The sequence below is a fragment of the Paracoccus onubensis genome, from assembly GCF_003591515.1.
GTDB classification, from domain to species: Bacteria; Pseudomonadota; Alphaproteobacteria; order Rhodobacterales; family Rhodobacteraceae; genus Paracoccus; species Paracoccus onubensis.
In genome coordinates this window covers 397,306-453,341 of the sequence record NZ_QZCG01000002.1, presented here as the reverse complement: position 1 = coordinate 453,341, position 56,036 = coordinate 397,306, and the positions used below count along the sequence as shown (strand labels likewise).

At 58.6% G+C, this 56,036-nt stretch carries 57 protein-coding genes and 2 tRNA genes (2 of these 59 only partly in view); 28 read left to right on the top strand and 31 right to left on the bottom strand.

Going from position 1 to position 56,036, the window contains the following annotated elements; all coding sequences use genetic code 11:
* Both D3P04_RS04830 and D3P04_RS04825 read left to right on the top strand, forming a co-directional pair.
* Positions 1-331, top strand: the 3' portion of a protein-coding gene (locus tag D3P04_RS04830) for an N-formylglutamate amidohydrolase (protein WP_119746453.1). The gene continues 416 nt to the left of window position 1, outside the view; 331 of the gene's 747 nt are visible here — the last part of the coding sequence; its start codon lies off the left edge, out of view; its stop codon occupies positions 329-331.
* Positions 328-1,602: an NAD(P)/FAD-dependent oxidoreductase gene (locus tag D3P04_RS04825; RefSeq protein ID WP_119746541.1), complete on the top strand. Its 1,275-nt coding sequence runs from the start codon at positions 328-330 to the stop codon at positions 1,600-1,602. Before D3P04_RS04830 ends, D3P04_RS04825 begins: the two co-directional genes overlap by 4 nt.
* A gap of 199 nt (positions 1,603-1,801) precedes the next feature.
* Here D3P04_RS04825 and D3P04_RS04820 read toward each other — a convergent pair whose 3' ends face one another.
* The 13 genes from D3P04_RS04820 to D3P04_RS04760 all read right to left on the bottom strand — a co-directional run bounded on the left by D3P04_RS04820 (position 1,802) and on the right by D3P04_RS04760 (position 13,278).
* On the bottom strand, positions 1,802-2,569 hold the full coding sequence (locus tag D3P04_RS04820; protein WP_119746451.1) for a hypothetical protein: 768 nt from the start codon (positions 2,567-2,569) through the stop codon (positions 1,802-1,804).
* A gap of 12 nt (positions 2,570-2,581) precedes the next feature.
* Entirely contained in the window at positions 2,582-3,424 is an 843-nt protein-coding gene (locus D3P04_RS04815) for a polysaccharide pyruvyl transferase family protein (protein WP_119746449.1), read from the bottom strand.
* A gap of 242 nt (positions 3,425-3,666) precedes the next feature.
* Entirely contained in the window at positions 3,667-4,206 is a 540-nt protein-coding gene (locus D3P04_RS04810; RefSeq protein WP_119746447.1) for an SRPBCC family protein, read from the bottom strand.
* Entirely contained in the window at positions 4,203-5,144 is a 942-nt protein-coding gene (locus D3P04_RS04805) for a VWA domain-containing protein (RefSeq protein WP_232844881.1), read from the bottom strand. The genes D3P04_RS04810 and D3P04_RS04805 overlap by 4 nt, the downstream gene beginning before the upstream one ends.
* The gene (locus tag D3P04_RS04800) at positions 5,141-5,692 is read right to left on the bottom strand and encodes a hypothetical protein (RefSeq protein ID WP_119746444.1); all 552 of its coding nucleotides are present in this window, start codon (positions 5,690-5,692) and stop codon (positions 5,141-5,143) included. The genes D3P04_RS04805 and D3P04_RS04800 overlap by 4 nt, the downstream gene beginning before the upstream one ends.
* The gene (locus D3P04_RS04795) at positions 5,689-6,702 is read right to left on the bottom strand and encodes a vWA domain-containing protein (protein ID WP_119746442.1); all 1,014 of its coding nucleotides are present in this window, start codon (positions 6,700-6,702) and stop codon (positions 5,689-5,691) included. The genes D3P04_RS04800 and D3P04_RS04795 overlap by 4 nt, the downstream gene beginning before the upstream one ends.
* Entirely contained in the window at positions 6,699-7,529 is an 831-nt protein-coding gene (locus tag D3P04_RS04790) for a nonribosomal peptide synthetase MxaA (protein ID WP_119746440.1), read from the bottom strand. Before D3P04_RS04790 ends, D3P04_RS04795 begins: the two co-directional genes overlap by 4 nt.
* Positions 7,526-8,398 (bottom strand): DUF58 domain-containing protein, encoded by an 873-nt coding sequence (locus D3P04_RS04785; protein WP_119746438.1) that lies wholly within the window; start codon positions 8,396-8,398, stop codon positions 7,526-7,528. Before D3P04_RS04785 ends, D3P04_RS04790 begins: the two co-directional genes overlap by 4 nt.
* Complete coding sequence (locus D3P04_RS04780) at positions 8,395-9,423, bottom strand: AAA family ATPase (protein WP_119746436.1); 1,029 nt, start codon at positions 9,421-9,423, stop codon at positions 8,395-8,397. Before D3P04_RS04780 ends, D3P04_RS04785 begins: the two co-directional genes overlap by 4 nt.
* Before the next feature lie 81 nt (positions 9,424-9,504).
* The gene (locus D3P04_RS04775; RefSeq protein ID WP_119746434.1) at positions 9,505-9,816 is read right to left on the bottom strand and encodes a methanol dehydrogenase [cytochrome c] subunit; all 312 of its coding nucleotides are present in this window, start codon (positions 9,814-9,816) and stop codon (positions 9,505-9,507) included.
* Between the two features lie 84 nt (positions 9,817-9,900).
* Complete coding sequence (moxG, locus tag D3P04_RS04770) at positions 9,901-10,425, bottom strand: cytochrome c(L), periplasmic (RefSeq protein WP_119746432.1); 525 nt, start codon at positions 10,423-10,425, stop codon at positions 9,901-9,903.
* Between the two features lie 16 nt (positions 10,426-10,441).
* The gene (gene moxJ, locus D3P04_RS04765) at positions 10,442-11,299 is read right to left on the bottom strand and encodes a methanol oxidation system protein MoxJ (RefSeq protein ID WP_232844880.1); all 858 of its coding nucleotides are present in this window, start codon (positions 11,297-11,299) and stop codon (positions 10,442-10,444) included.
* Positions 11,300-11,376: 77 nt separating this feature from the next.
* Positions 11,377-13,278, bottom strand: a complete 1,902-nt coding sequence (locus tag D3P04_RS04760) for a methanol/ethanol family PQQ-dependent dehydrogenase (protein WP_269902616.1) — start codon at positions 13,276-13,278, stop codon at positions 11,377-11,379.
* 327 nt (positions 13,279-13,605) lie between these two features.
* Between D3P04_RS04760 and D3P04_RS04755 the strand changes: the two genes are divergently transcribed.
* The 9 genes from D3P04_RS04755 (at position 13,606) to mnhG (ending at position 22,668) form a co-directional block, all read left to right on the top strand.
* The gene (locus D3P04_RS04755) at positions 13,606-14,097 is read left to right on the top strand and encodes a protein moxZ (protein ID WP_119746430.1); all 492 of its coding nucleotides are present in this window, start codon (positions 13,606-13,608) and stop codon (positions 14,095-14,097) included.
* Positions 14,094-15,509, top strand: coding sequence for a LapD/MoxY N-terminal periplasmic domain-containing protein (locus D3P04_RS04750; protein ID WP_147391885.1), 1,416 nt, complete (start codon positions 14,094-14,096; stop codon positions 15,507-15,509). Before D3P04_RS04755 ends, D3P04_RS04750 begins: the two co-directional genes overlap by 4 nt.
* Complete coding sequence (locus D3P04_RS04745) at positions 15,506-16,180, top strand: response regulator transcription factor (RefSeq protein ID WP_119746426.1); 675 nt, start codon at positions 15,506-15,508, stop codon at positions 16,178-16,180. Before D3P04_RS04750 ends, D3P04_RS04745 begins: the two co-directional genes overlap by 4 nt.
* 454 nt (positions 16,181-16,634) lie before the next feature.
* Positions 16,635-19,544 carry a monovalent cation/H+ antiporter subunit A gene (locus D3P04_RS04740; RefSeq protein WP_119746535.1) on the top strand — a complete coding sequence of 970 codons (2,910 nt, stop codon included), beginning with the start codon at positions 16,635-16,637 and terminating at the stop codon, positions 19,542-19,544.
* Positions 19,535-19,882 (top strand): Na+/H+ antiporter subunit C, encoded by a 348-nt coding sequence (locus tag D3P04_RS04735; RefSeq protein ID WP_119746424.1) that lies wholly within the window; start codon positions 19,535-19,537, stop codon positions 19,880-19,882. Before D3P04_RS04740 ends, D3P04_RS04735 begins: the two co-directional genes overlap by 10 nt.
* On the top strand, positions 19,879-21,519 hold the full coding sequence (locus tag D3P04_RS04730) for a monovalent cation/H+ antiporter subunit D (protein ID WP_119746422.1): 1,641 nt from the start codon (positions 19,879-19,881) through the stop codon (positions 21,517-21,519). The genes D3P04_RS04735 and D3P04_RS04730 overlap by 4 nt, the downstream gene beginning before the upstream one ends.
* A complete protein-coding gene (locus D3P04_RS04725; RefSeq protein ID WP_119746420.1) occupies positions 21,516-22,001 on the top strand; it encodes a Na+/H+ antiporter subunit E in 486 nt (161 codons plus the stop codon). Before D3P04_RS04730 ends, D3P04_RS04725 begins: the two co-directional genes overlap by 4 nt.
* Entirely contained in the window at positions 21,998-22,279 is a 282-nt protein-coding gene (locus tag D3P04_RS04720; RefSeq protein ID WP_119746418.1) for a K+/H+ antiporter subunit F, read from the top strand. The genes D3P04_RS04725 and D3P04_RS04720 overlap by 4 nt, the downstream gene beginning before the upstream one ends.
* On the top strand, positions 22,276-22,668 hold the full coding sequence (gene mnhG / locus D3P04_RS04715; protein ID WP_119746416.1) for a monovalent cation/H(+) antiporter subunit G: 393 nt from the start codon (positions 22,276-22,278) through the stop codon (positions 22,666-22,668). The genes D3P04_RS04720 and mnhG overlap by 4 nt, the downstream gene beginning before the upstream one ends.
* A gap of 71 nt (positions 22,669-22,739) precedes the next feature.
* Here the strand turns inward: mnhG and D3P04_RS04710 are convergent, their stop codons facing one another.
* A complete protein-coding gene (locus D3P04_RS04710; RefSeq protein WP_119746414.1) occupies positions 22,740-23,852 on the bottom strand; it encodes an ROK family transcriptional regulator in 1,113 nt (370 codons plus the stop codon).
* Positions 23,853-23,995: 143 nt separating this feature from the next.
* Here D3P04_RS04710 and D3P04_RS04705 point away from each other — a divergent pair, with 143 nt between their 5' ends.
* From D3P04_RS04705 to D3P04_RS04695, 3 genes are all read left to right on the top strand, one after another.
* A complete protein-coding gene (locus tag D3P04_RS04705) occupies positions 23,996-25,000 on the top strand; it encodes a sugar ABC transporter substrate-binding protein (RefSeq protein ID WP_408634355.1) in 1,005 nt (334 codons plus the stop codon).
* 96 nt (positions 25,001-25,096) lie between these two features.
* Positions 25,097-26,164, top strand: a complete 1,068-nt coding sequence (locus D3P04_RS04700) for an ABC transporter permease (protein ID WP_119746412.1) — start codon at positions 25,097-25,099, stop codon at positions 26,162-26,164.
* On the top strand, positions 26,164-26,928 hold the full coding sequence (locus D3P04_RS04695) for an ATP-binding cassette domain-containing protein (RefSeq protein WP_119746410.1): 765 nt from the start codon (positions 26,164-26,166) through the stop codon (positions 26,926-26,928). The genes D3P04_RS04700 and D3P04_RS04695 overlap by 1 nt, the downstream gene beginning before the upstream one ends.
* 27 nt (positions 26,929-26,955) lie before the next feature.
* Here the strand turns inward: D3P04_RS04695 and D3P04_RS04690 are convergent, their stop codons facing one another.
* The gene (locus D3P04_RS04690; RefSeq protein ID WP_119746408.1) at positions 26,956-28,308 is read right to left on the bottom strand and encodes an ATP-binding protein; all 1,353 of its coding nucleotides are present in this window, start codon (positions 28,306-28,308) and stop codon (positions 26,956-26,958) included.
* Positions 28,309-28,342: 34 nt separating this feature from the next.
* On the opposite strand from D3P04_RS04690, the gene D3P04_RS04685 reads away from it, so the two are divergent.
* The gene (locus D3P04_RS04685; RefSeq protein ID WP_119746406.1) at positions 28,343-29,206 is read left to right on the top strand and encodes an MBL fold metallo-hydrolase; all 864 of its coding nucleotides are present in this window, start codon (positions 28,343-28,345) and stop codon (positions 29,204-29,206) included.
* A gap of 58 nt (positions 29,207-29,264) precedes the next feature.
* Positions 29,265-29,339 (top strand) — tRNA-Asn (locus D3P04_RS04680).
* A 142-nt stretch (positions 29,340-29,481) separates the two neighbouring features.
* On the opposite strand, the gene D3P04_RS04675 is transcribed toward D3P04_RS04680, so the two are convergent.
* The 3 genes from D3P04_RS04675 to D3P04_RS04670 all read right to left on the bottom strand — a co-directional run bounded on the left by D3P04_RS04675 (position 29,482) and on the right by D3P04_RS04670 (position 30,494).
* Positions 29,482-29,820 (bottom strand): carboxymuconolactone decarboxylase family protein, encoded by a 339-nt coding sequence (locus D3P04_RS04675; RefSeq protein WP_119746404.1) that lies wholly within the window; start codon positions 29,818-29,820, stop codon positions 29,482-29,484.
* A 112-nt stretch (positions 29,821-29,932) separates the two neighbouring features.
* Positions 29,933-30,097, bottom strand: a complete 165-nt coding sequence (locus tag D3P04_RS23260; RefSeq protein WP_182912730.1) for a hypothetical protein — start codon at positions 30,095-30,097, stop codon at positions 29,933-29,935.
* A 19-nt stretch (positions 30,098-30,116) separates the two neighbouring features.
* Positions 30,117-30,494 (bottom strand): Arm DNA-binding domain-containing protein, encoded by a 378-nt coding sequence (locus tag D3P04_RS04670; RefSeq protein WP_220475269.1) that lies wholly within the window; start codon positions 30,492-30,494, stop codon positions 30,117-30,119.
* Between the two features lie 629 nt (positions 30,495-31,123).
* Between D3P04_RS04670 and D3P04_RS04660 the strand changes: the two genes are divergently transcribed.
* Positions 31,124-32,584, top strand: a complete 1,461-nt coding sequence (locus tag D3P04_RS04660; protein WP_119746400.1) for a glycosyltransferase — start codon at positions 31,124-31,126, stop codon at positions 32,582-32,584.
* A 66-nt stretch (positions 32,585-32,650) separates the two neighbouring features.
* On the opposite strand, the gene D3P04_RS04655 is transcribed toward D3P04_RS04660, so the two are convergent.
* The 6 genes from D3P04_RS04655 to D3P04_RS04630 are packed head-to-tail and all read right to left on the bottom strand — an operon-like array spanning position 32,651 to position 38,762.
* Entirely contained in the window at positions 32,651-33,502 is an 852-nt protein-coding gene (locus D3P04_RS04655; RefSeq protein ID WP_119746398.1) for a hypothetical protein, read from the bottom strand.
* Positions 33,503-33,524: 22 nt separating this feature from the next.
* The gene (locus tag D3P04_RS04650; protein ID WP_119746396.1) at positions 33,525-34,262 is read right to left on the bottom strand and encodes an ABC transporter ATP-binding protein; all 738 of its coding nucleotides are present in this window, start codon (positions 34,260-34,262) and stop codon (positions 33,525-33,527) included.
* Between the two features lie 44 nt (positions 34,263-34,306).
* The gene (locus tag D3P04_RS04645; RefSeq protein WP_119746395.1) at positions 34,307-35,170 is read right to left on the bottom strand and encodes an ABC transporter ATP-binding protein; all 864 of its coding nucleotides are present in this window, start codon (positions 35,168-35,170) and stop codon (positions 34,307-34,309) included.
* A complete protein-coding gene (gene nikC / locus D3P04_RS04640) occupies positions 35,167-36,093 on the bottom strand; it encodes a nickel transporter permease (RefSeq protein ID WP_119746393.1) in 927 nt (308 codons plus the stop codon). Before nikC ends, D3P04_RS04645 begins: the two co-directional genes overlap by 4 nt.
* Positions 36,090-37,124, bottom strand: a complete 1,035-nt coding sequence (locus tag D3P04_RS04635; protein ID WP_119746391.1) for an ABC transporter permease — start codon at positions 37,122-37,124, stop codon at positions 36,090-36,092. Before D3P04_RS04635 ends, nikC begins: the two co-directional genes overlap by 4 nt.
* Positions 37,125-37,163: 39 nt before the next feature.
* Positions 37,164-38,762, bottom strand: coding sequence for an ABC transporter substrate-binding protein (locus D3P04_RS04630; RefSeq protein WP_119746389.1), 1,599 nt, complete (start codon positions 38,760-38,762; stop codon positions 37,164-37,166).
* 192 nt (positions 38,763-38,954) lie between these two features.
* Between D3P04_RS04630 and D3P04_RS04625 the strand changes: the two genes are divergently transcribed.
* From D3P04_RS04625 to D3P04_RS04600, 6 genes are all read left to right on the top strand, one after another.
* Positions 38,955-39,031, top strand: a tRNA-Met gene (locus D3P04_RS04625).
* A 591-nt stretch (positions 39,032-39,622) separates the two neighbouring features.
* Complete coding sequence (locus tag D3P04_RS04620) at positions 39,623-40,966, top strand: NAD(P)-binding domain-containing protein (RefSeq protein ID WP_119746387.1); 1,344 nt, start codon at positions 39,623-39,625, stop codon at positions 40,964-40,966.
* 61 nt (positions 40,967-41,027) lie between these two features.
* Positions 41,028-43,394: a DUF1989 domain-containing protein gene (locus D3P04_RS04615; protein ID WP_119746385.1), complete on the top strand. Its 2,367-nt coding sequence runs from the start codon at positions 41,028-41,030 to the stop codon at positions 43,392-43,394.
* A gap of 473 nt (positions 43,395-43,867) precedes the next feature.
* Positions 43,868-45,502 (top strand): sodium:solute symporter family transporter, encoded by a 1,635-nt coding sequence (locus tag D3P04_RS04605; RefSeq protein WP_119746382.1) that lies wholly within the window; start codon positions 43,868-43,870, stop codon positions 45,500-45,502.
* Positions 45,503-45,520: 18 nt separating this feature from the next.
* Complete coding sequence (locus D3P04_RS23520; RefSeq protein WP_220475265.1) at positions 45,521-45,652, top strand: putative transporter small subunit; 132 nt, start codon at positions 45,521-45,523, stop codon at positions 45,650-45,652.
* A gap of 162 nt (positions 45,653-45,814) precedes the next feature.
* Positions 45,815-47,212, top strand: coding sequence for an ammonium transporter family protein (locus D3P04_RS04600; RefSeq protein ID WP_119746380.1), 1,398 nt, complete (start codon positions 45,815-45,817; stop codon positions 47,210-47,212).
* Between the two features lie 111 nt (positions 47,213-47,323).
* Here the strand turns inward: D3P04_RS04600 and D3P04_RS04595 are convergent, their stop codons facing one another.
* Both D3P04_RS04595 and D3P04_RS04590 read right to left on the bottom strand, forming a co-directional pair.
* The gene (locus D3P04_RS04595) at positions 47,324-47,962 is read right to left on the bottom strand and encodes a class I SAM-dependent methyltransferase (RefSeq protein ID WP_119746378.1); all 639 of its coding nucleotides are present in this window, start codon (positions 47,960-47,962) and stop codon (positions 47,324-47,326) included.
* A gap of 228 nt (positions 47,963-48,190) precedes the next feature.
* On the bottom strand, positions 48,191-48,856 hold the full coding sequence (locus D3P04_RS04590; RefSeq protein WP_119746376.1) for an ArsR/SmtB family transcription factor: 666 nt from the start codon (positions 48,854-48,856) through the stop codon (positions 48,191-48,193).
* A gap of 71 nt (positions 48,857-48,927) precedes the next feature.
* Between D3P04_RS04590 and D3P04_RS04585 the strand changes: the two genes are divergently transcribed.
* Both D3P04_RS04585 and D3P04_RS04580 read left to right on the top strand, forming a co-directional pair.
* The gene (locus D3P04_RS04585; RefSeq protein ID WP_119746374.1) at positions 48,928-49,251 is read left to right on the top strand and encodes an NIPSNAP family protein; all 324 of its coding nucleotides are present in this window, start codon (positions 48,928-48,930) and stop codon (positions 49,249-49,251) included.
* Positions 49,248-49,598, top strand: a complete 351-nt coding sequence (locus tag D3P04_RS04580) for an antibiotic biosynthesis monooxygenase family protein (RefSeq protein ID WP_119746372.1) — start codon at positions 49,248-49,250, stop codon at positions 49,596-49,598. The genes D3P04_RS04585 and D3P04_RS04580 overlap by 4 nt, the downstream gene beginning before the upstream one ends.
* A 129-nt stretch (positions 49,599-49,727) precedes the next feature.
* Here the strand turns inward: D3P04_RS04580 and D3P04_RS04575 are convergent, their stop codons facing one another.
* The gene (locus D3P04_RS04575) at positions 49,728-50,195 is read right to left on the bottom strand and encodes an Ivy family c-type lysozyme inhibitor (protein WP_119746370.1); all 468 of its coding nucleotides are present in this window, start codon (positions 50,193-50,195) and stop codon (positions 49,728-49,730) included.
* A 255-nt stretch (positions 50,196-50,450) separates the two neighbouring features.
* Here D3P04_RS04575 and D3P04_RS04570 point away from each other — a divergent pair, with 255 nt between their 5' ends.
* Together D3P04_RS04570 and D3P04_RS04565 are read left to right on the top strand one after the other, a co-directional pair.
* Positions 50,451-50,909 carry a hypothetical protein gene (locus D3P04_RS04570; RefSeq protein ID WP_147391883.1) on the top strand — a complete coding sequence of 153 codons (459 nt, stop codon included), beginning with the start codon at positions 50,451-50,453 and terminating at the stop codon, positions 50,907-50,909.
* Between the two features lie 171 nt (positions 50,910-51,080).
* A complete protein-coding gene (locus tag D3P04_RS04565; RefSeq protein WP_232844879.1) occupies positions 51,081-51,362 on the top strand; it encodes a DUF983 domain-containing protein in 282 nt (93 codons plus the stop codon).
* A 69-nt stretch (positions 51,363-51,431) separates the two neighbouring features.
* Here the strand turns inward: D3P04_RS04565 and D3P04_RS04560 are convergent, their stop codons facing one another.
* The 4 genes from D3P04_RS04560 to D3P04_RS04545 form a co-directional block, all read right to left on the bottom strand.
* Positions 51,432-53,696: an adenosylcobalamin-dependent ribonucleoside-diphosphate reductase gene (locus tag D3P04_RS04560; RefSeq protein ID WP_119746366.1), complete on the bottom strand. Its 2,265-nt coding sequence runs from the start codon at positions 53,694-53,696 to the stop codon at positions 51,432-51,434.
* Between the two features lie 60 nt (positions 53,697-53,756).
* Positions 53,757-54,638, bottom strand: a complete 882-nt coding sequence (locus tag D3P04_RS04555; RefSeq protein ID WP_232844878.1) for a lysophospholipid acyltransferase family protein — start codon at positions 54,636-54,638, stop codon at positions 53,757-53,759.
* Positions 54,635-55,417, bottom strand: a complete 783-nt coding sequence (locus D3P04_RS04550) for a GNAT family N-acetyltransferase (RefSeq protein WP_119746364.1) — start codon at positions 55,415-55,417, stop codon at positions 54,635-54,637. Before D3P04_RS04550 ends, D3P04_RS04555 begins: the two co-directional genes overlap by 4 nt.
* 152 nt (positions 55,418-55,569) lie before the next feature.
* The gene (locus D3P04_RS04545; protein WP_119746362.1) at positions 55,570-55,749 is read right to left on the bottom strand and encodes a DUF3553 domain-containing protein; all 180 of its coding nucleotides are present in this window, start codon (positions 55,747-55,749) and stop codon (positions 55,570-55,572) included.
* Between the two features lie 39 nt (positions 55,750-55,788).
* Between D3P04_RS04545 and D3P04_RS04540 the strand changes: the two genes are divergently transcribed.
* Positions 55,789-56,036, top strand: the 5' end (the start) of a protein-coding gene (locus D3P04_RS04540; RefSeq protein WP_119746360.1) for a histidine phosphotransferase family protein. It continues 391 nt past the right edge of the window; 248 of the gene's 639 nt are visible here — the first part of the coding sequence; its start codon is at positions 55,789-55,791; the stop codon falls past the right edge of the window.

Genomic DNA, 56,036 nt, shown 5'->3' with positions numbered 1-56,036 from the left:
CTTTTTCGCGTTGCACAGCTGCACACGGAATTTTCTTGGCGTCCGGCGGCAATGGGACGGCGGAACGATCTGGCATGATGACCGTATCCTGTCGCAAAACCTGCTGGCTTTGCTTGGCCGGTCAGGTGATCTGATTCTGGGCGACAACCTGCCCTATTCCGGGATCGACGGCGCTTATACCGTCGATCGCCATACATTCGGGTCCGGAACTCCTGCCTGCGGGTTCGAAGTCAGCAATGATCTTCTGGAAACCGACAGCGACAGGAAACTCTGGGCTTGCCGGCTTGCCGATGCCTTGCGTCTGGCAGCAGAAACGAGATGCGCGATATGACCGATCTGTCAGCCCCCGCACAATTCCCACCCTATGCACTGACCGCACCACCCGCCCCTGAAACACGGCCATTACAGGGCGATATCCAGGCCGACATCGCCCTTGTCGGAGCCGGTTTCACCGGCTTGATCGCAGCCCGTGAACTTGCACGGCGCGGAGCAAATGTCGTGCTGATCGAAGCAAGCGAGATCGGAACCGGCGGGTCCGGACGAAACCACGGGCAATGCATCCCGGTCTTCGGATATCTGGACCCGAAGATATTGCCGCAGAAAGGATGTGACCTCCTGCGAGACGCCGGACGGCTGGTATTCGACGATATCGCACGGGATCGTATCGAATGCGAAGCGGTTCAATTGGGGACGCTGGCGGCGGCCCATAGCTCCAGCGGGTTGAATCGATCGCGCAAGGCGCATGCAAAATACGCGGCGCTGGGGAAAAGCGGCGATTATCTCTCGCGCGGGGCAGTTGCCGAACTGACCGGTAACGATCGCTTTCTGGGCGGATGGGTGCATCGGGATGGCGGTCACCTGAACCCTCTTGCCTATGCGCGCGGCCTTGCCCGCGCAGCAACCGAGGCAGGCGCGATCATCCACACCAACAGCCCGATAACCTCTCTGCGGCGCGATGGAGACCGCTGGCTTCTGGGAACCCCTGAAGGCAGCGTCAGCGCGGCGAGTGCGGGATTTGCCACCGATGCGTATCCGACCGGAGCGGTGCCGGAATCGTTCCGGAAAAGTTCGGTGATCATGCATAGCTACGGCCTTGCCAGCCGCCCGCTGAACGCGGAGCAGCGGGCCGGGGTCATGCCCTCGGGCATGAATTTCGGCGACACCCATCGCGATCCGATGTTTTTCCGCATCGATCAGCAGGGCCGGTTGATCACCGGCGGGCTGGTTGAATTGCGGCGCGGTAGAAACAGCGCCTATACGAAAGAGTTCATGACCCGGCGATTGACCGGGCTTTATCCGGTTTTGGCTGGTCTGGAATGGGATCACCACTGGCGGGGCCGGCTGACGGTATCGTCGGAGCAGCGCCCGCAACTCTATGAACTCGGCCCGCGACTATGGGGATTGTCCGGCTATACCGGTCGAGGCGTGCCGACATCTGCTGTCATGGGCCGGGTGCTGGCATCCGCCCTGATCGATCCGGCAGAAGCGGCAGAACTTTGGACCATCCGCCGCCCGGCCAGAATTCCCCTGCGTCACCTGATCGGTGCAACCGTACAGACATGTCGGGGACCGCTGAACAAGCTTCGCGACATGCTGGAATAGATTTCATTTTCGCCCTGCAGCCTATCGCGCCTGCCCGCTTCCTTTCCTCCTCCGCTTCTTCTTTGTCCAAATACCTCTGGGGGTGCCGGCAGGCGCACCACTGGTCCGAGAGACCTGCCGGCGATGGGCACCCCCGGCCATCGCCACACGCAAGTAACCGACGCGAGGCTGTCACCAGGAATTCCGGCAAACTTTCAGACTACAGAAACACCGTCTGTACTGCGTCAAGATGAACGCGGTGAACATGGATCGTGGGCGCCAGATGGTGATCAAACCTGATCGGCTGATGACCGGTCGCCAGCCGCATGGGCTGCCGGATTCGTCCCGCCGGTCCGCGCTCGGCAATCTTTTCGTTGATGTCGAAATAGCGAATCCCGAATTGATCCGCCAAGGCATTGATACGGCGGTTAAAATCCAGATGGAACCCATTCTGCTGACTCTCGCTCAGCATCAGTTCACGCAGTTTCTTCTCTGCGGCTTGCCTGTCCTCCGGGGCTTTTTCGGTCAGGATACGGCTCAGGTATTTGCGGGAAAACAGCGGCGTCGACAGCACGGTCAGATTGACGCCCTTGAGCGCCACCTTGCAAGGAGCGTCCTTGATCCCCTCGAGCAGGCCCGCATAGATTTCGGCCAGAAACTCTATATAGTCCTCGGCGGTCCATTCCTCACCCTTGACGGCCTGCCGATAATAGAAACCAAGTTCGAGATCGACCTGCCCCAGCGCAATGATGAGATGCGAGGCATTCGCCGCCGTTGTCTCGATCAGCTCCTTGAGGCGGAGCGTGGACGCGTATCTGCGGACCCCGGTCAGGGATGCCGCATTGACCTGCTGCACACGCGGAACGAAGGCGAGACGTTTGTTAATGCCCATCCGGCGAACCGAATTGAAATCCGCCTTGAAGAACATCGTATGGCTGTCACCGATAATATCGACGACAGGACGAGCGGGATCGGTCATTTTGGCCATTGAATCACTTGGTCAGAATGGGCAGGCCGCCAGCAATCGATCCGACATCTCACGCAGATCTTCGCCTGGGGTGGCCAACTCGAAATCATAATCGTCGATAGAGAAAGGCAGCCTCAGTTTCTGGGCGTCGCCGGATCGCGCCTTCGCACCCACCGACATGAAATAATCGTCGAACTTGGCGCCATCTCCGCTTAGCTCTTTGGCGCAGGGTTCGATCCAGGCGGTGGGAATGCCATAGGCCTGCGAGACGATAACGCCGTGCAATGACGATGATATCGTCCTCTTACAGGCGGTGATCTGATCGATTACGCTTTCAAATCCGTTATTCAGGTAGATGACCCGAACATCTTCCGGCAAAAATTTCTCGAACTGGCGCCAGAAGCCGGTGTCCACCACATGGGCGATGATACCCAACTCAGAGGATTTTTTGTCAGCACCGGAATAGAATGCGGGCAAGCACAGCCCCGGATCTCCGACGACATCGGGAACATCATAGCCATGACGTTTCAACCGTTCCTGCGTGACCGGACCCCGGACTGCCAATGTCCGTCTGGGCCGCGCAAATCGTTTCTGGGAGGTGATCACACCGGAACCCCAGACAATCGCGACATCATCGCGTGACAGAAGCTGAAGGATGCTGCCACAGGTATAATGGACCAAGCGATCACCGCCGGCCTGATGCGCATGGGCGAGGCGGGGTTTGACGCCGGTTCGCTTCAGATAAATATATGGGCCGATCCAATCGCCGAAATTTGTCCGTATCTTGGGCCATGCCCAATACATGTTGTGATCATCCAGCTTTCCATTCGATAAAAGCTTCAGATCACGCTCTGACGGCCGTTCAATTCCAAACATTGGGGCTCCAAATGCGCGCGGCTTCGCGGCGATTGGTACCGGCCGGAAATTGGATCTACAACCCCTCTCGTCCACAAATACGCGACGATCTGCTGAGGTAAACAATACCTCGCGAATTCGCGTGAAGCCGCGTCACCATCGCAACCTGCGCGGCGGTGCCCGGAAGTATCGCCGTCACCCGATATCTTCTTATGACATCCCGGGCTTCACGCCTGCGCCGCCCCCACGCGCCGTATCGGGCGTCAACTGGAAGAGCCGCCCTCGATCGCGCTCTTGAGCCCGTTGAGCCCATCATCGATCAACTGTTCCACGGCAGTGACCGCAGCTTCGTCGCTGAAACTCTCCTCTGGCTCGTTCGTCGTATCGGCCCGGAAGAAGCTGGCCTCCCATGTGACGGTCGAACCTTCGCCTGCCGGTTCGACCGTCACGCTGTTGGTATAATAGCTGACGGGAAAGGCTTCACGATCTTCTTTCGACAATCTCCAACGGATCTCCATGTTCTCTTCATCGATGCGGTCGATGCCATCCTCGACCGATCCGCCATCCGCAAATTCCACGGTTCTCTTGGCCCCCTTTCCTTCCCCCTCGACGCTGACGGAAGCGATGCCCGGATGCCAGTCTGCATAGGTGGAGGGATCGGAGAGGATTTTCCATACCTCCGCTGGCGGTGCGGCGATCTCGATTTCGCCTTCGGCCTGCTGCGGGGTCGGACCGTGGGCCAATGCCGCTCCGACCATAAAGATCGTCGCGGACGCCGCCAGAATCAGATGTCTTGCTGTCATGATCTACTTTCCTTTCGTGGAGGGGTGATAAAGCGACTGCCGGTAATCCAATGCCCCAGCAGCAGAAGCAGAGCCGCCGCCGCAAAGACGGGCGCGAGACTGCGGGTTACGGTTACCGGATGGGTGGGGGCATGTGCGGCAAGTTCCCGTTCTATTGCGGCGGGTCCTTCATCCAGCCGAAGAAACCCCAGATCGCGGGCCGAAGCGAGCGCCTGAAGATAGTCGACCCGCAGCCCCGACAGATGTTCATCGCCGTCCAGATCGGATTCGCCATAGGGATTGTTGCGCGGATGATATCCCGGCCGCTCTGAGGCATCGGGCGGGGGCGCACCAATCCTCGCTGGCGCATGTTGGACATCATTCGGTCCATAGAAACCGATCTCGCGGCCAAGGTCGTCGAATTTGGGTATCTGGGACGGGGTATCCTGACCTGCTCCGAGGATAAGCCCTCCGGGAGAGTCGCCGGTCGGGCGAGGCTCCTGCGCGAAAGGCAGTGGAGGGGCTTCCTGGCCATCGGTGACGAAGATCAAAGGCACGCCCAACCCCGAGGCCCGATTCAAAGCGTGATCCAGTCCTTTCTGAATCATGCTGTCGCCCTCCCAGGCCATCCGCCAGTCAAGCCCCATCAATGTGCCTGAAAGCGAAGAATAATCGGCGCAGACCTCCACCGGCTCAAGCAGGGTCAGACTGCGGCGTTCGGTGAATAGCGCCAGGCCGATCCGGCTGCCGCAAGGCCGGGCCGCGATCCAGTCCCTTAGCGTTTCGCGCGCGAAATCAAGCCGGGAGCGGCCGTCCATATCACGAACATTCATCGATCGGGTAATGTCGATCACGACCAGAGCATCACTCAGACGCTGCTTTCGCGGGATGCCAAGATCAAGTGCCGCCAGCATCGCCAGAACGGTCACGATCGCGGGCAGGATAATACGCCAGCTCACGGAGCACCCCGCGGCATTCCCGGCAAATCGGTCCATAATTGCCGCGGTTGATTTTCGGGATCCTCTTCGCCTTCGGCCAGCGGTCGCGGCAGGTCACGCACAAGGCGCATGGCCAGTTCCAGATTGACCTTGGCGTCACGATTGCCGGGTTCAGCCCGCAGTGCCTCGCGATAGGCGGATTTGGCCAGTTCGATTTCGGGCGTGGCATCTTCGAAACTGCCGGCCTCGATATGGTCGTATCCGGAACGCATCCGGGCATTGGCAATGGCGAAATGCGCGTCGGACCGCAAATCGGCCTGACCATCGGCCAATCGTGGCAGCAGCTCTTGCGTCTCGGCGAGCTTGTCGCGCCAAGCAAGAAACAGAATGCGCGCATGGATTGCATGCGGATCGGCATCCTCGCGCAGCGCAACCTCGTACCCCTCGGCAAGCGCGCGGATTGCGGCATTGTCTTTGAGATTGCCCCAGACGGCATAACCGGACCACACAAATGACGCGCCGGAAACCAGCAATGCAAGGGCCAATGCAGCAAGAACCAGCCGTCTCATGAGGACCTCAGCAATGGTGCGGGACGGGTCGGTGCGAAAGGCCGTTCAAGCCACCGCGCGATTGTCAGTGCGCCCGCAGAAAGCGCGGCAAGCAAATAGAACAGCCAGTCCAGATCGCGACGAGGCACCCGCCGTTCGGTCAGGATCGGTTTCGTCTCCATTTTGCCGATTTCGTCCACAGCGCCCTGCACGGCTTCGGGGCTTTCGGCCTCGAAGGCGACATAGGTGATACCCAATCGCTGAAGCAGCAGGTGCAGATGCCGTTCAGGACGGGTCTGCGGCGTGTTGGTTTCGCCCGGCGGGCTATCCTCGAAGATGCTCTTTGCACCCTCGGTCCGCAGATACAGCCAGTAAAGACTCACCTGCTGTTCGATTGCCAGGCGACGCAGGCTGTCTTGCACTTCGGGCGATATCACTCCTGCCCCGTCCGAAACGAGAACCACGGCGCGCGAGCCAAGGGACGGCGCGTCGCGCATCATCTCGAACGAGAGGGCAAGACCGCGCCCGACATCGGTTTGCGACAATCCGCGCTCGGCCTGCGCATCGATCGCCGCCGAAATGGCGCTGCGGCTGATCGTCATCGGCAGCACCTGCAAAGGTGCGGTCGAAAAGGCGGCGACACCGATCCTGTCATCGGGGCGACCCGCGATGAATTCGCGCAGGATGCGGCGCGCAGCGGCCGCCTTGCTTTCTTCACCGCCATCGGGGGTACGCCCTGCGAATGTATCATCCATGCTGGACGAGCGGTCGATCAGCAGGACCAGATTGGCCCCCTGCCCCCGATAAGGAACCGTGCCGCCCTTCAGATAGGGCGCCGAGATCCCAAGAATCAACGTCACCATGGCAAGAATGCCCGACGCGGTCAGGCACCTGTCGATTGCCCATGATGTCCCCTCGACCGGGCGCAGATCGATCCGGGGCACATCGGTGGACCGCAGCCAGCGCGCCAACAGGGGTAAAGCAGCCAGTGGCAAGGCGTAAAGCGCAAGCGGAAAACCAAATCCGATCATCTCAGCCCCCGTTCTATTCGGGCGAGATCGCGCGACAATGCGACGACTGAAACGTCTGGAGCTTCCCGAGTGCCAAAAAAGGCTGCATCAGACGCCCGGAAGAATCCGTCCAGCCGATCCGCCAAGGGCTGATATTCCGGCCGCGCCGCAAGAAACTGCGGCAGATCGGCACTGATCAGAACGCGATTAAAGGAGGCATCCAGCGCCCGGTGCAATGCGCGGCGCTGCAAGGCCGGCCCACGCAGCCGCGCGATGCTGCGAGCCGCGCGGGTAAAAGGACGCGCCGGCCGCCTGTGAAATGGCCACCAGGCTTGTGTCCAGCCGATTGCGATCAGGACGCACAGGAAAGCCGCAGCTGATATGGCAAGCGCGGCATTGTCCCTTCCGGTCTGGATCAGGCGAAAGGGCGGGTCCGGCAAGAGTTGCGCAGGCGAGGATTGATCCGTAATCGGTCGAAGCGGCGCAGCCACGAAGGCAAAGCCCGGCAAACTCATTTCAGTACCGTCGGACAAACGAACAGGCGAAGGCGGCACCTCTCGCCGATCGGGCGCAAGCGCGGAGTAGAAATTCTGCCAGCGCAGAGTCAGTTCGGCATGTCCGGCAGTCTCCTGAAGATCGATGCTGCGCAGATCCAGCCAGTAATCCACCGCCCGCGGGCGAGGCAGGCTGGCACGATCCAGAGTCACGCCGGAGGGCAAATCTATCTCGATGCGCTGCACCAGCTCATCACCCAGCAGCCAGCCATATCCATGCGGATTATCCGTCCGGATCTCAGGCTGCGCCTGTGCGACAGCAGGTAACAACACAAGAAGCGACCACCATCTCATCTTGGCGCCTCATCCAGTTCGGCGATCAGATGTGACAGATCGATGCTGTCGCGGATCTCGACGGGGCGCAGACCGTGGCTGGCGAAGACAGCGCCAAGATCCCGACGGCGCGACCGGCCCGCCTCGGCTTGCCGCAACGCCCATTTGCGGCCGGTCAGAACGGTGCGTCGCCGCCCGCTTTCAGGATCCCGTATTTCGGAAAGACCGATACGGCCGGGCGGTTCCTCCAGGCCGGTATCCCGAAGCCACAGAGGCAGGACCGGACGCGGCGATAACGCGCCCAGCAACTGGTTCAGTTCAGGCACCGAATGATCGAAATCCGATATCAGCGCGACCAGGATCCGGCCCTGCGGCAGGCTTGCAGCCGCAGCGCACAGCCCCTCAACCCCATCTCCCAAGGCGAATAATCGGTTTACCTCGGTGCGGATCTCTTCGCCGATCCCGATGCGGCGCGTAGGTGGCAGGTTCAGCACCGTCTCCCGGCCGCTGACGACCTGCAGGGCAACCCGATCTCCGCCCCGTCGCGCCGCCTGCGCCAGCCCGCCGGCCAGAAGCGCCGCAATCCGCTGACGATCCGACGCGGCGACAGTCCCAAGAGAAGCGGTTGCATCCAGAAGAATATGCAGCACCAGATCCGTATGGCGTTCGAAACGGCGCACGAAAAAGCCCCCGAAAGGATCGGTGATCGATCGGCGGAGATCCAGCCGGCGCGGGTCCGGATGCGCCAGAAGCGGCGCAATATCGGCAAAGGCACCGCCCGCACCGCGTAACCGGCCCCGATGCGCGCCTTCACGCAATCCGGGCTGACGACGGGTAAGATGCCAGGTCAGCGAGTCGAAAAGATATATTTCGTCCGCGTCTGGAATCATTCCACAGGCACCGGAATTTTTTCGAAAGCCGCCCGGATCAGTTCGGACATCAGAACATCCCGACGTGGTTCATAGGCAGGGGCAAGAAAGGTGCGATGCGACATGACAGGTTCGAATATTCCCCGCACATCCTGCGGAAGAACCGCATCCCTGCCCTCGATCCAGGCCGACGCACGCGCCACCCGGACCAGCGACTGCATCCCGCGCGGACTGACGCCGCCGCGCACAAGCTGTGCGGAATCCGTGCCTTCGATCTGCAAACCGAATTCTCCCGGATCGCGCAAGGCGCTGCACAGATCGAAAACATAGCGTTGCAAGGCCTCGCTGGCATGGATCCGGTCCTGAATTTCCCCGGCCAGCGCGTTAAGCCCGTTATAAGGAAGCAATCCCTCGGTCACGTTGCCGATCAATGTCCCGGTGTCGTGAAATCTCGTCTCGAAAGCCAGTGCGATCCTGTCCTCGCGCATATGCGGAACATGGATCGGAATCTCCATCATGAACCGGTCCCGGGCGGCAGCGGGCAGTTCAAACGTCTCGTCGCGCTCGATCTGGTTGCGATCTGCGAAAACCTGCAGATGTGGGAAGTGATATTCGCGACGAAAGGCCGTCAGGCTGCGTTCGGCCATCAGCCGCAGCAGCAGGGCATGAACCTGCGGCCGAGCCCGGTTGATCTCATTGAAGAAGAAGATCGACAGATCCTCGCCGCGCGACAGAACCGGCCCGGGTTCGATCCGGGGGCGACCTTCTGCGTCCAGATGTGCGTCATAGATCAGGTCGGTGGGCAACAGGTCCACCGTGCCTTCGATCCGCGCGAACGGACCGCCGACCACCCGGGCGACGGCACGCAGCATTGTGGTCTTACCGGTGCCGACATCGCCAGCCAGCAACACATGACCACGCGCCAGAACCGATAACAAAATCAGGCGAATTGCGCCGGACTGCCCCAGGATGATTTCGTTCAGCTGCGTCTCCGCATCCTGAAAACGGGTCAGCCATTCGGCCGTGGCGAGAGTCTCGTTCGACATGATACCCCGACAATGATGAGAGATGTGCCGCGCCGGGATGTGACATTTGGGATAACCATCCCGACGCGGCACGCCCCGATATTATTCCGAGGGCGGAGTACCGCCTTCTTCATAACCGGGGATCTTGGTGACGTCATATTCAAACTCGCCCGTCTCCTTCATGTGCCAGACGCGCCACTCATTCCGGTTGTCCATCACCGCAAGAGACTCGCCCTGCTTCGAAATTTCCGCGGGGTCATGCTGAGGATCGTATTCCGAGCCCTCGACCTTTTCCGGATAATCCGGCTTCGGTTCCCAGCAATTTCCCGGCGCCTTGCAATTGGTGCCGTCATAGGCAAAGGCAGGCAAGGCCAGCGACAAGCTCGCGATGACACCCAATAAAAGCGGTTTCATGGTTTCTCCTCCTCGTTTGACAGTAATGCCCGGCTTGGACATCTGGGGCGGATGTTGCCCCGGGTGACGGCGCGGATTTGGTGATTACTCCTCCGCGCCGCCTTTCGGCTTGTAAGGTGTGAATTCCTCTTGCTGTTCAGGGGTCAGCCAGCCGGCCGTATCCGGCTCTCCGGTATAGAGGTGGCGGACCCAGGCCATCGCCAGAAGCATTTCGTCCAGCGTCAGGCTGCCCCACATCGGACCCATCTGCCCGGTCGCGCCCCCGTATAACGTTGAAAACAGGCCGACATCGGTTTCGTTCTGCGGATAGGTCCAGTAATCGTCGTTCAGACCCGGGCCGATCTTTCCTTCGCCGTAATGGCCGTGACAGCCCGAACACATGGTGTTGTAAATGTCTTCGGCTTCTTTCATGACCTCTTCGTTTTCATTGTAGATATTTACGCCGGTCTCCAGGAATTCCTTGACGGCTTCGGTGTCACGCCCTTCCTCCATCGCGTCGTCGAAGTTCAGTGGTGACCCGTCGACAGTATTGAAGAACTGGGGTTGCTGTGCGACGACCCCGCCGCCTCCGAATATTGCGATGATGACTGCAAGCGAAAGATGCCTCATATCTCGTCCTTGTTGGCTATGAATCCAGCGGCAATGTCGGAATGTTCTCTTCATCCAGAATTGCCTGAATGCGATCTTTCCCCGAGACCAGGGCCTGATCGATTTTCTCCAGCAGTTCGGGCTTGTCCTCGGTGACGCCCACCGACTGGCTGTATTGCAACGGAATGATCATTCCGTCGGAACGCTCGATCTCGTTGGTGATCAGCGTCATTTTCAAAGATTCGTTGGAATCCCGGACATAGCGCCCTGCATCAGGCGCAAAAATGATGGCCATATCGGCATTTCCAGCGGCCACCTCGGACACGACAAGATCGGCCGGAACCTGTGTATACTGATTGCGGCGATCCTCGAAATTGGTCAGCGACGCCTGATAGACCAGATTATACTCGTAGCGGCCCGAATATTTGAGGATCGTTTCGGCCGGGGTGTGGTAGCGATAGGAAAACGTCTCGAACCCTTCCTGATCGACGTCCTGCCATTTGTCGCCCTCGAAATTCCGGTCTTGCCGGCTGATGAAAGCATAGCCCGACCGATAGTAAGGTTCGCTGGTCAGAAGTCGTTCGTCACCGGCGTCGACGCCCACCAACACATCGCACAGATCCTTTTCGATCCCGTCGCGGAACAGATAGATCGCATCATTGTCGATCATCACCAGATCCAGCTTCATGCCGGTCTCGTCAGCCAGAACCTCGGCGATGCGGTTTTCAAAACCGGTGCCGTCTCCGGTGGAATACGGTGCATCCTTGGTCGAGGCGCAGATGCGGAGGGGCTGATCGTCGTCAGCTGGCGCCTCTGCCTCTTGCGCGGTTGCGCTTCCCAGAGCGCACAGCATGACCGCCCCGCCGAATCCAAGGCGCGAAATCGTCGCGTACATTGTCGAGTCTCCCATATGTCAGTTCAAAGGGGGACGGCTGGCGGGGTTTGGAGAGCAGCCAGCCGTCCCGATGCGTATCAGGCGTCTTCGCCCGATACGTATTCGCCGACATTCGGGTCTGAATACGGACCTTCGCCATCAAGCGAGAAGACCATCAGCCCGCCACCCATCTGAGTGAACTCCTTCATACGACGGAAGGCGCCAACGGATCCCAGACCGGCGGTCGGGTCATTGAGATCGAAGACCAGGCCAACACCGGGCCAGCCGCCGACACCATACATGATCGCCACATATTGACGGCCGTCATGCTGATAGGTCATCGGATGACCAATCACGCCGGACGGAAGCTTGAACTTCCACAGCAGATCGCCCGTGTCGCTGTCGCGTGCCTTGATGAAACCGTCCAGAGTACCGTAGAAGGTCACGCCACCCGCGGTGGACATCGTGCCGCCCCAGACAGAGAAGCGTTCCATCTTCTCCCAGGCCATTTCGCCGGTAATGGCGTTGTAGGCCTTGATCTGGCCAAGTCCCAGACCGTTCTCGCGATCGCCTTTCGGGCCGGGATACATGTTCAGCGTGGCACCCACGAAGAACTGGCCTGCACGATAGGGCAGCATGAAGGGCTCCCAGTCCATGCAGATATGGTTGATGCCCAGCATGAACAGCTTGCGCTCGGGATCATAGCTGTCGTGGCCCTGGTTGTGATAACCCATTGCCGACGGACAGATGTCGCGCGCCTGATGATCCATCCGGGTTCCGAATTCCGGATCACGGACCGGCAGGCCGGTATCAAGCTGAACCTCTTTCACCCAGTTGACCGTATCATCCATCTTGTCGGCAGAGATCAGGTCGCCATTGGTGCGATCGAGCGTGTAGACGATGCCGTTGCGGTCAGGGTGGGTCAGCAGCTTGCGCATGTTGCCCTCCTTGTCCTCCTGCTCGGACAGCATCATGACGTTGACGCCGGCATAATCCCATTCGTCATGCGGTGTCTTCTGATAGGCGAACTTGGCTTCGCCGGTCTCGGCCTCGCGGCCCCAGATCGCCATGGTCCATTTGTTGTCACCCGGGCGCATCGTCTCGTTCCACGGAGCCGGGTTGCCGGAGCCGTAATAGAACAGGTCTTCTTCGGGATCATAAGCATACCAGCCCCAGTTGGTGCCGCCGCCGATCTTCCAGGCATCGCCTTCCCAGGTTTCGGTGCCGAGATTGAACTGACCATAATGCGGGTTGGGCGCATTGAAATCCTCGGCCAGCTTCAATTCCTCGTCCGGGCCGGTCGCAAAGGCGCGCCAGCGCTTTTCGCCGGTTTTGACGTCATAGGCGGTCACATAACCGCGCACACCCAGTTCCGCGCCCGAGCTGCCGACCAGCACCATGTCCTTGATGACATAGGGTGCGATCGTCAGGGTCGAGCCGACCTTGATGTCCGAATTCTCCATCATCCAGACCGTCTCGCCCGTCTCGGCATCCAACGCGGCGATATGGCCGTCAAGCTGGGTGCGGAAGATCAGCGGACCGTTTTCGTCATCACCCGGCCAATAGGCCAAACCGCGGTTAACGACATCACAGCATGCAACCGTCCGAGCCGTGGGGTTCTGCTGAGGCTTGTTCTGCCACAGGATCGTTCCCGGATCCTTCAGATCCAGCGCATAGACAATATTCGGAAACGGCGTATGGACAAACATCTTGTCGCCCACGACCAGCGGAGTACCCTCGTGACCGTTCAGCACACCGGTCGAAAACGACCAGGCAGGACGCAGTTCCTTTACGTTCTCCTTATTGATTTCGTCCATTTCGGAATAATTCTGCGCGTTGTAGTCGCGTCCGGTCATCACCCAGTTCGCGGGATCTTTCGCAAGTTCGACCAATTGGTCATTCGCCAAAACCGGACTCGCACCGACGGTACCGACCATCACGGCGCTGGCCAATGCCAGCGGCGAGACGTTCATCATAGATTTTCGAAGTATGTTCCTCATGTGTTCCTCTCCCTATCACGCCATCCAAACCGGTTGCCGGAACGCCTCCCACCGATTCAGAGCGTCTCGTCGACGGATCCAGCCGTGATGGCACGGACCGTTCGTGACCTAATTGGAGCACTGGCGATGCCGGCTGTCTGCGTGGAGTACGCCTCGAATTGTTCGGGATATTTCCCCCGAATAACCTGGGGGATTTGGCATGCATCGAAGAAATTCGTCATACCATTGACTGAAGCCAGATCGGTTGTCTCATACTCTGGTCTGACCTAGATTCGGAATTGGAGAAGAAAGGCGTCGCGAATCACTCTTCAGGAGTTACGAGCCCGCATGAGCCAGCCCGGAAGCATTATCACCATCCTCGCGCTCGGCCTGTTTGTGTCGGGGACTCTGGCGCTAGGCGGTTGTCGAGAAGAAGAGGACGAAACCCTGCCAGCCGCGTCGACCTCGCAGAACAAGGAAACCGGCAATTCGGGCAGAAACGAATGGCTGGAGGTGACAAATACGGAAACGCCGCTAGACTTCATCGCCCGCGTCACCGGTGCGCCCGCCGCGCAGATCACCCCGCGGCTGGACCGCGCGACCGCCTTATATCAGGAAAGCCCGCGCATGATTGCAAATCGCAGTGTGCAATTATGGCAGGAAATCCGTGAAAAGCAGGAGGAGATCGATATCATAGATTTGCTGGACGATCTGGCACCCGAAAATGGTTCCGCGCGAACCGGCAGCCTGACCGCGGTGGTCCAGAATTACCGTGTGCTGCGCAGCCAGGGGGCCGATCACACCGCTGCCGTCACGACCGCGACACAGGCAGCCCAGTGACGCACCCTGCCAACATATCGGTTGCAACCCAGCTCCCCAACCGGGTCCCGACCGTATCTTACGGCAAGCTGTCTCTGCACAGGCTGGTGATGCTGGTTTCGGCGGGGGTGGGACTCCTGCTGTGCATTGCCGTGGCCACGATTATCATCCTGAACGCAAGGCACGCCATCGTCGAAGAGACATCATCGGCATTCCGTATCGCCCAGACGACCGTTGCCATCCGCATGCCACAGCGGTTCGCGGGTCGCGATACAATGGGCGACGCAATGCGGTTATCGGCCGAAATCGATGCGCTGCGCCATGTATCATCCCATATCATCGATACACAGGGCGATCCTTTGATGGCACGCGCAGAGAAGGCCGAGAGCGTTTCCGAGAATACCGTACCCGACTGGTTCAACCAGCTTATGCGTCCAGAGCCGCAAACGGACCTGTTTCCGATCTCGCATTATCCGAATATACTGGGCAGTCTGTGGATCTCGACCGATCCCAGCGATGAGATTGCCGAAGTCTGGGAAGATTTCAGCGTGATCATGCCGCTGCTTGCCTTGACCGGGATCGTAATGGTGGGGCTGACCATGCTTGTCAGCACGCTGATCCTGCGCAGGCTTCGGATCCTGCAAGAGGCATTGTCCGCGATCCGTCAGGGAGATCTGACCCGCCGCGCACCCAATGGAAGGCTGGTCGAATTCTCGGCCCTCGCGGAGGGCGTGAACGAGCTTGCTGCGCATCTTCAGGCCAAGCGCGCGGAAAACGATCTGCTGCAAACCCGCCTGCTGACATTGTCCGAAGCCGAGCGGGCAAAGATCGCATCGGATCTCCATGACGAAATGGGCCCGCAGCTTTTCGCCCTGAACGCCGCGCTCGCTCAGGCGAGAAGCGTCGCCTCGGATATTGATGACGCGGCGCGGTCCCAGTTGGTCGAGGCGCTTGAGGCGACGCGGACCCACGCCCGCGCCGTGCGCGACAGCGCTCGCGCCGCCATCAACGATCTGCGCCCCATGCTGCTGGGGCACGGTTCCCTGATCGAACTGCTGGAGGAACTGATCGCCGATTTCACCGAAATCTCGCCCGAAGTGACGATCGACCTGAATGCCGGTTGCCAGATCGGCACCGGCGAGCTTGAAGAACTTTCCATCTATCGCTTCGTGCGCGAAAGTCTGTTGAACGCAATCCGCCATGGCAATGCACAGCGGATCGAAATCGACATGCATTGCGATAACTCTGTTAACCCTCGCCAGATCGTCACCCGCATCACGGATGACGGTCGCGGACCTTCCGGCAAGGTACTTCCCCGCAGCTACGGGCTGATCGGCATACGCGATCGCGCTCGCGCACTTCACGCCACCTACATTCCCCCCTATCGCAAGGGCGATGCCACGATCACCGAACTCAGGATGCCCATTCAATGACCCCCACCAGAACTCTGACCGCCAAACCGGACGAACGGACCCGCCGGATCGTCATCATCGATGACCACCCGGTTGTGGCGGAAGGCTGGGGACGGATCATCCGGGCGCATCTTCCTTGCGAGATTATCCCGGCGGCAACCGCGCTGGAGGGTTGGCGCGCCTGGCGGACGGCCCGGCCCGACCTGATGGTGATCGACCTGACACTGGGCAATGACAAGATTGCCGGCATCAAGCTGATCGACCGCTTCCGGAAACTGGATCCCGGCTTGCCGATCCTGATCTTCACCATGCATCGCAGCGCGGTGCTTGCCCGCCGCGCATTGCATGCCGGCGCCAATGGCATCATCAACAAGGACTCCCCGTCCGAAGAGATTTTAACGGCCCTGACCGAGGTTCTTTCGGGCGGCAATTATCTTGAAAGCCGGCTGGCCACGCAGATCGCATTGATGAACGTTCCGGGCAAGCGCAGCACCGGAACCAGCCTGACCTCCCGCGAGGAGGAAATTCTGGGCATGATCGCGGACGGCATGTCTTACCGCCAGATCGCGGACCGCGCATGTATCAGCTACAAAACCGTCTCGAATGTCAGCCTTGTGCTGCGAGAAAAGCTGGATGCGACGAGTCTTGCCGATCTGGTCGTCAAGGCAATCCGGTATTTCGAGGGCCATTAGAATGGATTGATGCCGCGTCTGGCAGCTTTCGCCATCGCCACGTGACGCGCGGATCCAATCAGGGATCGGCAGCATCAGAAGCCGAATATCGTCCAATATCCGGCCGGCCGGTGGATAAACCTGTTTCAATTTCGCTCCTGAAGAGATTTCTCTGCCACATCAGCTTGATCTGAAATTAATCATCTGGCACATGAAAATGAGTTGGCCAGAAGATCGGCCACCATGTGCAGATCAGCATGACAGCCAAACCGTCGCCCCTGCCTGATTCCGGCAATCGGGAAGCGAGGCGGCACATAAGTAAAATGTGTTCGAGCTCTCGCGCAATCTTGCAGGGCAAATGCCCTATCGCAGATTGCATTTCCCAAAAGCTTCGTGCGAAGCAGATGCGCCGCCGAATTTACGACTGACGCCCGATCGAGAAGGATTGCTGCCCGGAATGGACAACCCCGCCGCAATGGTTGAACAAAATCTTCTTCTTTTGCTCGCACTCGCGCCATTCGCGGGCGCATTGCTGCTGACAACGCTTCCCCGACAGGCCGAACGGCGCGCGGCTCTGTTTTCCGGCCTGACCATGCTGGCATCGTTGGGGTTGCTTGCCGGGATGGCAAAATCAATTGCCTCGGATAATGTGCTGACTGTCGATATAGACTGGATCCCGACACTTGGGCTATCCCTGTCGCTGCGTGTGGATGGCTTCGTCTGGCTGTTCGCGACGCTGGTCATGATCATCGGCCTGCTGATCGTCGTCTATGCCGGTTTCTACATGAAGGGCAAGGACAGGCTTCCGCGTTTCTTCGGCCTGCTTCTCACATTCACCGGAGCGATGCAGGGCATCCTGTTGTCCGGAAACCTGATCATGCTGGTGGTGTTCTGGGAACTGACCTCTCTCATGTCCTTTCTGCTGATCGGCTTCTGGCATGGCAGCGCCGCAGCACGGGACGGCGCGCGTACGGCTTTGGTCCTTACCGCGAGTGGGGGGGTATGTCTGCTTTTTGCGATGCTGCTGATCGGTCAGGTGGCAGGCAGCTATCAACTGGATGAGGTTCTGAAAGCAGGGCCCGAAATACAGGCCCATCCCTATTACGGGATCATCCTCGCCCTGTTCCTGATCGGCGCATTCACGAAATCCGCACAGGTACCGTTCCATTTCTGGTTACCCGGCGCCATGGCCGCGCCGACACCGGTGTCGGCCTTCCTGCACAGCGCCACCATGGTCAAGGCCGGGATCTTCCTGCTTGTGCGGTTCTTCCCCGTATTGGGCGGAACCGAGCTGTGGTTCTTCGCCGTCACCGGCATCGGCATGCTGACCATGACCGTGGGCGCGGTGGTCGCATTGTTCCGCCACGATCTGAAAGGCCTTCTGGCATATTCGACCATCAGTCATCTGGGACTGATCACGGCACTGGCAGGGATCGGCAGCACCGGCGCAATCACAGCCGCGATCTTCCATATCTGCAACCATGCTGTCTTCAAGGCCTCCCTGTTCATGGTTGCGGGAATCATCGACCATGAGACAGGCACCCGCGACATGCGCAGGCTTGGCGGGTTGTTTCGTGTCATGCCCATCACCGGGTCACTGGCAATCGTCGCATCGGCGGCCATGGCGGGCGTTCCGCTGCTGAATGGCTTCCTGTCCAAGGAGTTGTTTCTTGCCGAAACGGTAGCCTGGCATAACGGCACATGGCTGGATGACAGCCTGCCCTATATCGCGGTCGTCGCCAGCGCCTTCTCGGTCGCCTACTCACTTCGTTTCGTCATGTCGGTTTTCTTCGGGCCTCTTGCCAAAGATCTGCCGAAATCACCGCATGAGCCCGCCGCATGGATGCGCCGCCCCGTTGAATTGCTGGTGCTGATCTGCGTGCTCGTCGGGATCCTGCCAGCCCTGACGCTTGGCCCGTCAATCAATGCCGCCGCCCGGGCGGTATTCGGCGACGATCTGCCCTATTACGACATTGCCATCTGGCATGGCATCAATGCGCCTCTCCTGCTTAGCCTCGTCGCGTTCGGGGTCGGGATCCTGCTTTATACGACCATGGCGCGCGGAATTGCCGCGGGGCCAGAGGGACCACCGCTGCTGCACCGGCTGCGCGGCCAGAAACTCTATGATCAGGTCATGCTGAGGGGAACATGGATCTGGCCCCGCCGCGCCCTGGGCTGGCTTTCAACCGATAGCCTGCAACCCCAATTGCGGCTTGTCGTTCTGGTGGCATTCATCGTCGCGTTTGGGTCATTATGGCGCAATTTCCATCTGGCCGAAACGCTACGCCAGACGGCACCGTCTCCGGGTTTCGCCCTTATGTGGCTGGTCGGAGGCGCCTGCGCCATCGGTGCAGCCTGGCAGGCGAAATATCACCGTTTCGCCGCGCTGGTCATGCTTGGCGGCGCAGGCGTCGTCACCTGTCTGACCTTTGCGTGGTTCTCGGCTCCCGATCTGGCCGTGACGCAGTTGCTGGTCGAAATCATCACGACCACGCTTCTGCTGCTGGGGCTGCGCTGGCTGCCCAATCGCCGGGAAGAAATCCTTCGCGATACGCTCATGCCCGCACGGGTGCGTCGCGGGCGAGACCTATTCATCGCCATCTGCAGCGGAATGGGAATAACGGCCATCGCTTACGCAATCATGACCCGGCCCCGGATTCCGAATGTCGGCGACTGGTTTCTGGCCAATGCGTATCACTCCGGCGGAGGAACCAATGTCGTCAACGTGATCCTTGTCGATTTCCGCGCATTTGACACATTCGGCGAAATTACGGTTCTCGCGATCGTGGGACTTACCGTCTACGCGTTGCTACGCCGTTTCCGCCCTGCCTCCGAAAGCATAGATGCGCCCGAGCAGCAGTCGGGCAATATCGCCAACCGGCTGGACGATTACCTGTTCGTGCCGTCCACGATCATGATCTGGATGTTCCCGATCCTGATCGTCGTATCGGCCTATTTCTTCTTCCGCGGCCATGATCTGCCCGGCGGCGGTTTCGCTGCAGGTGTGACCATGGCTATCGCATTCCTGCTTCAATACCTTGCAACCAACGTGAAATGGGTCGAGGCACGACTGACCGTGCTGCCAATACATTGGATGGGGATCGGACTTCTGATTGCCGTTGGCACGGGTATCGGCTCCTGGATCTTCGGCTTTCCGTTCATGACCGCCCATGCGCGTTACGTTACCTTGCCGCTTATCGGGGACGTGCCGTTTGCGACGGCACTGATCTTCGATCTGGGGGTCTTTGCGCTCGTCGTCGGCGCGACAGTGCTGATGCTGATCGCGATTGCGCACCAGTCGCTGCGTGCCGCCCGGATGCGCGAACAAGAGGAAGAAGCCAGCAAGGAAGCGAATAAGAAGAAGGAGACTCCGGTATGGAACTGATCCTCTCCGGCGCCATCGGAGTTCTTGCCGCATCGGGCATCTGGCTGATCCTGCGACCGCGCAGCTTTCAGGTCATCGTCGGGCTGTGCCTGCTTTCCTATGCAGTCAATCTGTTCATATTCTCAATGGGCAGGCTGACACCGGGCGCGCCGCCGATCATGCCCAAGGGAGGCTTTGTCGATCCGACGCTTTACGCCGATCCGGTTCCGCAGGCGCTGGTGCTGACCGCCATCGTCATCAGCTTCGCGACCACGGCACTGTTTCTGGTGGTGCTGATCGGCCTGCGCGGCCTGACAGGCACCGATCACGTCAACGGAAAGGAAAAGAGCGAGGCATGAACCAGCATCTCATCATCGCACCGATCCTGATTCCATTCGTGGCCGGCGCGCTCATGCTTCTTTATGATGACCGGCAGCGCGTGGTGAAATTCTGGATCAGCCTTTCGTCGATTCTGGCACAGCTTTTCATCGCGATTCAGCTGGTCATCCGCGCCAAGACCGGCGCAGAGACCGGTGGCGAAGGTATCACCTTCTATCTGCTTGGCAATTGGGAAGCGCCAATGGGGATCGTGCTGGTCCTTGACCGGCTATCCGCCATGATGCTGGTGCTTACCGCGTTTCTGGCAACGGTATCGCTTATCTATGCCCGCGCAGGCTGGCACCGGCAGGGGACATATTTCTACTCGCTATTCCAATTCCTGCTTGTAGGGCTGAACGGCGCCTTCCTCACCGGGGATCTGTTCAATCTTTTCGTTTTCTTCGAGGTGCTTCTTGCCGCATCCTACGGGCTGTTGCTGCACGGTTCGGGCCAGGTCCGGGTGCGGGCGGGCTTCCATTATATCGCCATCAACCTTACCGCTTCACTGTTATTCCTGATCGGGGTCAGCCTGATTTACGGCGTCACCGGAACGCTGAATATGGCTCATCTGGCGAATATGATATCCCAGGTCGCGCCTGCTGACCGGCCGCTTCTGCATGCCGCCTTCGCAATTCTGGGTGTGGCCTTTCTTGTCAAGGCGGGCAGCTGGCCGCTTTCATTCTGGCTTCCCTCGACATATATGGCGGCCGCTGCCCCGATCGGAGCCATGTTCGCGATCATGACCAAGGTCGGCATCTACGCCATCCTGCGCCTTTCGCTGTTGATGTTCGGAACGACCGGAGGACCATCGGCGGGGTTTGGCGCCTCGGTCCTCATCGCGCTGGGAATGGCGACGATGATCTTTGGGCTGCTTGGGATCCTTGCCGCGCAGAATATCGGACGAATTGCCGCCAATACCGTGCTGATTTCATCAGGTTCTCTGCTGATCGTGATTGGCTTTGCCCTGTTGGGCGGCGGTGAAGCGATGCTGGCCGGAGCGCTTTACTATATGATCGGCTCGACATTGGCGACCGGCGCCTTGTTTCTTCTGGTCGAACCCATGGAACGCAAGGATGGTGGGATCGCCGCCCTTCTGGCTCTGACCGCAGATGCCTATGGAATGGATGCGCAGCCGGTCGAAGACGATTCCGTAACCGAGGGGCCGCGCATCGGCTATGGGCTGCCGCTTCTGGCCGGCGGTTTCATCGTCGCAGTCCTGTTTTTGGCAGGGTTACCGCCGCTGCCCGGTTTCATTGGCAAGGTCGCCATGATTCAGGGGCTTATCGCAGTCACTGGCATCTGGGGGGCGATTGCCTGGGGCAGCATAGCGCTTTTGCTTCTATCGGGACTCGCAGCACTGATCGGCCTTGTGCGGATCGGCATCCAGACCTTCTGGACCAACGAAGAAAACCCGTCCCAACTCATGGCTCTGGAAATTGCACCAGTGCTGGCGCTTGCTGCGGCGCTTTGCATGATGACCGTGAAGGCAGAGGCGACTCTGCGCTACACTGCCGGCACCGCTGTGGCGCTTCATGAAACATCCGCTTATGCCTACGGTGTCTTCGCGGCCCGTCCTGCTGTCACCAACACCTCTGCCAAAACGGATGGTCAGCCATGAGCCGAATTCTCGTCTATCCCCTGTTTTCGTTTCTTCTCGTTCTGCTGTGGATGATGCTGACGCGCTTCTCGCTGGGTCACTTCATCCTTGGCAGCGCAATTGCATTGCTCGCGGGAAAGGCTGCCCATGCGCTGCAGCCGGAAACGCCGCAGTTCCGAGGCTGGCGCGTGATCCCCCGGCTGATCGCGATATTCTTCGTCGATATCATCCGTTCCAACATCGCCGTGACCCGGCAAATTCTGACCGAGGGCTGGTCAGGCCGAAAATCGGAATTCATCGAGGTCCCGCTGACGATACAAAGCAGAACGGCGCTTTCGACACTCGCCATCATCCTGACGGCAACGCCCGGCACCGCATGGCTTGAATATGTGCGCGAGACCGAGACACTGACACTGCACATCTTCGATGCATCCGAACATGAGCGATATCTGGACATAATCTGCAATACCTATGAACCATTGCTCAAGGAGCTCTTCGAATGAGCGCAGCGATCCTGACCTTCGCGCTGGGTTATGCTCAGCTGGTTTTATCCCTCGCCGCATGCGTTGCGGGCGTCCGCATCCTGCGCGGCCCACGTGCGCAGGATCGTGTTCTGGCTCTTGATGCGCTTTATATCATCGTGATGCTGGTGTTTCTTGTCACGGGCATGCAGCTTGGCACGATGTTCTTTTTCGAAGCGGCAATGATCGTGGCGGCGATGGGTTTCGTTTCATCGATCGCCCTGGCGAAATTCCTGTTCCGCGGGGAGGTGATCGAATGACGCCGCTTGCTGCGATCCCCTTATGGCTGGCACTGCCGATCGCGTTTCTGGTCATGCTTGGCGCGACCCTGACCCTGATCGGCGCAATCGGCTTTCTGCGACTGGGCAATTTCTATGACCGGCTTCACGCGCCTACGCTTGCCACAAGCTGGGGTATGGGCGGCATCGTGCTGGGATCGCTGCTATTGGCCACTCAGGTGGAAGGAAGAATTATCCTGCATGAACTGGTGATTGCGTTCGCCATCCTGATAACTGCGCCGGTCACCCTGATGCTGCTGGGCCGCGCTGCGCTGCATCGGGACCGGAGCGAAGGATCAGCCCAACTTCCCGAGTCGTTGCGGCAACGCCGATCACCCGAAACAGCCGAGAATTCGGAATCCGACGAATAAACATCGGGTTCAGATATCACGCAATGGTCGCCGCCAGAGCAAGGTGATGCGCCGTCATATCGGGGACCGCCTTACAGCAATCGGCCATTGGCCTGAAAGAAATGCGACAATGGCAGAGCAGCGGCCCCCAACACCCGGGCGCTGCGCCCAAGGCTGCCCGCTATCACATCGGGCAGATCGATTCCCTCGGTGGGAAGTTCGGCCAAAGCCCGCCTTGTCGCCTCGACCAATCCTGTCCGGGTCGCCGCAGGGATCGCCCCATCGATGATAATCAGCGGCAAATCCACAAGCGATACGGCGGCAAGCGCAACATGAGCCAGTCCCCTGCCCGCCTGATCCGCCCATTCCGCCTCGAGCTTTTCAGGCGGATCCCAACCCGCGTCATCCGGCGGCAGGGACCGCCCCAAGCGACGCTCCAGAATGGCGACGGCGGCGTGGTCTATCAGTTGCCCGCCACCCGGCAGCGACATGGATCCAACCGCCGCCGCGTTCCGTTTTGGGCCGAAACGCAGATTGCCATCCAGAACGATGCCACCGCCCGGAAAATGCGCGATGTAGAAATGCAGAAAATCCGCCGGTAAATCCTTGCGCCCGAAGATCAGTTCCGCCGCACAGGCAGTCGTAGCGTCATTTTCGAGGATGACGGGAAATGGCAGATCACGGGCCAGTTCACCCTGAAGATCGCAATCCTTCCATGCCGCCATGTCTTCGCCCCAATCCCAAAGCCTGAACGGGGTCGCAATGCCAAGCCCGGCGATTCGTTGCTGTCCCGTTTCCGGCAGACTGGCACGAAATGTCTCGATTCCGCGCCGGGCGAAGTCAATAACTCTATCTGGCTGATGAATACCCTGTACCTCCTGTCGGTGCAGGATGATCCGCCCCGAAAAATCCATGAGCGCCAGTTCGATCAGACGGCGACCCAGCTTCAGCCCCAGAAAATAGGCGCCTTCAGGGTTCAGTTCCAACGGTGTGGACGGCTGACCCACCTTACCGCGAACGGCTTCCCGTTCGTTAACAAATCTCTTATCTATCAATCTTTTGATAAGGTTTGTCATTGCCTGTGCCGAAACCCCGACAGCATGCGCCAGGGCCGTGCGCGGCATCGGCCCGTTCTTGCGGATCAACGACAGGATCGCCTTTTCATTCTCGCTCAGATTGCCGTTATTTGATCCGGTTTGTGACATTGAGGGCTCCTCTCAAATCAATTATTAAATCAAATTGAGTTATTGACAAGCACCTGTTTGCGGTGGCTACATAACGAAGGCCGGGATGACCGCCCGGGCGTATAGGAGGAGAGTTACAGATGTACAGAACCGCCATGCTGCGCATGACCGTCGCCGCTTCCGTTCTTGCGGCCGGAACGGGCCTTGCCATGGCTCAGGAGCCGGTAAAGGCATGCCTGATCACCAAGACCGACACGAACCCGTTCTTCGTGAAGATGCGCGAGGGTGCGACCGAGAAAGCCAAGGAACTGGGGGTCGAACTCAGCAATTTCGCGGGCAGGATTGATGGCGACAATGAAACCCAGGTCGCGGCCATCGAAACCTGCATCGCCAATGGCGCGAAGGGCATCCTGATCACCCCGTCCAACAGCTCTGCCATTGTCGGGCCGGTCCAGCAGGCGCGTGACGCGGGGCTGCTGGTCATTGCGCTCGACACCCCGCTTGATCCGGTGGACGCGGCGGATATGACATTTGCCACGGATAATTTCCTTGCCGGCGAAATGATCGGAAAATGGGCCAAGGAAAGCCTGGGCGACAAGGCCGAGGATGCCAAGATCGCCATGCTGAATATCGATATCTCGCAACCCAGTGTCGATGTGCTGAGGAATCAGGGATTCCTGACCGGTTTCGGAATCGATGTCGGCGATCCTAATAAATGGGGCGACGAAGAGGATCCGCGCATCGTCGGACACGACGTCACGCAGGGCAACGAGGAAGGCGGCCGCAAGGCACTGGAGAATCTGCTCGCCCAGGAGCCCTTTATCGATCTGGTCTATACGGTCAACGAACCGGCAGCCGCTGGCGCATATGAGGCGTTGAAATCCGTCGGGCGCGAAGGTGAGGTGACCATCGTTTCCGTCGATGGCGGCTGCCCCGGCGTCGCCAATGTCGAAGCGGGAATCATCGGTGCCACTGCTCAGCAATATCCGCTGCTGATGGCCTCGAAAGGGATCGAAGCAATTGCGGCATTCGCGAATGACGGCACCAAGCCCGAGGCAAGCGACGGCAAGAATTTCTTCGATACCGGCGTCAAGCTTGTAACCGACAGCCCAGTCGAGGGACTTGACTCGATCCCGGTCACCGAAGGCAAGGATCTTTGCTGGGGCTGATGCCGTCACGCAGCAATCATAACGGTTCGAGGCGGCGCACCGCCTCTTTCCCGCGATATTCGCCGCAAGCCCGCCACTTCGACCAAGGAGAGGTCTATGTCCAATAGCGACAATTACGAATCCGTCGTCACGTCGGCATCACAGGATATAGCGAAATTCGATGATCACAGGAAAGGAGCCCTTGGTCATTTTCAGCATATGCTGCATATGACTCCCTCGCTGGTGCCGCTGATCGTGCTTGTGGCCTCGATCATCATCTTCGGCATCGCGATCGGCAGCAATTTCTTTTCCGCCTATGCCCTTACCCTGATCCTTCAGCAGGTGCAGATCGTTGGCGTCCTGGCTGCGGCGCAATCGCTGGTCGTGCTGACTGCCGGGATCGATCTTTCTGTCGGTGCGATTGCGGTCTTTACTTCGGTACTGATGGGGCAGTTCACCTTCCGCTACGGGATCCCTGCCCCGATTTCGATATTGCTTGGCGTGAGCATCGGCACCGCCATCGGCGCGATCAGCGGCTGGCTGGTCAGCCGGGTCAAGCTGCCTCCGTTCATCGTGACGCTTGGCATGTGGCAGATCGTGCTGGCAGCAAATTATCTTTATTCGGCTAACGAAACCATCCGCGCACAGGACATCGCAACCAACGCCCCATCCCTGCAATTCCTTGGCAACACGTTCAAACTTGGCGGCGCCACCATGACGCTTGGCGTGGTGATGATGGTCGTCATCGTGGCGGCGCTGGCCTATTACCTGCGCGCGACCGCATGGGGAAGGCATGTCTATGCGGTTGGCGACGATCCCGAGGCGGCAAAGCTGGCCGGTGTGAATGTCCACAGAACGCTGATGTCGGTCTATATGCTGGTTGGTCTGATCTGCGGGCTGGCGGGTTGGGCAATGATAGGCCGCTACGGTTCGATTTCACCTTCCGCGACGACCGGAATGATGGGCAATATCCAGTCTATCACCGCCGTGGTGATCGGAGGTATCTCGCTATTCGGCGGACGCGGCTCGATCCTTGGCGCATTTTTCGGCGCATTGATCGTTGGCGTGTTCGAGCTTGGATTGCGCATGGCGGGCGCGGATGCCCAATGGACCTATCTGCTGATCGGCATATTGATCATCGGGGCGGTTTCCGTAGACCAGTGGATCAGAAAGGTGGCAATGTGATGGAACCCATTCTCAAGGGAAGGAACCTCGTCAAACGCTATGGCAAGGTCACAGCGATCGATCACAGCGACTTCGATCTGATGAAGGGTGAAATCCTGGCCGTTATCGGCGATAATGGAGCAGGAAAATCAAGTATCATCAAAGCCCTGTGTGGCGCGATCACCCCCGATGAGGGCGAAGTCTGGCTGGAGGGAAAGAGAGTTCGCTTCGCATCGCCCATCGACGCGCGCGAAGCCGGGATCGAAACGGTCTACCAGACATTGGCCATGTCCCCCGCCTTATCGATCACCGACAACATGTTCATGGGCCGGGAAATCCGCATGCCGGGTCTGATGGGAAAATATCTGCGCAAGCTCGACCGCCCGAAGATGGAGAAATTCGCCCGCGACAAATTGTCGGAACTGGGGCTGATGACCATTCAGAACATCAATCAGCCGGTTGAATCGCTTTCGGGCGGTCAGCGGCAGGGCGTGGCGGTCGCGCGTGCGGCGGCATTCGGATCGAAAGTCATCATTCTGGACGAACCCACTGCGGCGCTGGGCGTCAAGGAAAGCCGCAAGGTTCTGGAGCTTATTCAGGATGTGCGTTCGCGCGGGGTATCGATCATCCTGATCAGCCATAACATGCCGCATGTCTTCGAGGTTGCGGACCGGATCCATGTCCACCGGCTTGGCCGCAAACTATGCGTCATAAATCCCAAGGACCACAGCATGTCCGACGCGGTCGCCTATATGACCGGCGCAAAGCTGCCGGAAGCTGCGTGACATCCGGGAAACCTTCCGGACGGCAAGCTACCGCGGGATAACGATCTCTGCCCGCAACCCGCCAAGCTTTTCACCCCGGCTCAGACGTAGCTGCCCGCCATGACTGCGAACGACATCCGCAGCGATCGCCAATCCAAGCCCGGCCCCCTGCCCGCTATTACGGTTCCGCGAACTGTCAAGCTGGGTAAAAGGACGCATCGCCGTCTCCATGTCCTCTTCCGGGATTCCCGGCCCGTCATCCTCGACCCCGATCCGCAGGCTGCGCGGCCCCAGCGCTGCATCGATCTCGACGCTGGTTCCATGGCGCACGGCATTGCCGATAAGGTTATCCAACGCCCGCCGCAGCATTTCCGGACGACAGCTTACCGGCTGCGACCGCCCCTGAAATTCGGCCAGATGAACATTCTGCCCAACACGTTGCGCAGCCGTCACGATATCGCCCAAAAATTCAAAGGGATCGATCTCCTCTGCCGGGCTTTCCCGCGCATCGTCCCGCGCATAATCCAGAAATGCATCCAACATGCGATCCATCTCAGCGATGTCCTTTTCCATTGCTGTGATATCATCGGGTTCCGACGCCATCCCCGGCGACAACATGGACAGCCCCAGCCGCAAACGCGTCAAAGGCGTGCGCAGGTCATGACTGATACCTGACAGCATCATCTTGCGCTGTTCATTTTGCCTCTCAAGCCTGCTGCGCATATCAAGGAATGCCGTGCCTGCGCTGCGGATTTCGATAGCGCCGCCGGGACGATAAGGCTCGACCCGCCCCCGGCCATAGGCTTCGGCCACCCGGGCAAGGCGGCGTATCGGGCGAAGCTGGTTGCGCAGGAAAATCGTCGCGATGCCGGACATCAGCAAAGAGGTGAAAATCATCAGGACCAGAAGCTGGTGCGGGTTCGAGGCACTGACCCGCTCGCGATCGAATGAAATATTGTAAGGTCCGAATTTACCCGACATCGTAACCGCGACGCGCTTGTTATCCGCCGCCAGATCGATGGCGGTCACCTTTGGCAGGCCGGCTCGCAACTCGCGGATCACGACCCGACCGGAAAAATCATAGAATTTGCGCGCGTCTTGTTCGGCAGCCGCAGCGGGTAACTCTACCGTCAGGCTCAAAGGCGCGACAACTGCCTGCGCCGCCAGCAAGGCGGCATGCGGGGTCTCCGATCGCTCGACCCGCGTCGCGACGAAGCCCAGCTCATGCGCCATGCTGCGGGTCATCTGCTGGGCGACGTCCTCGAAATGACGCTGAAGAAACATGATGCTGACCACCAGCGTCACCACCACGATCGGCAGAAACAGGATCAATGCGGCCCGGCCATAGAGACCGCGCGGGAACATGCGTTTCAACCAGTCGTGTTCTGTTTCATTTGCCATGGTAAACCTGCCTGCGAAAATCTAGGCTAACCGGATGACCGCTATAACGAAAGAGCCGCGCTGCATTCTTGCGCCCAATCCCTCACCCCTGACCGGGCCGGGAACCAATAGTTTCCTGATCGGTACGGACCATGTCGCCGTGATCGATCCCGGGCCTGACGATTCAGGCCATCTCGACGCGATCCTCCAGGCTGGTGCCGGGAAAATCAGCCATATCTTTGTGACCCACAGCCACAAGGATCACAGTACGGGCGCATCGCGTCTTGCCGCCATGACCGGTGCGCCGCTGCTTGCATTCGGCGATATGGAATCCGGGCGCTCGCCCGCGATGCAGAAACTGGCGGCGACCGGCCTTGTCGGTGGAGGCGAAGGGCTGGATGCGAGTTTCCGGCCCGATATCCAGCTGAAGGACGGTCAGGAAATATCGACGCCCGACTGGACCCTTCGAGCCCTGCACACACCGGGTCATTGCGGAAATCATTTGTGTTTTCAGTATGAAGAGCTGATGTTCTGCGGCGATATCGTGATGGAATGGTCCTCGACACTGATTTCACCCCCGGATGGCGATCTGGCGGATTATTTCCGCTCGCTTGACAAGATCGGGCTGGCAGCGCCGAAACGGTTGCTGCCAGCACATGGGAAACCCGTCGAATCGCCTGCCGAAAGATTATCGGAACTGGCTGACCATCGCCGGCTGCGCACTGCCCAGATCCTGAACGCCCTGTCGCAATCCCCTGCAACCGCTCAGGATCTTGCCCGGCGGATATATGACATCGCCCCCACGCTTCTTCCTGCCGCGACCCGCAATGTGCTTGCACATCTGGTCGCACTCGCCGATCTGGGAGCGGTGATTTACGATGGCGATCTTACCGCCGATACGATTTTCCGGACTGTATGAAAATTGTCGTATTGCCTCTGGACGACCATGGAACAGATTGCTATATCCCGCCTCGTGTTCCGGCGTAGCTCAGCGGTAGAGCAGTTGACTGTTAATCAATTGGTCGTAGGTTCGATCCCTACCGCCGGAGCCAGTCAAAAAAAGGGCTTAGCTAGAGATAGCTGAGCCCTTTTTGCTTCGGGGCACAACGGGTACATTCCCTAATTAACCTGCCCCTCTGGTGAATCACTCCCAACCGAAGCCAGGAGTGGTCCCCACACCCATGATATGCGATGTCAGCTCTTATCCGCGTTGTCGAAGGCTTCCAGGGCGCGAGTGGAGTAAACCAATGCCGCGCCAGCGTTCAGCGCAACGGCCACTCCCAAAGCTTCCGACACTTCCTCTCGGGTCGCTCCTGCTTTCAGTGCCTCGTTAGAATGCACTGAAATGCAGCCGTCACAGCGGGTTGTCACGGCGACCGCCAGCGAGATCAGTTGCCGTGTTTTCTCATCCAAATGGCCGGTTTTCTTTCCTGCCCCGCTGGCAGTCATATACCCCTGTACGGTATCTGGTGAAAGCTCCGCCAGTTTACCGACACCTTGCAGCAAGTGGCTTCTGTTGTCGTTCCAATCCATTGTGTTTCTCCTGTTACCGATCTTGCCGGGGTAGCCTGTGGGCTAAGCCCAACACGAGCAATGCTACCATAGTCGTACTGAATCACCCCGACCGAAGCCGGGGCGCTCGGGGTCAGGTTAAGTCGTCCAACCCATCCTCAAGCTGTGCGGCCATCTTGCTCGCGATGTGGATCAGGCCGGTAACCATGCTGCCCAGCTTCCGGTCGCCGCCGCCGCCATTTTCATTACCAATGAAATCGGCAGCATCAATCATTATGCGCAGGTACATGGCATCCAATGCAGCTCACCCTTGGTTGTCATGCTACATCCTTTCTGTAGACGTCCTTGCGAGTCTCGGCCTGCAAGCCCTCCGTTCCGTCAATTACGATCGCCAAAAGTACCTGCCCGATCTCTGGGGTGCTGGCGGCCGCAACATGGCTTTCCAGATACTGACCCATCAGTTCCGAAACGGCCGGGCTTTTGCGCTTTTCAATCTTTTCACCCGCCGGATCACCTCCCGCCGCAATCACAGCCGCCCAGCGCTGGGCAATGTCGCGTGCCTGATCCGGCGTCAAAGCCCCGTGCTGCCCGATAGCGCCCCAGCGTATACGTCCAGCGCGCCCTCCGCCGACCCGGTATTTCATGACATAGCTTTTCCCGCCATTCGGCCCAACGCGGACGCCGAAGCCCGACAGGTCCTTATCTCATGCGGTATAGCGGGAATTTTCCGATTTAAGGGCATCACCCGCGCGTTTCGCAATCTTGATCTTTTCCGCCATAATCGATCCTTTCCGGCTACCACTGGGCTACCACCGTATATGCAATCCCCTGCAGGGCAACCAAAGGAGATTTGCAAATAAATCTTTATTTTTCAATATGATACGAAAGGCAATGAAACTCAAAGAAATCTAGCACCTCCTGACTTTCAATCAGGAGGTCACAGGTTCGAATCCTGTCGGGCTCACCATTTCCTAGATATATACCAAGGCAGTGGCCGTTTCAGCTATGACTTGCAGTTGGCATGCGTAGCGGATTCTGGCGCAGCCCTGCTTCCCGATTATCCGGACCGGGCCGCGGATGGAGATAGCGGTGGCAGAAGAAGCGGGGCTTATCGGATCATATCCAGGCATTGGCATTTTCACAGCATGGTGAAAGCGGTAGCACAACCCAGAGTCAGAGCCATTGCTGGCTTGCAACTTTCAGGATAATAGAACAGCAAAATTCAGCTTGTCGCGATGATATTTTCGCATAACCGGTAGTAGTCACGAGTAAATATACCTATATCGAAGGCACAATCACCCTGATTACCTTTCGGAGCCATATCATGATCAGAGTCATCAGCATTACGGAAGAGGTTTTATTGCGTGGCGGAGGGAAGGTAAAAGCAATTTACAAGAGATTGAACGGGTTTTCCGAAATGGATGGATTTTCGGCCATCCTGATGACAACCGCCCATTCTATAGAACAAAAACTTGATATAGAGGCCCTTAGAAAAGAAAGAACCTTGGCGCCCGAGGTTAAACATTTCACATTGCCGGAACTTTGCGCCCCGGTTGCCATCACAACGGGGGTAAAATTATTCAACGGGTTTCCGGATTTTGATAACGCAAAAAAACAGGGTAGCAAAATTGTATACTCACGTGATGGCAAAATTGTCATGAAGGATGACAACAAGAAATCACCTGTTGGCATCATCACGGATCGCAAGGTTATAAATGGTAAAAATACGATTTATTTCACCCTTTTAAATGGATTTATTATCAACAAGATTGTCAATAATTCAGATGGCACGACAGAAACAACTGATTACGCGGAAAGCAGACCAATTCGCTGGCTCAAAACCAAGAACGACAAATATCTGGTTGGGAAAAACCTGATAACCGGCCGGCTCTGCCGGACGCAGAAGGCGCTGGCGCGGAATCTTCTAGAAATGGTGGAGCTTCAGGATACGGTTACATTTGTGGATGGGATCAAAGGATCATACCTGTCGAATGTCATAAAAACCCCCCGGGCGCTTTTCCTGCATGCGGAACATCGCGATCAAAAGGGCGTTCTCCTTCCCGTTTACAAGAAATTCGTCGATGATTTCGATGGTCAAGCGATTATCACCGCAACCAATGTGCATAAAAAGGAAATTGAGCTTGACCTGAAGCCATCACAAGAGGTGGCCGTTATACCTCATTATTATGAGGCAAAGCCGGTTAAACCGCAGAAGAGGAAAAATATCGTAACGATATCCCGGCTTGATTTGTCAGGGAAACCGATTGACGAATGTATCCAGGCGTTTGCGAAAATAAAGAAAGAATTTCCTGATGTCGATTATCTGATATATGGGAAAGGAAGCGGCGGGAAAGAACTGACCGCACTGATCAAGCGTCTAAAATGTCAAAACAGGATCAAGCTGATGGGCTATACAAAAGAGCCTTTGGCAGAATTCAACGGCGCTTTGGCGTCACTATATCCCACCCTGACCGAAGGATTTGGGCTTTCCATCCTTGAATCACTATCCGCCGCATGCCCGGTTATTACATATGACGTCAAATACGGACCTCAGGAAATGATCAAACCGGGATCGAATGGATATCTGATCAAGCCGGGAAAAATAGACGATATCGCAGAGGCAATAAGGAAGGTATTGCTTGATCCGGAAAAATACTCCAAAGCCTGCTCGGACGGGCTGGAACGGTATACAAGGCAGACTTATCTTAACAATTACAAAAACCTTGTTGAAAAGCTGGTCGAAAACAATCGACCCGCACACCCGGCCGAGAAGGCGAATGCCTGACATAATTTCCGGAACCCCGTCGGATTACCAAGATATTCGGAAGGATGTCATCGAGAATCAGACCTGTCATTCCAGATGGCAAAGTGGAGGGCGCGCTTTGCCTTTTTCGGTCAGGCTGCTTCCTTCGGTCCAGCCGGCCGCCATTGTCACGAACATCATGTCCATGAATATGAATGCATTCGTAATCTTGCCATCGGACAGATCCATTGCAATTTGAGGAAGTTCGTAACTGAAGAACTCTCCGGTCTCGCCGCAATCTACACGCGCGGCGCTTTCGCGTACCAATTCGTCGAAATATGCCAGCATCGCTCTTTGGCTGCGTCTGATATCCGGCATCTCGGGAATATCGGCGCAGTCTCCCGTCATCAGGATGATCCCGGGCGGCGTGTGAATCGGATCGTCGGAATAGAGCGACAACTCTCCCGAGATGACAGAGGCGCCTAACAGGTTCATATATTCCTGATAGGCTTTCTCGGGATCCCAGCCGCGGGCTTGCTGCCAGTCTTCGCGCAATGCATCCCCGACCAGAAAACAACCCGGCTCACCCTGACTCGCATATTCGTCTTTCCGGGTGAAATGCCTGATTACGTCCGGATCGGTCAAACTTGCTGCGCTGGTCAGCTCAGGCGGCCGGATTCTGCATATTCCGGATGACAGCACCAGCCATGACCCTTCCTGACTGGCCTGATCCTGCATAAGGGCAGCGGCAGCAAGTTCGTCTATCTCTTCGGCGGCAAAACCTGCATCACGCGCGGCCTGCCTGCTTTCGGGACCGATCGTGCAGCCCTGTCTTTCGAAAAATTCAAGCAGCGGGGTGCGGGCTATTTCCGCGCGGGCAGGAAACGAGGCGATCGGGAAAAAACAAATCATCAGGAAACACAGGAATTTCAGCCCACTATGCCTCGCGCACTGTTGCATATATTCTGCCTTTCATTCGCCATCACTGCGAGGCAGCGATCAGGTGTCGGGTGTAATCCTGTTCCCCCGCGCCCCGGCGCAGGGCGTCCACGGACATGATTTCGACGATCTCTCCCTGTTGCATTACCGCCAGCCGGTCGCAGATATGCCCGACCACCGCGAGATCGTGACTGACCATTACATAGGTCAGCCCGTGCTCTTCCCGTAATTCCTTCAGCAGGTTCAGGATTTCCGCCTGTACGCTGACATCCAGCGCACTGGTCGGCTCATCCAGCAGCAGCAGGCGCGGTTCGGCGGCAAGCGCCCGGGCAATGGCGACGCGTTGACGCTGGCCGCCCGATAATTGATGCGGATAGCGGAAACGGAACCCCTTTCCCAGCCCGACATCTTCCAGCAACCGGGTGATGCGCCGGTCGATATCGCCCATCCCCTGTAGCCGAAGCGCTTCGGACAGCACCGCGTCGACAGAATGGCGAGGATGCAGACTGGCATACGGATCCTGAAATACCATCTGCACGGTCTTGTAGAATCCCCTGTCGCGGCGCGCGCCTTCGATCTGCCTGCCGTCAACCTCGATTTGCCCGGACCAGCTGTCGATCAGGCCGGCAATCGCCCTTAGAATGGTGGATTTTCCCGAACCCGACTCGCCCACCAAACCGAAGCTTTCCCCCTGGGCCACGGAGAAGGCAGCCCCTCTGACGGCATCCACACGGTCAGGTGGATCGCCGAACCAGACATCAAGATCGGAAACATTCAGCATGGGCAGTCCTGTCGTCTATAGATATTGTATATGGAAAACACATCTTATGTCTCAGGCAACGGATCGAGCTCACCGCTGCGCCAGCTTTCTTCGCGTTGCAGGACCGGAAGGCGCTCGACTGGCGTGTCAAGGCGCGGCTGGCTGCGCAACAAGCCCTGCGTATATGGATGGCGGGCATTATGGAGGTCACGCGCGGGCAGGCTTTCGACAACGCGGCCTGCATACATGATCAGCACCCGGTCGCAGAATCTTGCGACCAGATTCAGATCGTGGCTGATAAAAATCAGCCCCATCCCGCGGTCGCGCACCAGCCCGTCCATGATATTGAGCACCTCGCCCCTGACCGAAACGTCAAGCGCCGAGGTGGGCTCGTCCGCGATCAGGATCTGCGGGTCCGGCGCAAGCATCATGGCAATCATGATCCGCTGCCCCATCCCGCCCGAAACCTCGTGCGGATAGGTGTCCATGACCCGCTCGGGGTCGCGGATCCGGACCGCATTCAGCATCTCGAGCGCCTTCTTGCGTGCGGCAGCCCGGCCACCGCCCGCATGGAGCCGGTAGGACTCCATGATCTGATCGCCGACCGTCATGACCGGATTCAGGCTGAATTTCGGATCCTGCATCACCATGCTGATCCGGCTGCCACGCAGTTTGCGCATCCGGCGTTCCGGCAGGTTCAGGATCGACTGCCCCTCGAGCTCCATCCGGTCGGCGGTGACCCGGCCCGGCGGACGGACGAGGCCAAGGATGGCGCGGCCGGTCATGGATTTCCCCGAGCCGGATTCGCCAACCACCCCCAGCCTTTCACGGCCAAGCTCAAAGCTGACGCCGCGGACGGCCTGAAAATCGCCGCGACGACTGGCAAAGGTGACGCACAGGTTCTTGACGGAGAGCAGAGGCGTGCTCATTCCTTGGCTCCTTTCGGATCCAGTACATCGCGCAGCCCGTCACCCAGCAGATTGAATGCAAGGCTGACGATGAAGATCGCAAGGCCGGGCATCGCGGCCACCCACCAATAATCGAGGATATAGATCCTGCCATCCGAGATCATCGCGCCCCATTCGGGCATGGGCGGCTGCGCGCCAAGGCCCAGAAAGCCCAGCCCTGCCGCCGACAGGATAATGCCCGCCATATCAAGGGCCACGCGCACGATCAGCGAACTGACGCAAAGTGGCCAGATATGCCGGATCAGCAGCCGCGTCGGTCCCGCGCCCTGCAATCGCGCGGCAGCGATGTAATCGGCATTGCGGATTGTCAGCGTTTCGGCACGGGCAAGGCGGGCATAGGGTGGCCATGCCGTCAGGGCCAGGGCGAGCACGGCATTGCCGATACTCGCGCCCAATGCAGCTACGAACGCCAGCGCCAGGATCAGTTTGGGGAAAGCCAGAAAGATATCGGTGATCCGCATCAGCACCTGATCGACCCATCCGCCAGCGAATCCTGCAACAGTCCCGATCAGCAGACCCGCCACCGGCGCGATCAGGGCCACGGTTCCTACGATGAACAACGTAATACGAGAGCCGTGAATCAGGCGCGACAGGATATCGCGGCCAAAGGAATCGGTGCCCAGCCAATGTTCAGCAGAGGGCGGTTGCAGCCGGTCAGCAAGGTTCTGCGAGAACGGGCTTTGCGGCGCGAGCCACGGCGCGAATATCGCCATGCCGAACAGCAGGATCAGGATGATCAGTCCGAACATGGCCAGCTTGTTCGCCCGGAATGTCAGCCATCCCTGATAAAGCGCGCCAAGCTGCGCCTGCCGGCGGCTTTGCGGAGCATCTGACAAAAGCCATTCGCGGCGGGAGATCGGGCGGGAAAGTTCGGTTTCGCTCATTTCGACCTCGGATCCAGCACACGATAAAGAATATCGCTGAGAAGATTCAGCCCGATAAAGCAGACACCAACAACGACCGTGCCGCCCAGCACCGCGTTCATATCTCCGGCCAGCAGGGTATTGGTGATATATTGCCCCAGACCCGGCCAGCTGAAGATGATTTCGGTCAGCACCGATCCCTCGAGCAACGATCCGAAGCTGAGCGCGATCACCGTTACCAGCGGAATCGAGATATTGCGGAAGGCATGACGCCAGACCACCGCGCGCTCGGACATTCCCTTGACGCGAGCCGTGGTGATATATTCCGCCGAAAGCTGTTCCAGCATGAAACTGCGGGTCATGCGGCTGATATAGGCAAGACTGTAATATCCCAGCAGGCTGGCAGGCAGAATGATATGGCTGAATGCATCCCTGAACGCCCCCCAGTCGCCCGCGATCAGCGAATCGACAAGGATCATCCCGGTCACCTGAGGAACCATTCCGTCATAGATGATGCCCTGCCGGCCCGGTCCTCCGACCCAGCCGAGGATGCCGTAGAATACCAGAAGCCCCATCAGCCCCAGCCAGAAAATCGGCATGGAATACCCGACAAGCGCCACGACCCGCGCGATCTGATCGATCCAGCCGCCGCGCCGCGCCGCCGCGATCACGCCCAGCGGCACGCCGATGCTGACGCCGATAAACGTGCCCAGCGCCGCCAGCTCCAATGTTGCTGGGAAAACCCGCTTGATATCCTGGATCACCGGCTGGCCAGTCGAAATGGAACGCCCGAAATCGCCGGTCAGCACTTCGCCGATATAGCGCAGGAACTGCACCGCCAGCGGCTGATCCAGTCCCATGGCCTGATAGACCGCGTCATATTGCGCCTGCGAGGCGCGATCGCCCACGACCTTCAGGACCGGGTCGATCGGCATGACCCGTCCGATGATGAAGGTCACCAGCAGCAGGCCCAATAGCGTCAGAGCAAGCGACAGGGCTGTGCCCGCGACCCGGCGGATGCGACGATTGCGGGCAGAGACCGGGCGGGCCATACGCTTCCCGCCCGTTTCTGTATTGGTCACGCTCAAGGCTTATTCGCCCTTTGTGACCTGATGATACATGACCGAGGTCACGGATCTGCCGGAATTCCAGTTCTGGACATTCTCCTGCAATCCGGTCGGCTCGATACGCTGGAAGAGCGGGATGATCGGCGCCTCGGCCTGATATTTGCGCTGCAGGTCCTGATACATCTGGGCACGCTTGTCGCTATCCTGCTCCCGCGTTGCGGCCTCGGTCATTTCGGCCATGTCCTCGGGGACGGCATAGGCGTTCCGCCAGGCAAGCAAGCCGGTTGCCGCCGCGTCATCGCTGTTATCGGGGTTCCATGCAAAGGTCGCCGCATTGGTATTCGGATCAGAGTAATCCGGCCCCCATTCGCCCAGGAAGATCGGCACATCGCGGGCACGGTAGGCATCCAGCACCTGCGCGCCGGTCATCTGCTGAATCTCCAGCGTCAATCCGACCTCGGCCATCGATGCCTGCAGGGATTGCGCCACGTCGATATATTCGCGCAGATCGCGAACCTTGGTCGTGACGGTCCCGCCCTCGATCCCGGCATCTTCCAGGATCTGCCTGGCCTTCTCGACATCATATGTCCAGGGAAGTTCTTCCAGCGCCCCCAGATATCCTTTCGGCAGGAAGGATTGATGCGGCACGAACTGGCCCTTGAGGAAACTATTCGTGATTCCATCGTAATCGACAAGATATTTCATCGCCTCGATCACAGCGGGGTTCGACAGCAATTCATCCTTCTGATTCAGACCCATATACAGGATTCGTCCCAGCGGCTCGTCCTGAATCTTGACGCCTTCAACCCCTTGCAGGCCCTCGACATCGGTCGGTGACAGATTCCGGGCGACGTCGATATCGCCCTGCTCCAGAAGCAAGCGCTGCGCGCTGGATTCCTGCACATCGCGGATGATCACCCGCTTCATCGTGGCAGGACCCTGCCAGTAATCCTCATAGGCGGTCAGTTGCACGGCCTCGTTCGGTTTCCATGCTTGCAACACATATGCACCCGAACCGGCTTCGTTATTCGCCAGCCACGCATTGCCCAGATCCTCACCCTCGACATGTTCCAGAACCGTTTCCTTGTCCACCACGCTGGCAACCATGGCGGTCAGACAGTTGAGAACGAAGGATTGCGCATAGGACTCGTCCAGATTCAGGGTCAGCGTGTTCCCCTCGAATGTGATCTTTTCCTCGACATTCTCGGGCGTAAAGCCGAATTGCGTCAGGATGAATGCGGGCGTCTTGTCCAGCTTGACGGCACGTTGCAGCGACCATGCTGCATCTTCCGCACGCACCGGATTACCCGAATGGAAAGTGACGCCTTCACGCATGGTAAAGGTCATCGCGGTTCCATCCTCGGACATTTCCCAGCTTTCGGCGAGCGAGGGCTGGAAGCCGGCGTCCAGATCCATCGGATCGAAATCCACCAGCCGGTCGTAATTGTTACGATTGACGTCATTCCCCGCAAACTCGAATGCCTGCGCGGGATCCAGCGTGATGATATCGTTTATCGTATGCGCCACGACCAGCATATCGGCCGGCGTTTCAGCATGGACGGCAGGTGCAATGGCCAAGGCGGAAGCCAGTAGCATCGCACGTGTGGTCAACAGATGTTTCATGTAAGTCTCCCTGTCGGACATGTCCCGTCAACGCGGGGTTGATAAGCTGCAAGGTGGCGCAAGCTCGAAGCGAGGGCAAGTCCCGTGAAACCCGCCTTCCCCACCGTTATCAGGGAAGCATAACTCAAGTTCGATCAGGTTACGAAACCGCTTGACGCCCCCCATCAGACCCCTTACATCGCCCCCACCCGTGGCGGAGTAGCTCAGTTGGTTAGAGCAGAGGAATCATAATCCTTGTGTCGGGGGTTCAAATCCCTCCTCCGCTACCATTGCATCCCTTGAAAATGACTGAATAATCCGATCGATTTCGCCTTATAGGTCGAAATGGTTACCTGTCCTGCGTGAGGGCATTTCAGGAAAGATGGCGGATCAAGGCAGGATATAAACGGCAGGATCGCCTTTGTTGCAGATATCCCTGCGAGACAGATACCGGCCGTTTCTTCTGGCAGTGGCAGATATGCTTCAATCTCCGCAACAACGAAACAGGTAAAACAGTTTCACCTTTATCGGAAACTCGAGAGCGTCGTGACGCCTTCGATCCAAGGCTGCGCGGCAAGGATCAAAGTTTCTCCGAAACGTCCATCAATATGAATCACTCCGCCAGACCGGTTTCGCAGCGTGCCGATTCGCGGTGCCGGGACGAAGCAAGGATCCGCTGACCGGTGGTTTCCAGATAAAAACCGACCTGCTCATGCGATTGTTATAGCCTGTTTTTAACGCTCAAGGCGCACGAAAATAATAAGCAACATTCTTGTGACGAAAAAATATTGCCTTAAGGGCACTCTGATGTTCTTATAGGTCCAAACCGAATGAACCAGTTCGCAATACTGGTCTTACCACAATTGGGAGAAGCAAGGAACATGACCAAGCGTATTGCCATCATTGGCGCCGGACCGTCGGGACTGGCACAGTTGCGTGCATTTCAGTCGGCTGCCAGACAAGGTGCCGAGATTCCCGAGATCGTCTGTTTCGAAAAACAATCCAATTGGGGCGGGCTTTGGAATTACACCTGGCGCACCGGCGTCGATGAGAATGGCGACCCGGTCCATGGATCGATGTATCGCTATCTTTGGAGCAATGGCCCGAAAGAGGGACTGGAATTCGCCGATTATTCTTTCGAGGAACATTTCGGCAAGCAGATCGCCTCTTATCCGCCGCGCGCGGTGCTGTTCGACTATATCGAGGGGCGGGTGAAGAAAGCGGGCGTGCGCGACTGGATCCGTTTCAGAAGCATCATTCGCTGGATCGATTACGATGCTGAGACCGAACAGTTCACCGTCACCGTTCATGACGCGGAAAAAGACCGTGTTTATAAAGAACAGTTCGACCATGTGATTTGCGCCTCGGGCCATTTCTCCAGCCCGAACGTGCCGGAATATCCCGGTTTCGCACAGTTCAACGGCCGGATCGTTCATGCCCATGATTTCCGCGACGCCCGTGAATTCACCGGCAAGGACGTGCTGCTGCTTGGCTCGTCCTATTCAGCCGAGGATATCGGTTCGCAATGCTGGAAATATGGCGCAAAAACGGTGACGACATGCTATCGCAGCGCGCCGATGGGCTTCAAATGGCCGGATAACTGGCAGGAACTGCCCGCATTGGAACGTGTCGATGGCCGGACCGCGCATTTCTCCGACGGCGGCAGCAAAGAGGTCGACGCGATCATCCTTTGCACCGGGTACCGGCATTATTTCCCGTTCCTGCCCGACGATCTGCGACTGAAGACCACCAACCGGCTGGCGAGCGCCGATCTGTATAAGGGGGTCGTCTATGTTCATAATCCGAAGATGTTCTATCTGGGCATGCAGGACCAGTGGTTCACCTTCAATATGTTCGATGCCCAGGCATGGTGGGTGCGCGATGCGATCCTTGGGCGGATCGAACTGCCCGACGACAAGCAGGCGATGATGGCCGACGTGCAGGAACGTATCACGCGCGAGGAAGCCTCGGACGACGCCAAATATGCGATCCAGTATCAGGGCGACTACGTCAAGGAACTGATCGCCGAGACGGATTATCCCAGCTTCGATGTCGATGGCGCATGTCAGGCCTTCTTCGAATGGAAGAAGCACAAGGCCGAAAATATCATGACCTTCCGCGATCACTGCTATCGCTCGGTGATCACCGGCACGATGGCTCCGGTCCATCATACGCCGTGGAAGGATGCGCTGGACGATAGCAAGGAAGTCTACCTGCAGAACTGACGATGAATAGCCAGAGGCGCCGCCCGGCGCCTCGAAATCTTCTCTCAGGATGAGGCAAAAGATGTTGTCATTACCGCCAGACAATCTGCTTCGGCCGGGCCCGCCGGTTGCAACGCGCCCGCGCCGGGCCGCGAGATACAATCTTTCGGTGGCCAGCGAACGCTACGTGGTTCCCGGCGGCGGGGCCATTCTGGTTCAGATCGCCACAGGGGATCAGATCGAGATTGTGAATGACGAGGGCGGGCAGCATGCCGAACTTCTGGCCGCGCATCGCGACGGGCGGGTGGACAGCCAGATTCTGGGTGTGAAGGCGGATCGGCTGGCCAATGGATTACAGGCGCTGCTGTCTTCGGATCAGCCCAGTCTTGCGCGGTTGCGCAAGGGGCTGGCCGCAAGGGGGATCGAGATAAAGCGGGCGATCGGATTGTTTTCTGCCGGGACCGAACCGGGCGCCCAGGCCGACTTCACCGCAGCCGCCGAAGGGTGGCTTGTGGTCGCGGCACCCGGCGCGCCGATGGATTTCGAGCTTCAGAACACCACAACGCCGCTGACGCTGAACATCACCCGTGCAGCGCCACGCCGCAATGTCGGCTTCGCCCTGCCCGATCCGCTGGCCGATCCGATCCTTGATCTGCGGGTGAAATCCTCTACCGCCGAGGCCTATCTGGTCCGCAAGGGCGAGTTCATTCAGATCATCGATGTCGATGGCCGCCAATGTACGGATTTCCAGTGTTTCGATGCCCGCAAGCTGGATCGTGGGCAGGCGCTGCCTCTGGATGTGACGACGACCCGCACCTATCAGAACCACGCCTATCCGATGCCGGGTCTGCATGCGAAATATTACGATCAGGATCTGACACCGCTGGTCGAGGTGATTCAGGATACCTGCGGTCGGCATGATGCTTTCGCCATGGCCTGCTCGGCCAAATATTATGACGATATCGGCTATCCCGGTCATGTGAACTGCACCGATAATTTCAACGCGGCGCTGTCGCCTTACGGGGTGCCCGAGCGGCGCGGCTGGATGGCGGCGAATTTCTTCTTCAATACCTCGATCGACGAGCATGGCGTCATGTATACCGACGAGCCATGGTCCCGGCCCGGCGATTACGTCTTGCTGAGGGCTTTGACGGATATTGTCTGTGTGTCCTCGGCCTGCCCGGATGACACCTCGCCGGCCAATGGCTGGATGCTGACCGATATTCATTTACGCAGCTACGCCGCGACCGAGCGCATTCAACGCGCAGTCGCATGGCGCGCCACACCAGATTCGGAGCCGATCATGACGCGCGAGACCGCCTTCCACCAGAAATTCGCCGGAATGACGCGCGATTTCGTCGAATATCGCGGCTTCTGGCTGCCGAATTCCTTCCCGGAATGCGACGCGGTCGAAAGCTATTTCGCCTGCCGCGAGGGCGTGGTGGCCATGGATCTGTCGGCACTGCGCAAATTCGAGGTAACAGGCCCGGATGCCGAAGCCCTGATGAACTGGGTGCTGACCCGGAATGTCAGCACGCTGGGTCATGGACAGGTCGTCTATTCGGCCATGTGCTACCCGCATGGCGGCATGATCGATGACGGCACGCTGTTCCGGCTGGGCGAGCAGAATTTCCGCTGGATCGGAGGCTCTGACGAAGGCGGCGTCTGGATGCGTGAGGAAGCCGCCCGATTGGGGTTGAACGTGATGATCCGCTCGTCCACCGACCAGATGCATAATCTAGCGGTTCAGGGGCCGAAATCCCGCGAATTGCTGTCCGAGATCATCTGGACGCCTCCGCATCAGCCCGCCTTGCCGGAATTGGGTTGGTTCCGCTTTACCGTGGGCCGGATCGGCGGCGAACAGGGCGTGCCCGTCGTCGTCTCGCGCACCGGCTATACCGGAGAACTGGGTTACGAAGTGTTCTGTCACCCGAAAGACGGTGAAACGGTGTTCGATGCCGTCTGGCAGGCGGGGGAACCCCTGGGCATCAAACCGATGGGGCTGGCCGGGCTGGATCTGGTGCGGATAGAAGCCGGGCTGGTCTTTGCAGGCTATGATTTCAACGATCAGACCGATCCGTTCGAAGCCGGTATCGGCTTTACCGTTCCGCTGAAATCCAAGAACGCCGATTTCGTGGGTCGCGACGCATTGATCCGGCGCAAGGAACATCCCTCGCGCAAATTCGTGGGGCTTGAGATCGACGGTCAGGAGCCTGTGGCGCATGGCGATTGCATCCGGATCGGGCGCGCGCAGGTGGGCGAGATCTGCTCGGCCATGCGGGTGCCGCGAACCGGGCAGATGATCGCGCTGGCGCGTGTGGATATCGCCCATGCCGAGCCGGGCACGGCAGTTGAGGTGGGCCGGCTGGACGGACATCAGAAACGTATCGCGGCGAAAATCGCCTCTTTCCCGCATTACGACCCCGAAAAGAAGCGCCCCCGGTCATGATATTATCGCGGACGTCCCGGGCCCTTACCCATCGCCGCCCTGCCTTACGCCCGGAGGCCAAGGGCCGTGACGGGACGGGAGGCACTTTGAGCGCAGGTCAGACGATCCGTAGCGGAGCTGTGGCGTTGACGATATCGGGGCCGGCAACAACCCATGCGGCTGACAAGGCGGCAACACGCATCGTCGAAAATATCGGGGCGGGCTGCCGGCTCACGGGCGATATGCCAGATCATCCGGAACTGGTGAAGTGATCATGGCGGCAACCTGTTCATCATGGTGGCCGACCCCAAGCTTCCCAAGCTCAACCCCCTCTTACATGCGAATGGATGTTCAGCCGGTCCCGCGACAGAAGGCCGGCATCATCAGACATGTTCACCGACGACCGGTTTGCCAAATGGACGATATCCGCAAACGGATCACGACGTTCCTGGTAATTGTCGATACCCCGCAACCTGAGCAAAAGGACTAGATGAATGCAGCCCATGGCGCTTGGAACCACTCTGACGCTCTTACTTCTGCTTGCCTTCTTCGGGATCACCTTCGTCATCTCGTTATCCATCAGCAAGAAGCAGGAGAATGCCGACAGCTACATGACAGCGGGCAATAATGTCGGTTTCGGCATCTCGGCTGCGTCAATGACGGCCACCTGGATCTGGGCAGCATCTCTCTATGCCTCGGCGACCTCGGGCTATACCTATGGGCTTTCCGGACCGATCCATTACGGGCTGTGGGGCGCATTGATGATCCTGTTCATCTATCCCTTCGGCAAGCGCATCAGATCGCTGGCGCCCAGGGCCCATACATTGGCTGAAATCCTGCATGCCCGACATGGGCAGTCCAGCCAGTTGCTTCTTGCCGGATCGAACCTGCTTGGAAGTCTTCTCAGCCTGACGTCCAATTTCATCGCCGGAGGCGCCCTGATTTCGATGATGTCACCGCTGTCCTTCTCGACCGGAGTGCTGCTGATCGCAGGAGGGGTGCTGCTCTATACATTATGGTCCGGCATCCGGGCCTCGATGCTGACGGATTTCATTCAGGTCTGTGCCATGCTGGGCGCAGTCGTCATCGTTGTTCCCATGATCTTCTTCGCGGCGGGCGGAAGTTCGATCTTCGTTGAAGGCGCACAGAACCTGACGGCACAGCAACAAAGCTTCTTCTCATCCGACGCGTTCTTCAATCAGGGCGCGCCCTTCATCGCCGCGGTTCTGGCCTATGCGATCGGGAATCAGACCATCGCACAGCGCCTGTTCGCCGTGCGCGAAGATATGATCAAGCAAACCTTCGTCACCGCAACCGTGGGTTATGGCGCGACGGTGATCGGGGTCGGAATGCTTGGCGTGCTTGCCCTTTATATCGGTATCGACCCGGCGGATGGCGACGTCAACAATCTGATCCCGCAGCTTGCGGCTGGCTATCTGCCGCTGGCCTTCCTGTGCGTCTTCTTCATCATGATCATCGGGTCGCTCGCCTCGACCGCAGACTCGGATCTGGCGGCCATGTCGTCCATCGTCATGACCGACATCTATGGCCGCAATATCGCGGGAAAGACGGGCGCCAAGCCGCAACTCATGCTGCTGATCGGCCGCATCACCATGATCGTCGCAACCGGAATGGCAATGTATTTCGCCAGCAGCCGCTTTGATATTCTTGATCTGCTTGTTCTCGTCGGGGCGATCTGGGGAGCGCTGGTCTTTCCGGTTATCGCCAGTTTCTACTGGAACAAAGTCAACAATACCGGCTTCACCATCTCGGTCCTTGCAGCATTGGCGGTCTTCACGCTGGTGCGCACGGGCTGGCTGCCGCTGGAAGGCACAATCGCAGTCGTCACCGATCTTCTGTCGGTCGTCGGCATAGGCGTCATCGCCGGACTGATGATCTTCGGCTTTTTCGGCCTGCGGGCCGGAGTGGCGGCAGTGGTGGTAGCGATGCTGATCACCCTGCCCTTCGCACTTGGTTTCCTGCATCAATATCCGGTCCTGACCGCATCGCTTCTGGCCTATGCGGTATCGGCGATCCTGTGCGTGGTGCTTTCCTGGTTCAACAAAGATGAGTTCGATTTCGACCGGATCGCGCGTCATGCCGGCCAATTCGACACGCAAAACACCTGAGTGAAAGGATTGATGACCATGACCGAAATTCTGCTGAGCGCATATGTCCTTGTCTGGCCCGTCATTGTCGCCGGAGTGTTATTCGTTCTCGTCCGCGCCTTTCTGCGGGAAATCCGAGAGGCGCGGAAAGATGGAAGACCGATGATCTGATCCGGGAGGGGGATCGATGGATTCCCCTTCAGCTCACGGATCACGGAAAGCAGAGCCTGCGGGGAGGCACAGGCGAAACAATGAATTTTCGTGACGTCCCACACGAAGCAACAGATGGAAAGCCTTGAGAAACAAAGGGACTGAAAACAGGGAGCAACAATAATGGAATCTAACGCAGCCATGCTCTATTCAGAGCAAGTCACGCTGAGTTCGCTTGTACAGAACCTTATCTACGGTTCTGGCGCGGTCGGTGCGATCCTTGTCGTCGTCGGGCTTCTGATGATCGACGCAGGCACGACCCGCAGCGAAAATCTGTACAATTCCACCGTCGAGAAAATGGTGGGATTTTTTCTGGGTTTTACTACCTATTTCATGATCGGCTTCGGTTTCTGGGCCGGACAATATTATATCATGGAAGGTGCAACACTTGGCGATGCCCTTCATGACTGGTGGCTGGGCGGCAGCCTGGCCAACAGTCTGGCGCATCATACCGATCCGGCGATTTTCCCGGGATTGAACACATTCCAGATATTCGTGTTCTTCCTTGCCTGCTTTGCCGGGATCGTCAATGTCCTGCTGCATTTCTCGGTATCCGAGCGGATGACGGCGACCTCCTATTACATCACCGCGGTCGTGGCGACCATCGTGTCCTCGGTGCTGAGCTGGATCACCTGGGGATCGGTCGGTCCGCTGACCAATGCAGGATTCCACGATTTCTTCGGGGTCGGTTTCGTCTACCTGTTTCCGGCGGGAATGGCGGCGGCTCTGGTGCCGAAACTGGGGCAACGACCGGGCATGTTCGAGCCTCACCCCAAGGTCCCGTCATATAACGCGCCCAGCATCGGCCTTGCCGCGACCGGGCTGGTGACGATCTTTGCCGGATTGCCGATGGTGATCCTGTCATGCCTGTTCTTCTTCGATCCCGAGGCACTGGCCGTCAGCGTGACCATGGCGGATACCAGCGTCGGCATTGCGTTCAACAATTACGGTCTTGCCTGGGCGGGCGGCGCGATCACCGGGGCGATCATCTCCTACAGAACCAGGTCCTATATCTATTTCCTGTTCGGACCTCTGGCGGGCTATGTGGCCTGCGCATCCGGCTTTGATGTCTATCTGCCATGGCAGGCATTCCTTGTCGCGCTGTTCGCGCCCGTCACATGCTGGGCGGTTTACGAATTCACGCTGAAGCGCGGCATCGACGAGCATAAACTTTTCCCGCTTTTCTTCGGCGCGGGCATATATGGTTTGATCATGGTCGGGCTTATGAAGGCCGGGACACCTCGTGGAGGCTATTTCGGCATCGAAGAGGGCGCCTATGCGTTCCAGCACGGTCAGATCAGTCTTCTCATGCAGCTTGCGGGGATCGCGATCTGTATCGGTGCCGGTGTCCTGACAGGCGCGATTCTGGCCTTCCTGCTGGAACGGACCGTCGGCTTGCGCGTGCCGGTTGAAGATCAGGCTTCCGGCCTGGACGAGCTATATTGGAGCCTGAAAACCGACGAGAAACCCGCCGCACCACAACCGGCGGCCGTCTCGCCCGAGATCGGCAGAAGCGCCTGAACCGCAGCTTCCGCGACAAATGCCGTCGCCGCCCTGCATTTCCCGGGACGGCGGCGGCAGGCTGGGAAACCTGATCCCGCCGCAAAAGGCGAGAAGCACCGATGCAGCCTCCTACCGCTTGCGCGCCACGATATAGGGGCGGGCATCCCTGCGTCCGGTTGCATGGCTTTCAGACACAAGAATGTCGAAGCCTGCATCCTGTATATGCCGGTTCAGCTCTGCTGCCTTGAAAACATTTGCATAGGGCGCTTTGCCGACCATGCGCATCGCGGGCAACAAGGCAAATCCGATAAGCGGGTTCATATCGCCAACGCAGGGTGTCTTGGAGATGAAGAAGCCGTCAGCGACAAGCAAAGCACGAATGCAGCGCAGCGTATCTGACAGGTCGCGGACCAGATGGAGATAATTGAATCCCAATATCGCATCAAACCCTGCCGCATCGGGTGCAACCGTTTCCACCGCCGCTATGCGAAAGACCAGTCCGGAGATGGGATCAGCCGCGCTCTTTTCATTGGCGATCGCGATCATTCCGGCGGAAATATCCGTCGCAAGATAGCTTTCCACATCGCCCGCCAGCCGCAAAGCCGTGGTTCCCGTACCGCAACCCAACTCCAACACCCGATCCTCGGGTTCCAGCAGGGCGCGGGTCCGGTCCAGGCTGCGCTCATATCCGGCCTGATCCGCAATCGCACTCTTGGCGTATTTTCGTGAAGTCCGATCCCAGAAGCTGACGTCTTTCTCTGTGTTCATGATGCTCGCGGTACAAAATGCTCTCTGGTTGTTCGGGCAATTCTCCCAAGGCATGGTAACAGAACGGCGACAGTCGGGTCTCTTCCGGGATCGTGCGGAACTATCGTCGCGCTACAGCCTGACGAAGATGGGCATTTTTCCCCCAAGCGGATCATTGCAGTCTTATTGGTTGGCCATTTATCCGAAATAAGCACTCCTGCCGGATACGGCTTCCGCATTGGCCCGGCGCTACCGCAGCCAATCCAGAAAGCGTCGTTCCCCATCCGGTGTAAACGCGATGACACGGGACGCTGGCAGACGCCGCGCCCAGGACAGTGCCAGAATATGGTCAAGGATCATCTTGCCCACCAGACCCGCAAGGTGATGGCGGCGCTGGCTCCAGTCCAGACAGGACCGGCAAAGCGGACGATTGCTGCGCGGCAATTCCGCCGGGGTCAGACCGATTGCGGCAAGATGCGCCCACCCCTTGCCGGTAACGGTCAGATCATCGGACAACCAGCCGCCCCCGCGCATCCGGTCATGAAGCGCCACGCCCATCTCTCCGGCAAGATGGTCGTAACAGACCCGCGCCCTGCGAAGCGCGAAATCCTTTGGTCCGGTGCGCAATGGCGGAACGGAATCGCTGGAAAACACCATCAACGCCTCAAGCAGGGCCGCCACATGCGGTCCCCCAAGCTGGAAATAGCGGTGACGCCCCTGCGCTTCCATCCGCAGCACCTCGCTATCCACCAGCTTCGCCAGATGACTGCTGGCCGTCTGCTTGGTGATCCCGGCAAGACCGGCAAGCTCGGTCGCGGTCAGGGCGCGACCATCCATCAATGCCAGCAGCATTGAACAGCGGGCAGGATCCGCGACCAATGCGGCAATGCGCGCGATATCCGGGCTTTCTCTCATGGTTCGATCTTAATCGAACCATTGCATAAAGGCAATCTGCTATACAGGTGACAGCAAGGAAAGGCCAAGACATGATAACCTGCATCATCACCTATGATATAGAGCCGAACCGGCGCGACCTGTTCGAAGAATATGCCCGCAACTGGGGACAATGCATTCCGCGCTGCGGAGCCGATCTGTTCGGCTATTTCGCTCCACATGAAGGATCGGCGACGACTGCGTACGGAATCTACTCCCTGCCCTCTCTGGCGGAATACGAGAGTTATCGCGCCCGGCTGGCTGCCGATCCTCTGGGACGCGAGAATTTCGAATTCGCCCGCGATCAGGGCTTCATCCGGCGCGAGGATCGCCTGTTCGTCAAGATGGCTTCGGCGCCGCATGGGGTGCGCCCATGATCGCGGTCATCTTCGAAGTGGAAATCACCGCGGAATCCCAAACCGAATATCTTGATCTGGCGGCCCAGCTTCGCCCCTTGCTGGAAGGCATAGACGGGTTCCTTTCGATCGAGCGTTTCCGGAGTCTCACGAATCCCGAAAAAATTCTGTCGCTGTCCTTCTGGCGCGACGAAGCCGCCATCGCGCAATGGCGCAATCTGTCAGAGCACCGTGCGGCACAGACGGCCGGCCGGGATCACGTCTTTGCCGATTACCGTCTGCGGATCGCCAATGTTTCGCGCGATTACGGCATGAACGCCCGAGACGAAGCACCGGCAGACAGTCGCAATATCCATTCCGGCGGCTGAGCGGTTGCCCGGTGATTGCCGTCATATCTGACCGGCTCCGCGTCTGCCCTTCTTCACTCAAATATCCAGGGCAGCGCCGCCAACCGGCGCAGCACTAGTTCAGAAAGCCATCGGCGAAGAAGCGGCGTTTTACTGCGCGTATTGAAAATCCTCGGGGTGGTTCTCGATGCTTCCGGTCACCGCCGCGAATAACAGCGTCTTGCCGTCAATCGATTCCGGACCGCCACCGATATTGAGCCAGGTCAGTGTCTCGCTGCCGCTTTCCTCATCCCCGGCGGTCAAGAGACCATACATCGTGCCGGATTGTTCATCGTAAAGCACCGCGATCTTGTGAGCGCCGCATTGATGCTGCTCGCAACCGGTCATGGCCAGATATTCCTTGCCGTCAAAACTGACCCGCTGACCCGGAGATGTCACCGCCTTGGACTTGACCCAGTCGGGCAATTCCACTTCCCCGGCCATGTCATCGAATGCCGCTTGCATTTTCTTGTCTTCGGTCAGATCGGCCAGGGACGGTTCGGTCTTTTCACTTTGGGCGAACGAGGTCGCCGGCAGGGAAAGCACAAGCGCGATCAGGGCACAGAATCTGGTATTCATCGGTCGGACCACGGTTCTTGTTTCGGAAATTGGCGGAATGTCTTTCGCCGCGCCTCACGAAACTAGGCCAGACGAGCGGGGGCGGCAAACGAATTATATGTGATGGCACCGCTGAGCAAAGAGGGCGGCTGCGCTCTGCCGGCAACTCCTATGGCCAAACTTCGCCAGCAGCGGCAAGGTGCCGGGAACTGTGGCTTGCGTCACATCCGCATTCATGGGCAATTGGGAGATAACGCATCATCTCCGGAGGAAAAATTGAAACCGGCCGTATTTGTCGCCCTATTCGCCATATTCCCCGTCACGCTTCTTGCCGATGAAAATTACGGCAGTCTGCCGATGCGGGAACTTCTTGATCAATGCGAGGCAGCACTTGAGAACGATCCCTCCAGCGATGCCGCGAAAGAAATCGGGGAAGAGCTTCTGAGCAGGGAAGGCGTGATCTTCAATCTGCAGGACTCGACCCGCGGAATGATCTGTCTGGAGAAAATCTATGAGGACGAATTTGCCTTCGATCCGCCTTCGGGCAGATTCATGAAGATGTCCGAGGCGGCCTCTGTCGAGGGGAATCGTCCCGAACGACCGCAGCCCGGAACGATGTATGAGCGCCGCCTGAGATCGGCCTGTTATGCAAAGCTTTCGGAAGACGAATTTACCGCATTGACCGAACCGCTATGCGCGGATTTCTTCAAATCGGAAGGCTTGAGCGGCCAATAAATCCGCCGGATGTGGTCACGCCCGCCCGGAACTTGCTATCGTCGGCCATGTCAGCATGGCTGACGTGATATGAGGACCAGGCTGGACATGACGGAATCCCAGGAAAGAAAAGCGGCTGTTATTCGTGGGTTGATGAACCGCTGCCCGAATTGCGGGGAGGGAAAACTTCTGATGGGCTATCTGACGATCTCTCCCGAATGCGAAAACTGCAAGGCTCCGCTTGGAAACTATCGGGCCGCAGACGGTCCGGCGTTCTTCACCATGACGATCATGCTATTGCTTTTGATCCCGCTGATTGGCTTTACTTGGGTGCTGTTCAGACCAAGCCCGCTGACATTGCTGCTCATCGTCGGCCTGATCACGACGCTTCTGACCCTTATATTGCTGCGTATCGTGAAAGGCGCATTCATCGGCTATCTCTGGTCTCATCAGGAGCAGGACCCCGGGGCGTAGCCTTCCCTCCCAAGACGTCGTGGCGCCCGGTCAGCACCCGGCCGTCGTCGGTTCGGAATGCTCTTGTGCTTATCCGCATTTCGAATGGCCGCAATTCGGGCAGGTCATGCATCCCTCAAGCATCTGCATGCCAAACTGCCCGCAGCTTGGGCAGGCCGGGCCTTTCGGGCGTTCCCCGACGGCCACGACCTCTGCTCGGGGATCGGATTTCAGGCCCATACCCTCACCTGCCAGAAACCCGGTCGAGATCATATGCCGCTCGATCACCCCGCCGATCGCCGCCAGAATGGACGGCACATAACGGCCCTGCATCCAGGCACCGCCGCGCGGATCGAACACCGCTTTCAGTTCCTCGACCACGAAAGACACGTCCCCGCCGCGACGGAACACTGCCGAGATCATCCGCGTCAATGCTACGGTCCAGGCGAAATGCTCCATATTCTTCGAGTTGATGAACACTTCGAAGGGGCGGCGATGTCCGCCCTGCACGATGTCATTCACGGTGATATAGATCGCATGTTCGCTGCCCGGCCATTTCAGCTTGTAGGTCGACCCCTCCAACGCGGCCGGCCGGTCAAGCGGCTCTGTCAGATAGACGACATCGGCACCCCGATCGGCTTCGGGCGCGGCCTCGGTTTTTTCGGAAACGGACAGGACCGAACCGGTCACATCATTCGGGCGATAGGTCGTACAGCCCTTGCAGCCCAGATCCCACGCCGCAAGATAAACATCCTTGAAATCCTCGAAAGAGATATCTTCGGGGCAGTTGATGGTCTTGGAGATCGAGCTGTCCACCCATTCCTGCGCCGCCGCCTGCATGGCGACGTGATCGCGGGGCGCAAGGGTCTGCGCATTCACGAAGTGATCCGGCAAGGGTGCATCGCCCTTCAGATCGCGCCACATCTGCACCGCGTAATCGACCACCTCCTCCTCGGTACGGGAACCGTCCTTTTGCAGCACCTTGCGGCTATAGGCATAAGCAAAGACCGGCTCGATCCCGGAACTGACATTGCCCGCATAAAGGCTGATCGTCCCGGTCGGCGCGATCGAAGTCAGAAGCGCGTTACGGATGCCATGCGCTGCGATGGCGTCACGCACATCCGCATCCATCCGCTGCATGAAACCCGACTTCAGGAACTCATCCGCATCGAACAGCGGGAAAGCCCCCTTCTCACGCGCCAGATCGGCGCTTGCCAGATAGGCCGAACGCGCAATTGCCTTCATCCAGACCCGCGTTTGCGCAGCCGCATCCTCTGCCCCGTATCGCAGCCCCAGCATCAGCAACGCGTCCGCCAGCCCGGTGACTCCAAGCCCGATCCGACGTTTGGCCTGTGCTTCGGCGGCCTGCTGATCCAGCGGGAATTTCGAGGCATCCACCACGTTATCCATCATCCGCACGGCAGTCCGCACCAGTTCGTCAAGCGCCGCCTCATCCAGCCTTGCGGCATCCGAGAACGGTTCCGTCACCAGCCGGGCCAGGTTGATCGAGCCCAGCAGGCAGGCGCCATAGGGCGGCAATGGCTGCTCGCCGCAGGGATTGGTCGCCGAGATCGTCTCGGCGTAATGCAGATTATTCGCCTGATTGATCCGGTCGATGAAGATCACGCCGGGCTCGGCGTAATCATAGGTCGCGCGCATGATCCGGTTCCACAGATCGCGCGCCTGCAAGGTCCGATAGACCTTGTCGCCGAATTTCAGATCCCATGTGCCGTCGACCTTCACGGCCTCCATGAACGCATCCGTAACCAGCACCGACAGGTTGAACATGCGCAACCGGGCACTGTCCTGCTTGGCTTCGATGAATTGCTCGATATCCGGGTGATCGCAGCGCATCGTGGCCATCATTGCACCGCGCCGGCTGCCCGCCGACATGATCGTGCGGCACATCGCATCCCAGACATCCATGAAGGAAAGCGGCCCCGAGGCATCCGCCGCCACGCCCTTCACCTCGGCTCCCTTGGGGCGGATGGTGCTGAAATCATAGCCGATCCCGCCACCCTGCTGCATGGTCAGAGCGGCTTCTTTCAGCATGTCGAAGATGCCGCCCATATTGTCGGGGATCGTCCCCATGACAAAGCAATTGAACAGAGTGACCGTCCTGCCCGTTCCCGCTCCGGCCAGAATCCTGCCCGCGGGCAGGAATTTGAAATCCTCGAGCGCGGCATAGAAACGATCTTCCCAGATCTCCGGCTCTTTCTCGACCTGCGCAAGATCACGGGCGACGCGCCGCCAGCTATCCTCGACCGTTGCATCAACAGGTTGCCCGGCGGCATCCTTCATCCGGTATTTCATGTCCCAGATCTGTTCGGCAATTGGGGCGGCAAAGCGAGTCATCTGGCTTCCTTGGCGGCAATGGCGGAGGGGGATACAATATATGGTATTATGGGGGCGAATTCAATCTTGATTATCCGCTTCTCCAAGCGCGGCATCAAGCCCTTCCCGCACGGATTCGCATGTCTTCAAGGCCAATGTCTTTCGGGTTTCTCCGGCAACCGGAACGGGCGGAAGCAGAACCACCTCGACCCGCCCCTGATGCGGCGCGGACAGCACCGCCAGCAGATGATCCCCCAGCCCCATATCGCCCCACCAGCCGTAGAATCGCGGGTCGCACCCGCTGGGCGCGTGATAGGCAACGCTCATCGGTTGAATCGCCAGGGCTTCGGGCAGTTCGGGATCCAGAAAGCCCTGAAACAGCGTCGGTTTGAACGGCAGGACCCGCCGCCCATCGGTCGAGGTTCCCTCGGGGAAGAACAGCAACCGATGGCCCGCCCGCACGCGCGCGGCGAATTCCCTTGCCTGCTGCCGGGCGAATTTCGGATCGCGAACCACGAAATGGGTATTGGTGACGGCAGTCAGGATATTGATCCCGGGCCAGCCCCGCACCTCGGCCTTGGAAACGAAGAAGATCGGCAGCGCCGCATTCATCGTCAGGATATCCAGCCAGCTTGAATGGTTCGCCACGATGGCGCCGGGACCGCGCATGGGCTGCCCCTGGCGCCGCCAGCCAAGCCCGATGCAGATCAGCACCAGACGGCAGACGATCTGCACATGAGGCCCGGTCCACGGACGGCGGGGACCATGAAGAAGCTTTTCGATTCCGCGCATCGGCAGGATCAGGATCACACCGATCAGAAGCACCAGAATCGCAGGTATCCCGCGGCGGATAACCCGCCACCAGCCGGAAAACCCCGCCGGCCGCGCCAATGCAGGAACGTCGTCGCTTCGCCATGTCATCTCACCCGGGATGGCTTCGATGCGCTCGCGTGTTCCGCTCATTGCCCTTGCCAGCGGCTTTCGTAAAATTTCTTGTGCTTTTCGGACATGGCCGCCGTGTCCATCAGAAGGAAAACATCGGTCGTATTGAAATCCCGGTCGATATAAGCGCCATCCCCGACCCGGCCACCAAGCCGAAGATAGGCCTTGATAAGCGCGGGCATGCCGATCATCACCTCGCGCCGGTCAAGCTGGTCCGGAGGGATCAGATTCATCTGCTGATAACCTTCCGACCGGGCCGTGGGGCGCAATGTCCCGTCAGCAAGGTGATGATGGTAAAGCCAACTGAGCGACGGAGCCAGTATCCGGGGATCGGTGCCATGGAAACTGGCGACGCCGAACAGCAGTTCTATCCCCAGATCAAGAACATAATCGGCCAGGGCGTTCCACAGCAGAAACATCCCCGAGCCGCCCCGATAATCCCGGTCCACGCATGACCGGCCAAGCTCGAGAAGCGAGCGTCCCGAGGCACGCAATCTGGTCAGATCATATTCACTATCGCAATAGAAACGCCCGAATTCCTCGGCCCGAAGCCCCGGCAAAAGCCGATAAGCCCCCACGACATGATCCAGGGCATCCGCGCTGCGCCGTTTATCGATCAGGCAAAGATGATCGACAACGGGATCGAACTCGTCCCGCTCAAGCCGATTCTCATGATCAACCAGAGGGCCGTCGCCACCAAGCTCTTCGACGAAAACCCGATAGCGCAGCCTTTGCGCGGCGCGCAGATCACGCTCACTCGTGGCAATACAGATATCGAAATAAGAAGGGTCGGATTTCATCGGACCTGCCGGTATTGCCGAAATGCGCTCAGGACTGCCTGTCTAAATGTGCAAATGTCGTATTGCAACCAACTGCAAGTTCCTGCTACACGCGAAAGATGCTGCATGCGCGCGCAAAACAACCCAAAGAAGAGTAATTATTGGTCACAATGTCACGATTGATTCCACCGCAGGATCTCCAGAGTAACCCTTTTACCGTCGATAACCTGCTTTCCGGCGTTGATAAAATTCACGGTAATCCGGTCGCCGATACGCGATTGCACCTGTCCTTCTCCCCATTCCGGAGCACCGGGATGCCGGACGATCATTCCGGGTTCGAGAAGTTCATTCATGATTAATCCTTTAATGTCAGTTTCGGAAGGTACATTCTGATGAGTGCCCATACAATGCGTATCGATCCCCGCCAGTTGGCGACACTGGTTGGTTCCCGGCTGTGCCATGATCTTGTTTCTCCGATCGGGGCGATCGGCAATGGCATAGAACTGCTTGAACTTTCGGACGATTTCCCTGGCCTGACCCAGACACCCGAAATGCGCCTTATTGCAGATTCGGTCAGCGCCGCGCAAAACCGGTTGCAGTCATTCAGAATCGCTTTCGGTCATGCCTCGTCGGATCAGTC

Bases quoted from the DNA above. Each gene is read 5' to 3' on its own strand.
- D3P04_RS04825 (WP_119746541.1), top strand. From the start codon at position 328: ATGACCGATCTGTCAGCCCCCGCACAATTCCCACCCTATGCACTGACC.
- D3P04_RS04820 (WP_119746451.1), bottom strand. From the start codon at position 2,569: ATGGCCAAAATGACCGATCCCGCTCGTCCTGTCGTCGATATTATCGGT.
- D3P04_RS04815 (WP_119746449.1), bottom strand. From the start codon at position 3,424: ATGTTTGGAATTGAACGGCCGTCAGAGCGTGATCTGAAGCTTTTATCG.
- D3P04_RS04810 (WP_119746447.1), bottom strand. From the start codon at position 4,206: ATGACAGCAAGACATCTGATTCTGGCGGCGTCCGCGACGATCTTTATG.
- D3P04_RS04800 (WP_119746444.1), bottom strand. From the start codon at position 5,692: ATGAGACGGCTGGTTCTTGCTGCATTGGCCCTTGCATTGCTGGTTTCC.
- D3P04_RS04795 (WP_119746442.1), bottom strand. From the start codon at position 6,702: ATGATCGGATTTGGTTTTCCGCTTGCGCTTTACGCCTTGCCACTGGCT.
- D3P04_RS04790 (WP_119746440.1), bottom strand. From the start codon at position 7,529: ATGAGATGGTGGTCGCTTCTTGTGTTGTTACCTGCTGTCGCACAGGCG.
- D3P04_RS04785 (WP_119746438.1), bottom strand. From the start codon at position 8,398: ATGATTCCAGACGCGGACGAAATATATCTTTTCGACTCGCTGACCTGG.
- D3P04_RS04780 (WP_119746436.1), bottom strand. From the start codon at position 9,423: ATGTCGAACGAGACTCTCGCCACGGCCGAATGGCTGACCCGTTTTCAG.
- D3P04_RS04775 (WP_119746434.1), bottom strand. From the start codon at position 9,816: ATGAAACCGCTTTTATTGGGTGTCATCGCGAGCTTGTCGCTGGCCTTG.
- moxG (WP_119746432.1), bottom strand. From the start codon at position 10,425: ATGAGGCATCTTTCGCTTGCAGTCATCATCGCAATATTCGGAGGCGGC.
- moxJ (WP_232844880.1), bottom strand. From the start codon at position 11,299: ATGTACGCGACGATTTCGCGCCTTGGATTCGGCGGGGCGGTCATGCTG.
- D3P04_RS04760 (WP_269902616.1), bottom strand. From the start codon at position 13,278: ATGAGGAACATACTTCGAAAATCTATGATGAACGTCTCGCCGCTGGCA.
- D3P04_RS04755 (WP_119746430.1), top strand. From the start codon at position 13,606: ATGAGCCAGCCCGGAAGCATTATCACCATCCTCGCGCTCGGCCTGTTT.
- D3P04_RS04745 (WP_119746426.1), top strand. From the start codon at position 15,506: ATGACCCCCACCAGAACTCTGACCGCCAAACCGGACGAACGGACCCGC.
- D3P04_RS04740 (WP_119746535.1), top strand. From the start codon at position 16,635: ATGGTTGAACAAAATCTTCTTCTTTTGCTCGCACTCGCGCCATTCGCG.
- D3P04_RS04735 (WP_119746424.1), top strand. From the start codon at position 19,535: ATGGAACTGATCCTCTCCGGCGCCATCGGAGTTCTTGCCGCATCGGGC.
- D3P04_RS04730 (WP_119746422.1), top strand. From the start codon at position 19,879: ATGAACCAGCATCTCATCATCGCACCGATCCTGATTCCATTCGTGGCC.
- D3P04_RS04725 (WP_119746420.1), top strand. From the start codon at position 21,516: ATGAGCCGAATTCTCGTCTATCCCCTGTTTTCGTTTCTTCTCGTTCTG.
- D3P04_RS04720 (WP_119746418.1), top strand. From the start codon at position 21,998: ATGAGCGCAGCGATCCTGACCTTCGCGCTGGGTTATGCTCAGCTGGTT.
- mnhG (WP_119746416.1), top strand. From the start codon at position 22,276: ATGACGCCGCTTGCTGCGATCCCCTTATGGCTGGCACTGCCGATCGCG.
- D3P04_RS04710 (WP_119746414.1), bottom strand. From the start codon at position 23,852: ATGTCACAAACCGGATCAAATAACGGCAATCTGAGCGAGAATGAAAAG.
- D3P04_RS04705 (WP_408634355.1), top strand. From the start codon at position 23,996: ATGACCGTCGCCGCTTCCGTTCTTGCGGCCGGAACGGGCCTTGCCATG.
- D3P04_RS04700 (WP_119746412.1), top strand. From the start codon at position 25,097: ATGTCCAATAGCGACAATTACGAATCCGTCGTCACGTCGGCATCACAG.
- D3P04_RS04695 (WP_119746410.1), top strand. From the start codon at position 26,164: ATGGAACCCATTCTCAAGGGAAGGAACCTCGTCAAACGCTATGGCAAG.
- D3P04_RS04690 (WP_119746408.1), bottom strand. From the start codon at position 28,308: ATGGCAAATGAAACAGAACACGACTGGTTGAAACGCATGTTCCCGCGC.
- D3P04_RS04685 (WP_119746406.1), top strand. From the start codon at position 28,343: ATGACCGCTATAACGAAAGAGCCGCGCTGCATTCTTGCGCCCAATCCC.
- D3P04_RS04675 (WP_119746404.1), bottom strand. From the start codon at position 29,820: ATGGATTGGAACGACAACAGAAGCCACTTGCTGCAAGGTGTCGGTAAA.
- D3P04_RS04660 (WP_119746400.1), top strand. From the start codon at position 31,124: ATGATCAGAGTCATCAGCATTACGGAAGAGGTTTTATTGCGTGGCGGA.
- D3P04_RS04655 (WP_119746398.1), bottom strand. From the start codon at position 33,502: ATGCAACAGTGCGCGAGGCATAGTGGGCTGAAATTCCTGTGTTTCCTG.
- D3P04_RS04650 (WP_119746396.1), bottom strand. From the start codon at position 34,262: ATGCTGAATGTTTCCGATCTTGATGTCTGGTTCGGCGATCCACCTGAC.
- D3P04_RS04645 (WP_119746395.1), bottom strand. From the start codon at position 35,170: ATGAGCACGCCTCTGCTCTCCGTCAAGAACCTGTGCGTCACCTTTGCC.
- nikC (WP_119746393.1), bottom strand. From the start codon at position 36,093: ATGAGCGAAACCGAACTTTCCCGCCCGATCTCCCGCCGCGAATGGCTT.
- D3P04_RS04635 (WP_119746391.1), bottom strand. From the start codon at position 37,124: ATGGCCCGCCCGGTCTCTGCCCGCAATCGTCGCATCCGCCGGGTCGCG.
- D3P04_RS04630 (WP_119746389.1), bottom strand. From the start codon at position 38,762: ATGAAACATCTGTTGACCACACGTGCGATGCTACTGGCTTCCGCCTTG.
- D3P04_RS04620 (WP_119746387.1), top strand. From the start codon at position 39,623: ATGACCAAGCGTATTGCCATCATTGGCGCCGGACCGTCGGGACTGGCA.
- D3P04_RS04615 (WP_119746385.1), top strand. From the start codon at position 41,028: ATGTTGTCATTACCGCCAGACAATCTGCTTCGGCCGGGCCCGCCGGTT.
- D3P04_RS04605 (WP_119746382.1), top strand. From the start codon at position 43,868: ATGCAGCCCATGGCGCTTGGAACCACTCTGACGCTCTTACTTCTGCTT.
- D3P04_RS23520 (WP_220475265.1), top strand. From the start codon at position 45,521: ATGACCGAAATTCTGCTGAGCGCATATGTCCTTGTCTGGCCCGTCATT.
- D3P04_RS04600 (WP_119746380.1), top strand. From the start codon at position 45,815: ATGGAATCTAACGCAGCCATGCTCTATTCAGAGCAAGTCACGCTGAGT.
- D3P04_RS04595 (WP_119746378.1), bottom strand. From the start codon at position 47,962: ATGAACACAGAGAAAGACGTCAGCTTCTGGGATCGGACTTCACGAAAA.
- D3P04_RS04590 (WP_119746376.1), bottom strand. From the start codon at position 48,856: ATGAGAGAAAGCCCGGATATCGCGCGCATTGCCGCATTGGTCGCGGAT.
- D3P04_RS04585 (WP_119746374.1), top strand. From the start codon at position 48,928: ATGATAACCTGCATCATCACCTATGATATAGAGCCGAACCGGCGCGAC.
- D3P04_RS04580 (WP_119746372.1), top strand. From the start codon at position 49,248: ATGATCGCGGTCATCTTCGAAGTGGAAATCACCGCGGAATCCCAAACC.
- D3P04_RS04575 (WP_119746370.1), bottom strand. From the start codon at position 50,195: ATGAATACCAGATTCTGTGCCCTGATCGCGCTTGTGCTTTCCCTGCCG.
- D3P04_RS04565 (WP_232844879.1), top strand. From the start codon at position 51,081: ATGGGCTATCTGACGATCTCTCCCGAATGCGAAAACTGCAAGGCTCCG.
- D3P04_RS04560 (WP_119746366.1), bottom strand. From the start codon at position 53,696: ATGACTCGCTTTGCCGCCCCAATTGCCGAACAGATCTGGGACATGAAA.
- D3P04_RS04555 (WP_232844878.1), bottom strand. From the start codon at position 54,638: ATGAGCGGAACACGCGAGCGCATCGAAGCCATCCCGGGTGAGATGACA.
- D3P04_RS04550 (WP_119746364.1), bottom strand. From the start codon at position 55,417: ATGAAATCCGACCCTTCTTATTTCGATATCTGTATTGCCACGAGTGAG.
- D3P04_RS04545 (WP_119746362.1), bottom strand. From the start codon at position 55,749: ATGAATGAACTTCTCGAACCCGGAATGATCGTCCGGCATCCCGGTGCT.